The sequence below is a fragment of the Arthrobacter sp. PvP023 genome, assembly GCF_017832975.1.
Classification (GTDB): Bacteria; Actinomycetota; Actinomycetes; order Actinomycetales; family Micrococcaceae; genus Arthrobacter.
This window is the reverse complement of the sequence record NZ_JAFIBI010000001.1, coordinates 570,868-628,538: the sequence shown is the minus strand read 5'-3', so window position 1 is coordinate 628,538 and position 57,671 is coordinate 570,868. Positions and strand designations below refer to the sequence as shown.

Annotated in this window: 46 protein-coding genes, 1 tRNA gene and 2 rRNA genes (2 of these 49 only partly in view); 20 read left to right on the top strand and 29 right to left on the bottom strand. The window is 66.2% G+C overall.

Translation table 11 applies throughout. From position 1 onward, the window contains the following. Positions 1-435, bottom strand: partial view of a Na(+)/H(+) antiporter subunit C gene (locus tag JOE31_RS02920; RefSeq protein ID WP_209742051.1) — the 5' portion only. Its footprint begins 204 nt before the window's first position; the window shows 435 of its 639 coding nt (coding positions 1-435); its start codon is at positions 433-435; its stop codon lies beyond the left edge, outside the window. After that, a complete protein-coding gene (locus tag JOE31_RS02915; RefSeq protein WP_209742050.1) occupies positions 432-3,476 on the bottom strand; it encodes a Na+/H+ antiporter subunit A in 3,045 nt (1,014 codons plus the stop codon). Before JOE31_RS02915 ends, JOE31_RS02920 begins: the two co-directional genes overlap by 4 nt. Before the next feature lie 221 nt (positions 3,477-3,697). Between JOE31_RS02915 and JOE31_RS02910 the strand changes: the two genes are divergently transcribed. From JOE31_RS02910 to JOE31_RS02900, 3 genes are all read left to right on the top strand, one after another. Beyond that, complete coding sequence (locus JOE31_RS02910) at positions 3,698-5,101, top strand: MFS transporter (RefSeq protein ID WP_209742049.1); 1,404 nt, start codon at positions 3,698-3,700, stop codon at positions 5,099-5,101. Positions 5,102-5,164: 63 nt separating this feature from the next. Next, positions 5,165-5,647: a cation:proton antiporter regulatory subunit gene (locus tag JOE31_RS02905; protein WP_209742048.1), complete on the top strand. Its 483-nt coding sequence runs from the start codon at positions 5,165-5,167 to the stop codon at positions 5,645-5,647. 5 nt (positions 5,648-5,652) lie between these two features. Next, positions 5,653-6,843: a cation:proton antiporter gene (locus JOE31_RS02900; RefSeq protein WP_209742047.1), complete on the top strand. Its 1,191-nt coding sequence runs from the start codon at positions 5,653-5,655 to the stop codon at positions 6,841-6,843. Positions 6,844-6,948: 105 nt separating this feature from the next. Here the strand turns inward: JOE31_RS02900 and dcd are convergent, their stop codons facing one another. Then, a complete protein-coding gene (gene dcd, locus JOE31_RS02895) occupies positions 6,949-7,524 on the bottom strand; it encodes a dCTP deaminase (RefSeq protein ID WP_043430109.1) in 576 nt (191 codons plus the stop codon). A 156-nt stretch (positions 7,525-7,680) separates the two neighbouring features. Here dcd and JOE31_RS02890 point away from each other — a divergent pair, with 156 nt between their 5' ends. Further along, positions 7,681-9,447 (top strand): CAP domain-containing protein, encoded by a 1,767-nt coding sequence (locus tag JOE31_RS02890; protein ID WP_209742046.1) that lies wholly within the window; start codon positions 7,681-7,683, stop codon positions 9,445-9,447. A gap of 21 nt (positions 9,448-9,468) precedes the next feature. On the opposite strand, the gene JOE31_RS02885 is transcribed toward JOE31_RS02890, so the two are convergent. Further along, positions 9,469-9,915 (bottom strand): SRPBCC family protein, encoded by a 447-nt coding sequence (locus JOE31_RS02885; RefSeq protein WP_209742045.1) that lies wholly within the window; start codon positions 9,913-9,915, stop codon positions 9,469-9,471. A 266-nt stretch (positions 9,916-10,181) separates the two neighbouring features. Between JOE31_RS02885 and JOE31_RS02880 the strand changes: the two genes are divergently transcribed. The 3 genes from JOE31_RS02880 to JOE31_RS02870 all read left to right on the top strand — a co-directional run bounded on the left by JOE31_RS02880 (position 10,182) and on the right by JOE31_RS02870 (position 11,640). After that, positions 10,182-10,255 (top strand) — tRNA-Gly (locus JOE31_RS02880). Between the two features lie 78 nt (positions 10,256-10,333). After that, positions 10,334-10,483, top strand: a complete 150-nt coding sequence (locus JOE31_RS02875) for a hypothetical protein (RefSeq protein ID WP_209742044.1) — start codon at positions 10,334-10,336, stop codon at positions 10,481-10,483. After that, complete coding sequence (locus JOE31_RS02870) at positions 10,480-11,640, top strand: N(5)-(carboxyethyl)ornithine synthase (RefSeq protein WP_209742043.1); 1,161 nt, start codon at positions 10,480-10,482, stop codon at positions 11,638-11,640. Before JOE31_RS02875 ends, JOE31_RS02870 begins: the two co-directional genes overlap by 4 nt. Here the strand turns inward: JOE31_RS02870 and JOE31_RS02865 are convergent. Beyond that, positions 11,573-13,093 carry an MFS transporter gene (locus JOE31_RS02865; RefSeq protein WP_209742042.1) on the bottom strand — a complete coding sequence of 507 codons (1,521 nt, stop codon included), beginning with the start codon at positions 13,091-13,093 and terminating at the stop codon, positions 11,573-11,575. The two genes, JOE31_RS02870 and JOE31_RS02865, sit on opposite strands and share 68 nt — an antisense overlap. A gap of 132 nt (positions 13,094-13,225) precedes the next feature. Here JOE31_RS02865 and JOE31_RS02860 point away from each other — a divergent pair, with 132 nt between their 5' ends. Both JOE31_RS02860 and JOE31_RS02855 read left to right on the top strand, forming a co-directional pair. Further along, positions 13,226-14,080 carry a LysR substrate-binding domain-containing protein gene (locus JOE31_RS02860; RefSeq protein WP_209742041.1) on the top strand — a complete coding sequence of 285 codons (855 nt, stop codon included), beginning with the start codon at positions 13,226-13,228 and terminating at the stop codon, positions 14,078-14,080. A 333-nt stretch (positions 14,081-14,413) separates the two neighbouring features. Further along, positions 14,414-14,689: a hypothetical protein gene (locus tag JOE31_RS02855; RefSeq protein ID WP_307864358.1), complete on the top strand. Its 276-nt coding sequence runs from the start codon at positions 14,414-14,416 to the stop codon at positions 14,687-14,689. A 148-nt stretch (positions 14,690-14,837) separates the two neighbouring features. Here the strand turns inward: JOE31_RS02855 and JOE31_RS02850 are convergent, their stop codons facing one another. Both JOE31_RS02850 and JOE31_RS02845 read right to left on the bottom strand, forming a co-directional pair. Continuing rightward, positions 14,838-18,377 carry a bifunctional proline dehydrogenase/L-glutamate gamma-semialdehyde dehydrogenase gene (locus tag JOE31_RS02850; RefSeq protein WP_209742039.1) on the bottom strand — a complete coding sequence of 1,180 codons (3,540 nt, stop codon included), beginning with the start codon at positions 18,375-18,377 and terminating at the stop codon, positions 14,838-14,840. Positions 18,378-18,822: 445 nt separating this feature from the next. Then, positions 18,823-20,286, bottom strand: a complete 1,464-nt coding sequence (locus tag JOE31_RS02845; RefSeq protein ID WP_209742038.1) for an amino acid permease — start codon at positions 20,284-20,286, stop codon at positions 18,823-18,825. A gap of 141 nt (positions 20,287-20,427) precedes the next feature. On the opposite strand from JOE31_RS02845, the gene JOE31_RS02840 reads away from it, so the two are divergent. The 3 genes from JOE31_RS02840 (at position 20,428) to JOE31_RS02830 (ending at position 22,960) form a co-directional block, all read left to right on the top strand. Further along, positions 20,428-21,363 (top strand): LysR substrate-binding domain-containing protein, encoded by a 936-nt coding sequence (locus tag JOE31_RS02840; protein WP_209742037.1) that lies wholly within the window; start codon positions 20,428-20,430, stop codon positions 21,361-21,363. A 98-nt stretch (positions 21,364-21,461) separates the two neighbouring features. After that, entirely contained in the window at positions 21,462-21,890 is a 429-nt protein-coding gene (gene panD / locus JOE31_RS02835; RefSeq protein WP_011693710.1) for an aspartate 1-decarboxylase, read from the top strand. 146 nt (positions 21,891-22,036) lie between these two features. Beyond that, the gene (locus JOE31_RS02830; RefSeq protein WP_209742036.1) at positions 22,037-22,960 is read left to right on the top strand and encodes an AEC family transporter; all 924 of its coding nucleotides are present in this window, start codon (positions 22,037-22,039) and stop codon (positions 22,958-22,960) included. 21 nt (positions 22,961-22,981) lie between these two features. Here JOE31_RS02830 and JOE31_RS02825 read toward each other — a convergent pair whose 3' ends face one another. The 10 genes from JOE31_RS02825 to JOE31_RS02780 form a co-directional block, all read right to left on the bottom strand. After that, positions 22,982-25,609 carry a trehalase-like domain-containing protein gene (locus JOE31_RS02825; protein WP_209742035.1) on the bottom strand — a complete coding sequence of 876 codons (2,628 nt, stop codon included), beginning with the start codon at positions 25,607-25,609 and terminating at the stop codon, positions 22,982-22,984. 176 nt (positions 25,610-25,785) lie between these two features. Beyond that, complete coding sequence (locus tag JOE31_RS02820; protein WP_209742034.1) at positions 25,786-26,889, bottom strand: PP2C family protein-serine/threonine phosphatase; 1,104 nt, start codon at positions 26,887-26,889, stop codon at positions 25,786-25,788. Between the two features lie 125 nt (positions 26,890-27,014). Further along, positions 27,015-27,176: a hypothetical protein gene (locus tag JOE31_RS02815; RefSeq protein ID WP_209742033.1), complete on the bottom strand. Its 162-nt coding sequence runs from the start codon at positions 27,174-27,176 to the stop codon at positions 27,015-27,017. A gap of 474 nt (positions 27,177-27,650) precedes the next feature. Continuing rightward, positions 27,651-28,982 carry an ethanolamine utilization protein EutH gene (locus tag JOE31_RS02810; protein WP_209742032.1) on the bottom strand — a complete coding sequence of 444 codons (1,332 nt, stop codon included), beginning with the start codon at positions 28,980-28,982 and terminating at the stop codon, positions 27,651-27,653. Between the two features lie 25 nt (positions 28,983-29,007). Further along, on the bottom strand, positions 29,008-30,282 hold the full coding sequence (locus JOE31_RS02805) for a D-arabinono-1,4-lactone oxidase (protein WP_209742031.1): 1,275 nt from the start codon (positions 30,280-30,282) through the stop codon (positions 29,008-29,010). Between the two features lie 72 nt (positions 30,283-30,354). After that, positions 30,355-31,857: an aminobutyraldehyde dehydrogenase gene (locus tag JOE31_RS02800; protein ID WP_209742030.1), complete on the bottom strand. Its 1,503-nt coding sequence runs from the start codon at positions 31,855-31,857 to the stop codon at positions 30,355-30,357. A gap of 143 nt (positions 31,858-32,000) precedes the next feature. Continuing rightward, positions 32,001-32,747, bottom strand: coding sequence for a cache domain-containing protein (locus JOE31_RS02795; RefSeq protein WP_209742029.1), 747 nt, complete (start codon positions 32,745-32,747; stop codon positions 32,001-32,003). Then, entirely contained in the window at positions 32,744-33,541 is a 798-nt protein-coding gene (locus tag JOE31_RS02790) for a FadR/GntR family transcriptional regulator (protein ID WP_209742028.1), read from the bottom strand. Before JOE31_RS02790 ends, JOE31_RS02795 begins: the two co-directional genes overlap by 4 nt. A 44-nt stretch (positions 33,542-33,585) precedes the next feature. Then, on the bottom strand, positions 33,586-34,575 hold the full coding sequence (locus JOE31_RS02785) for an LLM class flavin-dependent oxidoreductase (RefSeq protein ID WP_209742027.1): 990 nt from the start codon (positions 34,573-34,575) through the stop codon (positions 33,586-33,588). Positions 34,576-34,776: 201 nt separating this feature from the next. Continuing rightward, positions 34,777-35,583 (bottom strand): hypothetical protein, encoded by an 807-nt coding sequence (locus JOE31_RS02780; protein ID WP_209742026.1) that lies wholly within the window; start codon positions 35,581-35,583, stop codon positions 34,777-34,779. 107 nt (positions 35,584-35,690) lie between these two features. On the opposite strand from JOE31_RS02780, the gene JOE31_RS02775 reads away from it, so the two are divergent. The 4 genes from JOE31_RS02775 (at position 35,691) to JOE31_RS02760 (ending at position 38,555) form a co-directional block, all read left to right on the top strand. After that, positions 35,691-36,392 carry a type 1 glutamine amidotransferase domain-containing protein gene (locus tag JOE31_RS02775; RefSeq protein ID WP_209742025.1) on the top strand — a complete coding sequence of 234 codons (702 nt, stop codon included), beginning with the start codon at positions 35,691-35,693 and terminating at the stop codon, positions 36,390-36,392. A gap of 207 nt (positions 36,393-36,599) precedes the next feature. Beyond that, positions 36,600-37,580 carry an ABC transporter substrate-binding protein gene (locus JOE31_RS02770; protein ID WP_209742024.1) on the top strand — a complete coding sequence of 327 codons (981 nt, stop codon included), beginning with the start codon at positions 36,600-36,602 and terminating at the stop codon, positions 37,578-37,580. Between the two features lie 90 nt (positions 37,581-37,670). Beyond that, a complete protein-coding gene (locus JOE31_RS02765) occupies positions 37,671-38,135 on the top strand; it encodes a helix-turn-helix transcriptional regulator (protein WP_209742023.1) in 465 nt (154 codons plus the stop codon). Positions 38,136-38,144: 9 nt separating this feature from the next. Then, positions 38,145-38,555, top strand: coding sequence for a VOC family protein (locus JOE31_RS02760; RefSeq protein WP_209742022.1), 411 nt, complete (start codon positions 38,145-38,147; stop codon positions 38,553-38,555). 106 nt (positions 38,556-38,661) lie between these two features. Here JOE31_RS02760 and JOE31_RS02755 read toward each other — a convergent pair whose 3' ends face one another. The 7 genes from JOE31_RS02755 to JOE31_RS02725 are packed head-to-tail and all read right to left on the bottom strand — an operon-like array spanning position 38,662 to position 46,040. Next, on the bottom strand, positions 38,662-40,035 hold the full coding sequence (locus JOE31_RS02755; RefSeq protein ID WP_209742021.1) for an NtaA/DmoA family FMN-dependent monooxygenase: 1,374 nt from the start codon (positions 40,033-40,035) through the stop codon (positions 38,662-38,664). A gap of 9 nt (positions 40,036-40,044) precedes the next feature. Continuing rightward, complete coding sequence (locus tag JOE31_RS02750) at positions 40,045-41,145, bottom strand: LLM class flavin-dependent oxidoreductase (RefSeq protein ID WP_209742020.1); 1,101 nt, start codon at positions 41,143-41,145, stop codon at positions 40,045-40,047. After that, positions 41,142-41,975, bottom strand: a complete 834-nt coding sequence (locus tag JOE31_RS02745) for a DUF1684 domain-containing protein (protein WP_209742019.1) — start codon at positions 41,973-41,975, stop codon at positions 41,142-41,144. The genes JOE31_RS02750 and JOE31_RS02745 overlap by 4 nt, the downstream gene beginning before the upstream one ends. Then, entirely contained in the window at positions 41,953-43,119 is a 1,167-nt protein-coding gene (locus JOE31_RS02740) for an LLM class flavin-dependent oxidoreductase (RefSeq protein WP_209742018.1), read from the bottom strand. Before JOE31_RS02740 ends, JOE31_RS02745 begins: the two co-directional genes overlap by 23 nt. Next, a complete protein-coding gene (locus JOE31_RS02735; RefSeq protein ID WP_209748093.1) occupies positions 43,116-44,114 on the bottom strand; it encodes a transporter substrate-binding domain-containing protein in 999 nt (332 codons plus the stop codon). The genes JOE31_RS02740 and JOE31_RS02735 overlap by 4 nt, the downstream gene beginning before the upstream one ends. A gap of 46 nt (positions 44,115-44,160) precedes the next feature. After that, positions 44,161-44,985, bottom strand: a complete 825-nt coding sequence (locus JOE31_RS02730; RefSeq protein ID WP_280872555.1) for an amino acid ABC transporter ATP-binding protein — start codon at positions 44,983-44,985, stop codon at positions 44,161-44,163. After that, entirely contained in the window at positions 44,982-46,040 is a 1,059-nt protein-coding gene (locus JOE31_RS02725) for an amino acid ABC transporter permease (RefSeq protein WP_209742017.1), read from the bottom strand. Before JOE31_RS02725 ends, JOE31_RS02730 begins: the two co-directional genes overlap by 4 nt. Before the next feature lie 270 nt (positions 46,041-46,310). Between JOE31_RS02725 and JOE31_RS02720 the strand changes: the two genes are divergently transcribed. The 4 genes from JOE31_RS02720 (at position 46,311) to JOE31_RS02705 (ending at position 51,735) form a co-directional block, all read left to right on the top strand. After that, complete coding sequence (locus JOE31_RS02720) at positions 46,311-48,314, top strand: FAD/NAD(P)-binding protein (RefSeq protein WP_209742016.1); 2,004 nt, start codon at positions 46,311-46,313, stop codon at positions 48,312-48,314. Further along, the gene (locus JOE31_RS02715; protein ID WP_209742015.1) at positions 48,302-48,850 is read left to right on the top strand and encodes a GNAT family N-acetyltransferase; all 549 of its coding nucleotides are present in this window, start codon (positions 48,302-48,304) and stop codon (positions 48,848-48,850) included. The genes JOE31_RS02720 and JOE31_RS02715 overlap by 13 nt, the downstream gene beginning before the upstream one ends. Before the next feature lie 9 nt (positions 48,851-48,859). After that, a complete protein-coding gene (locus tag JOE31_RS02710) occupies positions 48,860-50,599 on the top strand; it encodes a helicase HerA-like domain-containing protein (RefSeq protein ID WP_209742014.1) in 1,740 nt (579 codons plus the stop codon). A gap of 143 nt (positions 50,600-50,742) precedes the next feature. Continuing rightward, positions 50,743-51,735: a hypothetical protein gene (locus JOE31_RS02705; protein WP_209742013.1), complete on the top strand. Its 993-nt coding sequence runs from the start codon at positions 50,743-50,745 to the stop codon at positions 51,733-51,735. A gap of 107 nt (positions 51,736-51,842) precedes the next feature. On the opposite strand, the gene JOE31_RS02700 is transcribed toward JOE31_RS02705, so the two are convergent. The 5 genes from JOE31_RS02700 to JOE31_RS02680 all read right to left on the bottom strand — a co-directional run. Further along, positions 51,843-53,846 (bottom strand): NHL domain-containing thioredoxin family protein, encoded by a 2,004-nt coding sequence (locus JOE31_RS02700; RefSeq protein WP_209742012.1) that lies wholly within the window; start codon positions 53,844-53,846, stop codon positions 51,843-51,845. After that, positions 53,846-56,020, bottom strand: a complete 2,175-nt coding sequence (locus JOE31_RS02695; protein WP_209742011.1) for a cytochrome c oxidase assembly protein — start codon at positions 56,018-56,020, stop codon at positions 53,846-53,848. Before JOE31_RS02695 ends, JOE31_RS02700 begins: the two co-directional genes overlap by 1 nt. A 108-nt stretch (positions 56,021-56,128) precedes the next feature. Beyond that, positions 56,129-56,413 (bottom strand): HU family DNA-binding protein, encoded by a 285-nt coding sequence (locus JOE31_RS02690; protein WP_011693739.1) that lies wholly within the window; start codon positions 56,411-56,413, stop codon positions 56,129-56,131. Positions 56,414-56,953: 540 nt separating this feature from the next. Further along, positions 56,954-57,070: ribosomal RNA gene (gene rrf, locus JOE31_RS02685) — 5S ribosomal RNA — on the bottom strand. A gap of 228 nt (positions 57,071-57,298) precedes the next feature. Continuing rightward, positions 57,299-57,671 (bottom strand): 23S ribosomal RNA (locus tag JOE31_RS02680); it runs 2,763 nt beyond the window's last position.

Sequence of the window (57,671 nt, the reverse complement as noted above, 5' to 3'; positions counted from 1 at the left end):
GCCGTCCGAACCAATCATGGTCAGCGGGAACTCTGAGGTCTCCACCGGAATCTCGGAATCATCCTCCGCGTCGAAGCTGGGGGTCTCGGCGACGCGGATGTCCTCGACGTCGTCCTGGATCTCATCGCGGCGGGCCAGCACCCAGGTCCGGTAGATGATGCCCAGCATGAAAGCGGTCACTGCGAAGGAAATCACGATCGATGTCAGGATCAGTGCCTGCGGGAGGGGGTCGTTGTAGTCGCGGGGGTCCGTGTCCTTGCTGAACATGGGCGCCAGGCCGGCGTAGCCGCCGGTGGCCAGGATCAGCAGGTTGGTGGCGTTGGCCAGCAGCATCAGGCCCAGCAGCACCCTGGTGAGGCTGCGTTCCATGATCAGGTAGATTCCGCAGGCATAGAGCGCGCCCATGACGGTCAGCAATGTCAGGTTGACGCTCATGCCTTCCCCCTCCCGGTGGTTTCGGCGGGAATCCCGTCCGGTTCCTGCCCTTCGGTCTCGCCCTCGGGGTTCTCTTCAAAGTGCTCATCGATTTCTGCGCCCAGGCTGCGCAGCACGTCCAGCACCAGGCCCACCACCACGATGTAGACGCCGATGTCGAAGATGGTGGAGGTGACGAACTTGATGTCGCCGAACACCGGCAGCCACAGTTCGATGATGGCGCTCTGGAACACCTGCCCGCCCAGCAGGAGCGGCACCACTCCGGACGCCGCCGCCGTGGCCAGCCCGATTCCGAGGAGCGTTCCCGCGCCCACCGGCGTGGCCTCCCGCAGTTCGAAGCGGCCACCGGCGAGGTAGCGGATGGTCAGGGCGAGCCCGGCCGTCAGACCGCCGGCGAAGCCGCCGCCCGGAAGGTTGTGACCGGCGAGCAGGAGGTAGATGGAGAAGACGATCATCGAGTGGAACACCAACCGCGTGACCACTTCGAAGATGATGGAGCGGCGCTCGGGGGCCATGGTGCGTCCTGCCACGAGCCAGGCGTCCCGGGTGGAGGCCGCGAATTTGCGGCTCAGGGCCAGCGCGGCGCTGTCACGGGAGCTCTGGCCCGCACCGGAGCGCCGGCCTACTGTTCCTTCGGCCACGGAGGATGAGGCCCGGATGCCGTCGCCGCGCCCCTTGACGAAGATGAGGCTGGCGACGCCGGTGGCGGCCAGTGCCAGGACGGAGATTTCGCCGAAGGTGTCCCACGCCCGGATGTCCACGAGGGTGACGTTGACGATGTTCAGTCCCCCGCCGCCTTCGTAGGCAAGCCTCGGGAACTCCAGGGCGACGGGCGTCGCGACCCGCGCGCCCATGGCGTAGATGGCCACGAAGATCATGGTGACTCCGAACGCCGCCCCGATGATCACGCGGATCACCCGGTACTTGCCGCCTGTGCGGTCCCGGAGTTCGGCCGGCAGGCTGCGCATGGCCAGGACAAACGCCACCAGGATGATGGTTTCCACCAGCATCTGGGTCAGGGCGAGGTCCGGTGCGCCCTGCAGCGCGAACATCAGGGCGATGCCGTAGCCGGTCACGGAGACCATCAGCACCGCGAGGAACCGCTTGTTCGCCCGCACGGCTGCCAGCGCCCCGATCACGATGCCGGCCCCGGCCACCAGCTGCAGCGGAGAATTGGGATCGATGAAGTACAGCCCGTCCGGCAGGGGCTTCCCGGCGATGAGCAGGGCGGTGAGCGGAAGGGTGAACGCCACCGTGAGGATCACTGCGAGGTAGAAGAACAGCGAACCACGCTGCGTGCGTCCCGTGACCCACACGGCAACGTCATCCAGCGCACCGATGGTCAATTGGTAGGCGCGGTCGCCGTCCACCCACGCCGGTACCAGGCTCTGGCCCCTGGCGACCAGGTTGCGGCCGTAGAACATCGCCAGGCCGAGCACGAAGGTGATGGCCGTCAGGCCCAGCGCGGGCGTGAGTCCGTGCCACAGCGCGAGGTGTCCCGCGGCGGTGGCCGGATCGCCGCCGTCGTGCACGAATCCCGCGGCGTAGGGCTGGATCCAGCCGTCAACCGGCGCCGGCCACAGGCCGTAGACGATCGTGAGCAGGCTCAGCAGGGCGGGGGCGGCGAGGAAGGACGGCTTGATGGCCTTGAACGGCGTGGGGTCGATGCCAGGCTTCGACGCGAAGGCGCCCCACATAAAACGGGCGCTGTAGGCGAAGGTAAGGATGGACCCCAGGACCAGTCCCCCGAGCACCACCAGGCCCCAGGAGCCGGCCGCATCAGCGGACGTGCCGTAGTGCACGAAGGCCTCGAACACCGATTCCTTGGCCACGAAGCCTGCCAGCGGGGGGATGCCGGCCATTGACGCGGCACCGATGGCCGCAACCACGGCCAGGGCACGGGAGGACTTGTAGACGCCGGAGAGCTTGCGGAGATCGCGGGTTCCGGACTGGTGGTCGATGATGCCCACCACCAGGAACAGGGTGGCCTTGAAGAGCCCGTGGGCCAGGAGCAGGGCCAACCCGGCCAGGGCCGCATCGGGTTTGCCGAGGCCCACCACCATGGTGAGGAAGCCGAGCTGGCTCACCGTGCCGTACGCCAGGATCAGCTTGATGTCGGTCTGCCGCAGCGCGCGGTACCCGCCCACCAGCATGGTGGCCAGGCCGAGTCCCAGCACCATGGGCAGCCAGTACGCCGTCTCCGCGAAGCCCGGCGCCAGCCGCGCCACGAGGTAGACGCCGGCCTTCACCATCGCCGCGGCATGGAGGTAGGCGCTCACCGGTGTGGGCGCCGCCATGGCTCCGGGGAGCCAGAAATGGAACGGGATCAGTGCGGACTTGGTCACGGCACCGATGAGGATCAGGACGACGGCGGCGCCCACGGCCCCCGCTGCCGGCCCGGTGGTCAGCCCGGGAGCCTGTTCCAGGATGGCCGAGATCCGGTAGGTTCCGGCGCTGGAGCCCAGAATAATGAGGCCCACCAGCATGGCCAGGCCGCCCGCCGTGGTGACCATCAGGGCCTGCAGGGCCGAGCGCCTGGCGGAGAGCCGGGTGCGGGCGTAGCCGATCAGCAGGTAGGACAGGACGGTGGTGAGTTCCCAGAAGATGAACATCAGGAGCAGGTCATCGGCCGTGACCAGGCCGAACATCGCCCCCGCGAAGGCCAGGAGCTGGGCACCGAAACCGCCCAGGTTGCTGTCCTTGTTCTTGAAGTAGCGCGCACAGTAGACCAGCACCAGGGCACCCACGCCGAGCACCAGCAGTGACATGATCCAGGACAAGGGGTCCATCCGGAACGCCAGCTCGATCTTGAGTTCCGGGATCCAAGGAAGGATTTCCGTGACGGCGCTGCCCGTGAAAGGTGGGGCGGCGGAGGCCTGCCCGTATGCTCCCTGGTACACGGCGTCGCGCTGCAGGAGCAGCCAGACGAATGAGCCGGCGGGGACCGCCGCCAGCCCGTAGAACGTGTTCCTGCGGAACTTTCGGAAGAAGAACGGCGCCACGGCAGCCACCGCGAAATGCACGGCAAGGACTGTGATCACTGGTGTCTCCGCAACGTCAGGAATTCGATTGTCAAAAGTTGGAGCAGGCGGTCATTCGTCAGGTTCGGTGCACACAGTTTATCAAGCGGATGCAAACACTTTTGCCACGTGCCCGTGCTGTCCGGGGCGGATTCTCACCGGCGCCCGGGAGTTTCCGCCGACTGTTCACTCGCCGTTGCAAATGGTTCGCCGTATCGCCGGGGGCGGATAGCATTCAGCCTATGAACCCCGTCGCCGCTTCCGCGGCCACCCAGCCCCCGTCCGAACTGGAGTCCGGAACGTCGGCCACCAGCAAGGGCAAGGTCCTCGCGTGGGCCGCATGGGACTGGGGCTCGGCGGCCTTCAACGCCGTGATGACCACGTTCGTGTTCACGGTGTACCTGACCTCCAACGCCTTCGGCGGAGAAGACCAGGCCTCCGCAGTGCTCGGCGGCGCGCTGGCGATTGCCGGGGCGGCCATCGCCCTTCTGGCGCCGGTAACGGGCCAGCGTTCGGACACCGGCGGCCGCCGGAAGCTGTGGCTCGGGGTCAACACGGCCGCCGTCGCGGTCCTCACCGGATTGTGCTTTTTCGTGTTTCCGCGGCCGGAGTTCCTGCTGCTGGGCGTCACACTGATCGCGCTGGGGAACGTTTTCTTCGAGTTCGCCGGGGTGAACTACAACGCCATGCTGGCGCAGATTTCCACCCCAAAGAACATCGGCAAGGTGAGCGGCTTCGGCTGGGGCATGGGCTACCTGGGCGGCATCGTCGCCCTGCTGATCGTGCTGCAGCTGTTCGTCCAGCCCAGCTTCGCGTGGTTCGGCGCGTCCACCGAAGAGAGCCTCAACATCCGCCTCGTGGCGGTGTTCTCCGCCCTCTGGTTTTTCATCTTTGCGTTGCCCGTCCTGTTCGCCGTGCCGGAACTGCCCAGGCCGCAGCAGGGTCCGAAGCTGGGGTTCCTGGCTTCCTACGGGTTGCTCATACGCCGCATCAAGGCGATCTACCGGACCAGCCCGCACACCATTTTCTTCCTCCTCGCCAGCGCCATCTTCCGTGACGGCCTGGCCGCCGTCTTTACTTTTGGCGGGATCATCGCCGCGGGAACCTTCGGTTTCCAACTGAAGGAAGTCATCTTCTTTGCCATCTTCGGCAACATCGTTGCGGCTGTCGGTGCCATGATCGGCGGCTTCCTGGACGACCGAATCGGGCCAAAAGCCGTCATCCTCGGCTCGCTCGTCGGACTGCTGATTGCGGGCACGGTCATCCTGGTCCTGGGCAACGGCAGCTATGTCTTCTTCGGCCAGGCCTGGGCCGGCACCACCACGTTCTGGGTCTTCGGGCTGTTCCTGTGCCTCTTCGTTGGACCGGCCCAGTCCTCCTCCCGCGCGTACCTTGCCCGGCTGGCACCCCATGGCGAATCCGGGGAGCTCTTTGGCCTCTACGCCACCACCGGCCGGGCGGTCAGCTTCCTGGCACCAACACTTTTCACGCTCTGCATCGCGGTGGCGTCACCGCTTGTGGCACCTGGCGAAGCCCAGCGCTGGGGCATCCTCGGCATCATGGTGGTGCTCCTCGCAGGGCTGCTGGTGCTGCTGCCGGTCAAGGCGCCCGGAAAGGTGGAAATCGCCGTGGTTCCTGCGGACTGAGGTCCCGCCGGCAATTCGTGGTTTCGACACCCCAACGCCCTCTTCGCGGACTAGGCTGGTGCCATGAACGTGGATGAGACAGACCTCCCTGGCCTCGGCAGGCGTAAGGATTTCATGACGGCTTCAGGCCGCCGAATCGGCGTGGTGGAATACCGCGAAGGTCAGACCGAGCTGATCGTTTCCACCTGGGACGATCCTGACACGTGCCAGGCGTCCATCCCGCTGACCGCCGACGAAGCGGCGGCTCTGGGCAACCTGCTGGGCGGGCAGCGCCTGGCCATGCAGCTGTCCGAAGAGCACCGCGAAATCCCGGGGATCGTCACCCGCCAGTTCTCCATCGGCGGGGACTCACCGTTCCACAACCAGCCCATGGGCAAAGCCTGCATCCGCACCCGCAGCGGCGTCTCCATCGTCGCCATCATGCGGGAAGGCGAGGTGCTCCCCTCCCCGGGGCCGGACGTCGTCCTTCACCCCGGCGACCTGCTCGTGGCGGTCGGAACTCAAGAAGGCCTCGATACAGCAGCCGATATCCTGCGCAACGGCTGAGCGGCATGGATCCGCTCGCGCTAACCCTCATCGAACTGGGGGCCGTCGTGTTCTGCCTTGGCCTGCTGGCCAGGCTGGCCGGGCGGATCGGGATGTCCCCCATTCCCCTGTATTTGGTGGGCGGGCTGTTTTTCGGGGCCGGCGGACTGGTCAAGCTGGAAGGCATGCACGAATTCGCGCATCTTTCCGGCGAGATCGGCGTCATCCTGCTGCTACTTATGCTCGGATTGGAATATACGGCGGCTGAGCTGGTCACCGGCCTCCGGCGGTCGTGGAAGGCCGGCGTCCTGGACCTCGTCCTGAACTTCATTCCGGGGGCGGGCCTGGCCCTGCTGCTGGGCTGGGGCCTGGTGGGAGCGATGGTGATGGGCGGCGTCACATACATCTCGTCCTCCGGCATCGCAGCCAAGGTGATTACGGACCTCGGCCGGATCGGTAACCGCGAAACCCCGGTGGTCCTGTCCATCCTGGTCTTCGAGGACCTGGCGATGGCCGTCTACCTGCCCGTCCTCACCGCCACGCTGGCCGGGGTCAGTTTCCTGGTGGGGCTGCAGACCGTCGGAATATCGCTCGGCGTGGTCACCGTGGTGCTGGTAGTGGCCCTCCGGCACGGGCACCACGTGTCCAAGGCAGTGCACAGCGAAAATTCCGAGGTGTTCCTGCTGAACCTTCTCGGCGCCGCGCTCCTGGTTGCCGGCCTCGCCGCCGCCATGCAGGTCTCGGCCGCGGTGGGGGCCTTCATGCTGGGCATCGCCATTTCCGGCGCCACGGCGCACAGCGCAACGCGGATCCTCGAACCCCTCCGGGACCTCTTCGCGGCCATCTTCTTCGTGGTCTTCGGCCTCAACACCGACCCATCATCCATCCCGCCGGTACTGGGATGGGCGCTGATCCTGGCTGTCCTCACCGCCGCCACCAAGATGATCACGGGAATCTGGGCGGCCAAGCGGGCAGGAATTGGCCTGCCGGGCCGGTTCCGTGCGGGAGCAGCACTGATTGCGCGCGGTGAGTTCTCCATCGTCATCGCCGGCCTGGCAGTGGCTTCCGGTGTGGTGCCGCACGATCTCGCGGCGCTGGCCACGGCCTACGTGCTCATCATGGCCATCATGGGCCCGCTGGCGGCACGCTACGTGGAGCCGGTCGTGAAGATGCTGCGCCGCCCGGCAAAACCCCGGCCGGCCGCCCGCCCCATCTGACGCTCTCTCAGATCCTGCCGCCTTTTCAGCGACGCTCTCTCAGATCCTGCCGCCTTTTTTCAGCGACGCTCTCTCAGATCCTGCCGCCTTTTCAGCGACGCTCTCTCAGATCTCGGTGCGGTGGAAGTTCAGGTAGCTGCGGCTGGCGGTGGGACCGCGCTGGCCCTGGTAGCGGTTGCCGTACTCACCGGAGCCGTAGGGGAATTCGGCGGCGGAGCTGAGCTTGAAGAAGCACAGCTGGCCGATCTTCATGCCGGGCCACAGCTTGATGGGCAGCGTGGCCATGTTGGAAAGCTCCAGCGTGACGTGTCCGGAGAACCCGGGATCGATGAACCCTGCGGTGGAGTGCGTCAGCAGCCCCAGCCGGCCCAGCGAGGACTTTCCTTCGAGCCGTGCCGCTATGTCGTCCGGCAAGGTGACGGTTTCGTAGGTGGAGCCCAGCACAAACTCGCCCGGGTGGAGGATGAACGGCTCTCCGCGGTCCACTTCCACGAGGCGCGTCAGCTCAGGCTGGTCCTCGGCGGGGTCGATGTGCGCGTACTTGTGGTTGTCGAACAACCGGAAGAACCGGTCGATCCGGACGTCCACGGAGGACGGCTGGACCATCACCGGGTCATACGGATCCAGGACAATCCGTTGGGAATCAATTTCGGCACGAATATCGCGGTCAGAGATCAGCACACTCAAAAATACCGCACCATTGCCGAGCCCGTTGTCCGGGGTTACTGTTACTGCTGATAAGGAACGTCATCTCCGATACAGGATGAGTCTGATGTTGCGGCTGTGACGGTTGCACTCCCCACTGATGGAGGCGGCACCGACGGATCTGGGGTTGGCTTGAGGAAGATTTCGGCACGGACACTGGCAGCCATGATCTGCGCACTGGCGCTCATACCGCCTGCGGCCGGCCAGCTGGGGGGACCTTCCTCAAGCCCGGAACCCGATGTGTCCTCCGTGGCGGCCCGGCAGGCGCAGAGCGTTGCCCTCGGCCCGCCGTCGTTCGTGTACGACGGCGGCACGGGCACTGCGGATGACGCGCCGGGGCGGCGCCTCATCCCCGCCGTGGACCCGGACATCACGGCAGTGGACCCGGGCGGCACAACTGCCGCTTTGGCCGATACCTCAGGAACGACCGACGCAGGCGGCGGCGTCGGCGCACTCTCCACCGACACTCAGCCTCTGTCATCAACGGACTCCCCGCCCGAGCCGGCGTCCATTCCCCCGTTGTCCGCAACCGACGCCGATCTCGCGGCCCTCACCCCGGCCGGGCCGCAGACCCAGCCTGCACCCACGACAGGCACCGAAGCCCTCCGGACCGAATCACTGACCACGCAGGCCCTGGTCCGGGACGACGCGTCGTCCCAGATCCTGGCGGTGTTCAACGCCATCAACAGCTACCGCGCTTCGTTCGGACTGCCCGCCGTGAAGTACCACGCCACAGTGGCCGCCATGGCCCAGGAGTGGTCCGACAGCATCGCGTCCAGGGAAGTGATCGAGCACCGCTCCAGCTTCTGGACCGATTCGCGGGCCCTCAGCCCCACCAACGGCGCCGGCGAGGTCATTGCCGTCCGCTGGGACCGCGACGCAGCACAGCTTGTGGAGTGGTGGAAGGGCTCGCCCGCCCACAACGCAATCCTGAAGGACCCGCGCTTCAACGTGATGGGGATCGGGATCACCTTCACGGACGGCAACTGGCAGACCACGCCCAACCGCTACACCATGTGGGGCGTGGTGGACTTCTTCGGATACGGCACGCTGCCTGCGGGAACCACCAGCAGCCCGGGCGGCAGCACGGCGATGCCCCCACCGCCCGCCAGCGTGTGCGATCCGATGGTGCGGCACATGCCGCCGACGGCGGACCTGGCGGCAGCCGCCATCAAGGGTCCCGGTGACCTCGTCTCGGTGAACGCATCCGGCGAACTCATCAACCGTCCGTCCCTGGGGAACCGGCAATACGGCGCGCAACAGGTCATCGGGACCGGATTCGGCTCCGCCAAGGAACTCTTTGTCACGGACTGGGACCGGGACGGCGTCTTTGACGTCATGGCCCAGTGGACTGATGGAAGGGTCACGCTGCACGCAGGCTCGGCGGGCGGCGGGTTCCTTCCAAGCGTGACATTGGGCAAGTCCGGGTGGGCCGGAATGACCTTGGCGGTGGGGGCGTGGTGCGCCAACAACCGGCTCCCGCAGCTGGTGGCGCTGGACAGCTCCGGGAACCTCTGGTTGTACCCGAACCGCGGGAAAGCGGACCTGGTGGAGCGGAGCCTGATGGCGTCAGGCGTGTCAGCGAACCGGCTGGCAATGGTGGATTACGACGGCGACGGCTTCCAGGACCTGTTGGCCCGGCAGTCGGACGGGTACGTCCGCCTCTTCCGCGGCTCGGGCGCGCCGGTACCGCGAACCGAAGCCCGGGCGGTGGTGGCCAGCGGATGGTCGGACGTTACAGCCATCCGTCCGCTGCGGGATGTCACGGGCCTGAACTCAACGGGGCTGGCCCTTCGACGAGCCGGCGATGTAGTGCAGTATTGGGACCTCAGCACGGGAAGCCTGGCGTCGCCGTCGTCCACCCCCGGAACGTGGGCGGGACAGCGCCTCGCGCAATAGCGGCCTCGCCCTGCGCGCGGGTTACGGCTCCACGGGCCGGGCTTCGAGGACTTCCTTAAGGCGTTCCAACTGCGCGACTTCAGACTTCATGGTCCGTTGGATCATGAAGTCCATCAGCCCGGCCAGGCCCTTGGGTCGCGACTCCAGGGCGAACCTGACCCGGGTCTTTGTTCCCTCGGTGCTCAGGTAGTAGCCGCCGTGCGGGCGGGCCGGCCCGGCGACCACTTGGAACTGGATCTCGGCGCCCGGCCGGAGCTGGGTGATCTGGAAGTCGGCGGCAATGGGGCGGCCCGCGGGGCCGGCGAGGGTCTGCTGGTAGACCGCGCCGCACGCGCCCACCGCACCTGAACGCAATTCAATGGTCCGGATCCCTTCCCGCCATGAGGGAAGGTTCAGCCCGTCCTGCAGGAAGTGGTACACGGTCATGGCATCGCGTTCCACGACGACCTCGTACTCTGCAAATGCCACGGGGATCCCTTGATTGTCGGACAGCTTTCTTGCGTAGCCCGTTCCCCTGATACTGCAGCTAACCCCAACAGGATAGTCAGCCTGGACGGCTCCGGAGCGGCCGCGGCCGTGCCTTAACCGAACAGTTATCGAAAGGACCAAAGCGTTATCGAAAGGGTGCTGCCGCCTGGCGGTCGTGTCCCTGTTCTGGGAGTGCGCGCGGCTGGGGTAAAGTAAATCCGGTTGACGCAACCGGGACTTGGCCGAGGTATGTGGCTGGTCCCTCTGCGGCTGTAGCTCAATGGTAGAGCGCTAGCTTCCCAAGCTTGATACGCGGGTTCGATTCCCGTCAGCCGCTCCAATCCTTCCGCCGGGCATTAGGCGGCTACCTGTATCGTCAGAAGTCAGGAACCCCTTCGGTTCCGCTACAGGAGCAATCATGGCTGGCAAGTCCCCGCGTCAAGCAGCATCCGCGAAATCCGGCAAATCCATCAAGGAAAAACGTGCCGACAAGAGGGCCGCGGCAGCGCCGCCGAGCTCCCTCGACAAGGCAACCGCCACCAAGGCAGCGAGCCCCAAAAAGAAGTGACCGGTTCCGCGAACCACCTCAGCCTCGGAGTCCTCGCCAGCACGCGCAAACCTGACGAACGCCGGCTCCCGCTCCACCCCCTTCACCTGGACCGCATCGCACCCGAGCTGCGGCGGAACATCATCCTCGAACAGGGCTACGGTGAACGGTTCGGCGTTTCGGACACCCATCTGGCCTCCCTCGTGGGACGGATTGCCACCCGCGGCGAGATCATTGCCGACGCCGACGTCGTCCTGCTGCCCAAGCCGCAGCCGGAGGACCTGGCGGAACTCCGCGACGGCCAGGTCCTCTGGGGTTGGCCGCACTGCGTCCAGGACCGCGCCATCACCCAGCTGGCCATCGACAAGAAGCTCACGCTGATCGCCTTCGAGGCCATGAACCACTGGGCGGGTGACGGCGGCTTCGGCCTCCATGTCTTCCACAAGAACAACGAACTGGCCGGCTATTGCTCGGTCATCCATGCCCTGGCTCTCACCGGCTCCACGGGCGTCTACGGCCGGCGGCTCTCCGCCGTCGTCATCGGTTTCGGGGCCACGGCCCGCGGCGCCGTCACGGCGCTTAACGCCCACGGAATCCACGACGTCCAGGTACTGACGAACCGCGGCGTGGCCGCCGTCGGCTCGCCCATCCACTCGGTGCGGATCGCCCAGTTCGACCATGACGACCAGGCGCCGTTCCTCAGCCAGGTCATCACGGAGCGCGGCAGGGTTCCGCTGGCGCCGTTCCTGGCCGAGAGCGACATTGTGGTCAACTGCACACTGCAGGACCCCAACGCTCCGCTAACGTACCTGCGTGAGGAGGACCTCAGCGCGTTCCGTCCCGGCAGCCTGATCGTGGACGTCTCCTGCGACGAGGGAATGGGCTTCAGCTGGGCGAAAACCACCACGTTCGCCGAACCCATGCTCACCGTGGGCGACCACATCGACTACTACGCCGTGGACCACAGTCCCTCCTACCTGTGGAACTCCTCCAGCTGGGAGATCAGCGAGGCGCTGCTCCCCTTCCTGGAAACCGTCATCTCCGGCCCCGAGGCCTGGGCCGGAAACGAGACGATCGCCCGCGCCATAGAAATCCGCGACGGAGAGATCCTCAACAAGGACGTGCTGCAGTTCCAGCAGCGGCAGGCGGAGTACCCGCACGCCCCTCTGGACGCGTAGCAGCCGGCCGGGGCGCAGGCCCTGAGGGCCTGCGCCCCGGCTTCTTTGCCTTCCGGCTGACTATCCTGACGAGGTGGCGCCGGTCCTTGAGGTTCACTTTGAGGGTCAGCTCACCGCGCCGGGCCAGTACGACGGCGACAGTCACCGCTGCCAGGACCGGCACCCCGCCGGAAACCAGGATGGCGGTGTGCGGGTCCACGTGCTCGGCAATCCAGCCCATCATGGGGCCGCCGATGGCCTGCCCGCCGATCAGCACCATGATGTAGAGGCTCATAACGCGTCCCCGGATTCCCATGTTGGAACTGATCTGCACCAGCTGGTTGGCCGCGGTGAGGAACATCAGGCACCAGAAGCCGGAGAGCACCATGGCGGCGCCGAACCACACCATGGACGGCGCCAGGGCCGCGAGGCAGAGCATCAGGCCGTACATTCCGGCGCCCAGCACCACCGACCGCAGCCGCAGCTGCCGGCGGCGGGTGGAGGTAACCGCCCCGGCGAGCGCGCCCAGCGCCACCAGTGCGTTCAGCAGGCCGTAGCCTCCGGCGCCGGCGTCGTACACGTGGTCCGCGAAGGCGGCCAGCAGTACCGGCAGGCTCATGGCGAAAACGGCGATGAACCCTGCCATCAGCCACGGCCAGTAGATGGTGGGCTTGCTCAGCGCGTAGTGCAGCCCCTCCCGGAGCATGCCCTTGCGCTTCGGCGCAGGCGCGGTGATGAACAACTGGTCCTTGCGCAGGAGCAGCAGCATAGCCACGGTGGAACAGCATGCCACGGCATTGGCCGCGAAGGCCCAGCCGGCACCTACCGCGGTGAGCAGGAGCCCTGCTAGTGCGGGGCCGATCAGGCCGCCCAGCTGGAAGGTCGTGGAGTTCACGCTGATTGCGTTGCGCAGGTACGTGGGGCCCACGAGTTCGTTGACGAAGACCTGCCGAGCCGGCTGGTCCAGCACGGTGACCAGCCCCAGGACCAGTGCGATCGCGTAGACGTGCCACACCTCGATGCCCTGGCTCAGCGCCAGGATGGCAAGGGCGGCGGCAAGGACTGCGGCAACCGACTGGCAGAGGATGAGGATCTTACGCTTGGGGAACCTGTCCGCCATCATCCCGCCCCACGGCCCCAGCACCAGCGACGGCATGAACTGCAGCGCCACGGTGATGCCGACCGCCGTGACGGAGCCGGAAAGCTGCAGCACCAGCCAGTCCTGCGCGATCCGTTGCATCCAGAGCGCAATCACCGCGATGAAGTGTCCGATGGCAAAAATGCGGAAGTTGGGGACGCGGAGGGAGATGAAGGTGTGGCGCCAGGGCAGACGTTCGCTGACGACGGCGATCGGCTGGGTGACGTCCTGCGGGCGCGGTGACGGGGCCTGCGGTGCGGTCTGGGGTGGCGGGGATGCGGCGGAATCGATGACGGGCTGGCTGACGGTTGCCGTGGAAGGCGGAGGGGGTGCCACAGGGAATCCTCAAAGATGCGGGCGGGCGGGATACGTCCACGCTATGGTGGCCCCAAGAGATTATGGAAGCGTATTGTTCCTATAACTAACATTGCGAACCGCAATAGTGCTTCGCCAGCCCGCAGGAGTGCCATGTTTGAACCCGCCCAGCTCCGCTCCTTTTTGGCGGTCGCCGAGACCCTCAGCTTCACCAAGGCGGCGGAGCGGCTGGGGCTGGCCCAGCCCACGGTCAGCCAGCATGTGCGCAAGCTGGAAGCCGCGGCCAAACGGGTCCTGATTGCCCGGGATACCAGGGACGTGCGGCTGACGGACAACGGCGATGCCATGGCCGGCTTCGCGCGGACCATCCTTGCGGCCCACGATGCGGCGTCCCGCTATTTCTCCGGGTCCGCGATGCGCGGCCGGCTCCGCTTCGGGACCGCGGACGACCTCGCGATCACCGGGCTCCCCCGCATCCTCCGTGAGTTCCGCCAGATCTATCCCCAGATCAACCTGGAACTCACCGTGGGCCAGAGCGATCAGCTCTACCGGAAACTGAACGCCGGGCAGCTCGACCTGGTCTTCGTGAAATGGGTGGCCGGCGCCAAGGACGGCACGGTGGTCCAGCACGATGCCTTCGCGTGGGTGGGCCTGGAACAGACGGTGCTGGAGCCCGGGGACCCCGTACCGCTGATCGCCTACCCGTCGCCCAGCCTCAGCAGGAAGCTCGCCATAGACTCCCTCGAATCCCGGGGCCGAACCTGGCGCATCACGTGCACCACCCGGCAGATCAGCGGCGTCCTGGCTGCTGTACGGGCAGGAATCGGAGTCGCCGTGATGCCGTCCTCGCTCGTACCGGACGACCTGAAGATCATCACCCGCCGCTTTGACCTGCCGCCCGTGGGAGACGTCGACTTCACGCTGATCCGGAACCCGCTGGCGAATGCCGAGGTAATCGAGGCGCTCACCCAGGCGATTGTGGGGCGAACGATTAAGCGCTCCGCCTAGGCGTTTTTACCTGCCTGGGGGTGAGGCCACCCGAGCTGACTAAGTAAGTAGGTAGTCGGCCCCGCGCAAGTGGTAATTCCACGTAAGTGATTGAAGTTATTACGTGCGTAAATTATGCTGAATTCTGTTAAAGGTTAAGCAGAAGCCGCTGACAACGATTCGATGACGAACCGTGTCCGCCCACGTTGCCTTGGGGGGAGCCTGACGGACAAAGTTCGGGATAGGCATGCTATGACGCCAACCACGAACCACCCGCATCTTTCAGTCTCAAATCCAGTCCACTCACTCAAAACGGTACGCCCGTTGGGCATGGGGACGCACCACAACACGCCGGTGCACCACGAAACAAGCGCACACGCTGACCTGGTTCAGCGCGAACCACATCCCGCCGCCGCCCTGGTGGACACCGAGTTTGTAGGCAGCCCCTACTGCGAACGCTGCGGGACGGATGAATTCATCTACCTGGAGACGTTTGTCCCGGCAAAGTTCCGGCACGACGGCACGCTCCGGAAGCCGGGTGAAGTCACATACTTCTGCACGGGATGCGAAGAATTTTCGGCACACTCTGTGCCGGCCTCGTGGGTGCCGCCCGGCTGGTATCTGGGCTAGCAACGGCTCCTGCCGTTCACCTGCACAGCTTCACGTCAGCAAACGTAAATCGCCGCCGGCAGGCACCCGAGGGTGCCTGCCGGCGGCGACTTTTTTCTGGCTGGACCCCGCCCGGACGGGGCGGCCCCGAGCCCCTTAGACGAGCCCCTTAGATCAGGCTGTCCGAGAGGTGGTTGGGCGTTCCGAACCGGTGCGCGGTGATGCTGACAGCCTGCTCGTGCAGGAACGGGAGCAATTCCACGCGGCCGGCTTCGGTGACCGGGTGGGCGTAGATGGCCAGGTCCGGCCGTCCGCCGGTGGCTTCAGCCAGCGCCTTCGCGTCGCCGCCGAGGAGCCGGATCCGGCCGCCGGACAGTTTTCCGGCGTCGGCGAGCCTCGCTGCGGAGGCCAGCCATGCGGCGTCGTCCTCCACCGTGACGGTGATGTCCAGCGCAGTGAGCGCCGCCAGCACCGGGGCGGGGAGTTCGACGGCGGTGGAAACCGTCAGTGCCGAATCTGCCAGGACACCGGCGGCTACTGTCCTGATCAGGGCCGCGAGCGGTTCGCCTTCGGAGAGGCGGACCGTTACCGGCAGGGAGCGGTAGCGGAAGATGTTCCGCTCCGCGCTGAGTCCTGAGACATCCTTGGCGGTGCCGAACTCATCGGCCCAGGCAAGGGCGTCCGAGGCCAGGGCACGCTCCAGGGCTTCTACGGCGGAAGCGTCCAGGGAGCCCTTCGCAGCACCCAACACGCGGCGGACGCCGGGGTTGGTCACGGCCGCCTTGGGGCTTCCATCAGCGCCGCCCGCCGTGCTGGCTTTGCTGACCCAGTCGCCGAGTCCGGCAAGGTAGTTGGGTCCGCCGGCCTTGGTACCGGCGCCGACGGCCGACTTCTTCCAGCCGCCGAACGGCTGCCGCTGAACGATGGCCCCGGTGATGCCGCGGTTCACGTAGAGGTTGCCGGCCTGGATGCTGTCCAGCCAGAGTCCCACTTCCTCGGTGCTCAGCGAGTGCAGGCCGGCGGTCAGGCCGTACTCCACCTGGTTCTGGATGGCGATGGCGTCTTCGAGGGTCTCCGCCGTCATGACGCCGAGCACCGGACCGAAGAACTCGGTGAGGTGGAAGTAGGATCCGCGGCGCACGCCGTAACGGACGCCCGGGCTCCAAAGCCTGCCGGTCTCGTCGAGCTTGCGCGGCTCAACGGCCCAGTTTTCGCCTTCGCCAAGGGTGGTGAGGGCATTCAGGAGCTTGCCGTTGGCGGGCTCGATGATCGGACCCATCTGGCTGGCGGGGTCCTCGGGGTAGCCAACCTTGAGTGAGGTGACGGCGTCGATCAGCTGGTTGTGGAACCGCTTGGAGGTGGCCACGGAGCCCACCAGGATCACCAGCGAGGCGGCGGAGCACTTCTGCCCGGCGTGGCCGAAGGCGGAGTAGGCCACGTCCTTGGCCGCAAGGTCCAGGTCTGCGCTGGGCGTGACGATGATGGCGTTCTTGCCGCTGGTCTCGGCCAGGAGCGGCAGGTCCTTGCGGAAGGAGCGGAACAGTTCGGCGGTCTCGTAGCCGCCGGTCAGGATCACGCGGTCTACGGCGGGGTGCGAGATCAGCTGCTGGCCGAGCTCACGTTCGCCCAACTGGACCATGGTGAGGACGTCGCGGGGCACGCCGGCTTCCCAGAGTGCTTCGATCATCACGGCACCGCTGCGCCGGGCCTGCTTGGCGGGCTTGATCACGACGGCGGAGCCGGCGGCGAGTGCCGCCAGGGTGGAGCCGGCGGGGATGGCCACCGGGAAGTTCCACGGCGGGGTCACAACCGTGAGGTTCGCGGGCACGAACGTGGCGCCGTCGACGTCGTCTAGCTTTCGGGCGGACTCCGCGTAGTAGTGGGCGAAGTCCACAGCCTCGCTGACCTCGGGATCACCCTGGTCGATGGTCTTGCCGGTTTCGCTGGCCATGACCTCGAGCAGGTCCGCGCGGCGCGCCTCCAGGATGTCGCCGGCGCGGTGCAGGACAGCGGCGCGCTCGGCGCCGCTGAGGGCGCCCCAGGCCTTGCCCTTTTCGACGGCGGTGGCGATCACCGTGTTGAGGGTTTCAGCGTCCGTGATGGTGGCCGCTTCTACGGACGCGTTGCCCAGCGTGGAGGACGGAACGCGCTCCAGGATGGCCCGGCCCCAGTCACGGTTGGCGGGCAGGGACGGGTCCGTGTCCGGAGTGTTTTCGAAGGAGTCATGCGGCATCGGCTCGGCCGGGAGGCTGCGGTTCTGCCGGCGGTTGGGGCCGGGGACTTCGTCGTCGAGCTCTGCCAGTGAGGCAAGGAAGCGCTGCTTCTCACGCTCAAAGAGCACTTCGTTTTCGGAAAGTTCGAAGACGGCGGACATGAAGTTGTCCTGGCTGGCGCCTTCTTCGAGCCGGCGGATCAGGTAGGCGATCGCGACGTCGAACTCGGCCGGGTGCACCACGGGCGTGTAGAGGAGCAGCGAGCCGACGTCCTTCTTGACGGCTTCGGCCTGGCCCTGCGCCATGCCCAGCAGCATCTCGAATTCAATGCCGGACTCCACACCGCGCTGCTTGGCGAGCAGCCACGCGAAGGCGATGTCGAAGAGGTTGTGGCCTGCGACGCCGATCCGGATGTTCTTGATCCGGTCCGGGTGCAGCGAGTAGTTGATGACGCGCTTGTAGTTGGTGTCCGAGTCCTGCTTGCTGCCCCAAGTCGCCAGCGGCCAGTCGTGCAGGGAAGATTCGACCTGTTCCATGGGCAGGTTGGCGCCCTTGACCACGCGGACCTTGATGGCGGCACCGCCGTTGGCGCGGCGTTCGGCAGCCCAGTCCTGCAGGCGGATCATGGCAGCGAGGGCGTCCGGGAGGTAGGCCTGGAGCACGATGCCGGCCTCGAGGTCCTTGAATTCGGGCTTGTCCAGGATCCGGGTGAACACCGCGATGGTCATGTCCAGGTCCTTGTACTCCTCCATGTCCAGGTTGATGAACTTGGCCTTCTGCCCCCCGGAGGCGAAGGAAGCGGCGCGGGTGAACAGGGGAGTGAGCTTCTCCACGACGTGCTCCACGGCCTCGTCGAAGGCCCAGGCGGAATGCGGTGCAACGGTGGAGGACACCTTGATGGACACGTAGTCCACGTCGGGGCGGGCCAGGAGGGTGTGGGTGCCCTCGAGCCGGCGGGAGGCCTCGTGCTCACCGAGGACGGCTTCGCCGAGGAGGTTGACGTTGAGCTTGATGCCGTCCTTGCGGATCTTGGCGATGGCCGGGCCAAGCTTGGCGTCCGTGGCATCGACGATGAGGTGGCCCACCATTTCGCGGAGCACCTTCCGGGCCACCGGGATGACGACCTGCGGCAGGACCGGGGCCATGGTGCCGCCGAGGCGGACGGCGCTGCGCATGTACCAGGGCAGGAACGCGGGAACCTTCGGGGCGAGGGCTGCCAGGTTGCGGGCGGCGACATGCAGGTCTTCCGGGCGGACCACGCCGTCAACGAAGCCGACCGTAAAGTCGAGCCCGTTGGGGTCCTTCAGCACACCGGCGAGCTGTTCAGCGGAGGCGTCCACGGGAACCTTGGCGGCCTCCGTCAACCAGTGGCGCACCAGACCGATGGCTTCCCCGGCCAAAGCCTGGGCCTCGGGTACGTGGGAACCGCCCGCAGGGGCCGATTCGGTGACCGTCTTTCCGGCGAGGACACCGGGCTCCGTTGAAATATGGGTCATGGCTAACACTCGTTCTTTCCGTTGGTGAGGACCTTCTTTCCACCAGTATGAGCCTGCCGTAACTTAAGATAAAGCGACGTTTTCTGAGCAATACAGGTTAGAAAATCCGATGATTCCGCACCCCGTCCGAACGTTCGGAAACCACCCCGACGCTCTCTCACTTCCGGCCCCCTTTTTGACGGACGCTCTCTCACTTCCGGCCCCCTTCTGACGGACGCTCTCTCACTTCCTGCCCCCCCTTTCTGACGGACGCTCTCTCACTTCCGGCCCCCTTTTTGACGGACGCTCTCTCACTTCCTGCCCCCTTTCTGACGGACGCTCTCTCACTTCCTGCCGGAAACGACGAACCCCCTCCCACCGGGGTGAGAGAGGGTTCGTCGATATGGCACCGGATCTGAGAGAGCGTCCGGTTGTTTATGGCAGGAAGTGAGAGAGCGTTGGGTGGCTACGCCAGGGGGCGGTGCATCTCAACGGCCTCTTCGTGCCGCGGACTGTCCGGGTTCATTAGTGAGTGCTTGCGGCCGTACCCGAAGTAGATGATCAGCCCGACCACCAGCCAGATGCCGAAGCGTGCCCAGGTTTCCCAGTGCAGCTGGAACATCAGGAAGGCCGAGGCCAGCACACCGAATGCGGGAACCAGGGGCATGAAGGGCAGCCGGAAGGCGCGCGGAGCGTCCGGCTTCTTGTAGCGGAAGACGATCACGGAGAAACAGACCACCACGAAGGCGGCCAGGATGCCGATATTTGTCAGGTCCGCGACGGCCTTGATCGGGAAGACGCCTGCCAGCAGGGCCGAAGCAACACCGGCTATCCAGGTGACGCGCTGCGGGGTGCCGTGATGGTCGGTCTTGGAGAACCAGCCCGGGAGAAGGCCGTCGCGGCTCATGGAGAACCACACGCGGGTGACGCCGAGGAGGAAGGTGAGCATCACGGTGAGGATGGACAGCACCGCGAACACGGAAATGATGGTGGCAATGACCGGCAGGCCGACGCCGGTGAACGCGGAGGCGAATCCGGCCTTCGGATCGATGTCCTTGTAGTTCTGCATGCCGGTGAGGACCAGCGTGGCCGCCACGTAGAGCAGCATGGCGATGATGAGCGAGAGGATGATCGCCTTCGGCATGTGCTTCTTGCCGTCGGTGGCTTCCTCCGCCGCCGTACTCATGGCGTCGTAGCCGAAGACAGCGAAGAACACGGTGGCCGAACCAGCCAGCACCGGGCCGAAGCCGCTTGGCATGAACGGGTTGTAATTGTTCGTGTCGATATAGAAGATGCCCAGGCCAATGATGAACAGGATCAGGACAACCTTGATGGCCACCGCCACCAGCTCAAACCGGCCGAACGCCCGGGTGCCGCGCGACAGGATCCAGGTCACGATGAGGCAGACGACGATTGCCGGGATGTTGACGATTCCGCCCTTGCCTTCGTCCGGGGTGGATGTCATCCAGACGGGCATGTGGACGCCGATGCCGGAGAGGAACGCATCAAAGTAGCCGGAAATACCAATGGCCACGACGGCCACAATCGCAATGTACTCAAGGAGGAGGTCCCAGCCGATGAACCAGCCGATCACTTCACCAAGGGCCACATAGCCGTAGGTGTAGGCCGAGCCCGCCCGCGGAATCATGCCGGCAAATTCCGCGTAGGACAATGCGGCGGCCGCAGAGGCCAGGCCAGCAATCAGGAAGGAAAAGAGCACCGCCGGCCCCACGCCCGGCTCGCTTTCGCTGCCGTGGGCTACGAGGCCCGCCAGGGAAAAGATTCCGACGCCGATGATGCCGCCGACGCCGATGGCCGTCAACTGCCACAGACCCAGGCTTTTCATCAACCCGCTGTGTTTATTTTCTTCTTCGATGTCGTCAATCGGCTTACGCCGCATGATCGACTGGGCTAAATCTTTTGTACTCATCAGGGACTCCTGCTTCGATGTGGACCCATCAATCCGCCCTGTGATGGGGGTAACTCAGTCTGTTTAGTATGCAAGCCCAATTGCATTAGATAAAGTGAATTCTCCTAATTAATATTCATTAGATTTAGCGAAGGAACAGCGATGCTCGACGTCCGGCGGTTGAGGCTGCTTCGTGAACTCAAGATCCGTGGAACCCTGGCCGAGGTGGCAGACGCCCTCCAGTACAGTCCCTCGTCGGTTTCGCAGCAGCTGGCCCTGCTGGAGAAGGAGGCCGGGGTGCAGCTGCTGCGCAAGACCGGGCGCCGGGTCCAGCTGACACCGCAAGCCGAAGTCCTGGTGGCGCACACTGCCCACCTGCTTGAAACGCTGGAACAGGCCGAGGCCGATCTGGCGGCCAGCCTGACCACCGTTTCCGGAACTGTCCGGATAGCTGTCTTCCAGTCCGCCGCCCTTGCACTGATGCCGGGCATGCTGACCCGGATGGCGGCAACTTATCCTGAAGTCAGGATCGAGATGGTCCAGCGGGAGCCGGAAACGGCGTTGCACGAAACATGGGCCCGGGACTTTGACCTGGTCATCGCCGAGCAGTACCCCGGCCACGCCGCCCCGCGCTACGCGGAACTGGACCGCCTCCGGCTGACCGGGGACGCCATCCGGCTGGCCGTACCCGGAACGGACAAGGGCCTGCCGGCCGTCCGCTCGCTCGAAGACACCGCGGACCTTGCCTGGGTGATGGAACCCCGGGGTGCGGCGTCCCGGCACTGGGCTGAACAGGCCTGCCGCAGCGCGGGTTTCGAGCCTGACGTCCGGTACGAAACGGCGGACCTTCAGGCGCAGATCCGGCTGATCGAGTCCGGCAACGCCGTGGGCCTGATGCCCGACCTTGTCTGGACCGGCAGGGAAACGTCGGCCCAGCTGCTGCTGCTGCCAGGCAACCCGCACCGCACCGTCTTCACGTCCGTGCGGAGGTCCAGCGCCAAGCGGCCCGCCATCCTCGCCGCCCGCGAGGTGCTGGCCGTAACAGCCGACTCGATTGCCCCCGCCGGTCCGGTCCCGCCGGAGGCCAAGTCCGCGTGATCTCCGGGGAAATCAGTTTCGCATGGACCCTGCAGTGGCGGCCGGAAGTTCCCTACGTCACAGCGCGGAAGGGCACCGGGCGTTAGACTGGGCACGTTATGAATCGCACAATGTTTAAGTCCAAAATCCACCGGGCCACTGTCACGCATGCCGATCTGCACTACGTGGGGTCCGTCACCGTTGACCTGGACCTGCTGGAGGCTGCGGACATTCTTCCCGGAGAACTCGTGGCGATCGTTGACGTCACCAACGGCGCCCGGCTGGAGACGTACACCATCGCCGGAGAGCGCGGTTCCGGGGTTATCGGCATCAACGGCGCGGCTGCGCACCTGATGCACGAGAATGACATCGTCATCCTGATCACCTATGCAGAGATGACCACCGAAGAGGCCAAGGCCTACACGCCCAAGGTGGTCCATGTGGACAAGGACAACAAGATTGTCCAGATCGGCAACGACCCCGCTGAGGGGCACACCCGCGGCCTCATGCGGCCGCCGTTTGCCCTCAACAACTCCGCCCTGAACTAGGCAGCCTCCGCCTGAACAGCCTCCGTCCGGATACCGAGATCCTGCCCACACTCCGGCCGCAGGCTGAATAAATCTGATTAGGCTGGGAGGGTGAACGCCAAACCCCGCCCGCCCGGCCTGCCAGGGAAACCGCCAGGGACGTCCGGGTGCTAGGCGTTCTCGCGGGCTTCTTCGTGGTGTGGTCCATCATCCTGGTGGGCATGTTCGTGGGCCGCCGGGAGGTGCTGGGAGAAAACGCCCGCTCCGTGCTCAGCGCGCTGACTTTCTTTGTGGCGAGCCCGGCGCTCCTGTTCGAGACCCTCAGCAAGGCCAAGCTCCACGATGTCTTTGCCGCTCCCCTGCTGGTGACCGCCGCCGGCGCGATGGTCACGGCCGCAGTCTTCTTCGTGATCGTCCGGTTCCTGCTGAAACGGACCGTTCCCGAATCGCTGATGTCCTCCATGAGCGCGTCCCTGGCGAACTCCGCAAACCTGGGTATTCCCATTGCCGTATATGTCCTCGGCGACGCAAGCTACGTGGCGCCGCTGCTGATCTTCCAGCTGGCCTTCTTTACCCCGCTCTTCCTGATGGCCCTGGACGCCACCACCAGCTCACACCGCACCACTCCAGCCGGTTTTGCCCTCATGATCCTCAAGAACCCGATGATCGTGGGCTCCGCACTGGGCCTGGTGGTGGCGGGAACGGGACGGCGGGTGCCGGAGCTGGTCATGCAGCCCATCCACCTGATCGGCGGGGCGGCCATCCCCGCCATGCTGATCGCCTTCGGCATGAGCCTGAACGGATCCCGGCCGCTGCAGGCAGCTACCGGCCGCCGCATCGACGTGCTTCTGGCCAGCGCATTCAAACTCGTCATCCACCCCGCCATCGCCTATCTGGTGGCGCGGCTGATCGGCATGGAGGGGCAGGCCCTCTTTGCCGTCGTCGTGACGTCCGCGCTGCCCACCGCGCAGAACGTTTTCGTCGCGGCCAGCCGTTACCGGACAGGAATCACCGTCGCCAAGGACACCGTCCTGATCACCACGGTGGTGGCCGTGCCGGCCATGATCTGCGTGGCCCTGCTCCTCACCTAGGCCTCCACTCCGGCCAACACCCTAGTTCTTCTGGTGCTGGTCCAGGATCCGCGCGCAGCGGATGAAACCCAGGTGGGAGTAGGCCTGTGGATGGTTGCCCAGATGGGTTTCGGTGCCGGGATCGTATTCTTCGGGCAGCAGTCCGGTGGGGCCGAACAGGTTGACCAGCTGGTCGAACAGGTCCCAGGCCTCCTCGATCCGGCCCACCGCGACGTAGGCCTCGATGAGCCACGTGGTGCAGATGTGGAAGCCGCCCTCCAAACCCGGCAGGCCGTCGTCGTACCTGTACCGGAAAACGGTGGGTCCCACCCGAAGCTCCCGTTCCACTGCGGTGACGGTGTCCAGGAACCGCTGGTCATTCACATCCAGCAGGCCGGACAGGCCGATATGCAGCACGGCGGCGTCGAGGTCGGGGCTGTCGTACGCAACGGTGTAGGACGACGCGCCGTCATCCCAGCCTTCGCGGAGGACTTCCTCGCGGATGGTTGCGGCGGTGGGCGCCCAGTCGGGTTCCGGCGCCCTGCCGTGCCTGGCCGCGGTGCGCAGCGCCCGGTCCAGGGTCACCCAGCACATCACTTTCGTGTAGACGTGGTGCCGGGGGGCGCGGCGCGCTTCCCAGATCCCGTGATCGGCCTCGTGCCAGCGGGCCATGACGGCGGAGGCCATTTGGACCATCAGCTCCCAGTGCGAATCCTCCAGCGTGCCCTCGCGCTCACTCACTGCGCTGATCAGTTCCGCGATGGGCCCGAACACGTCCAGCTGCACCTGGTGGTCCGCGGCGTTGCCGATCCTGACGGGGCGTGATCCCGCGTATCCGGGGAGGCTTTCGATGATGGCCTCGGTGGACAGCGGAGCCCCCGTGACCGAGTAGAGCGGGTGCAGCCATTCCGGTCCGGGTGCGTTGTCCAGGATCCGGCCCAGCCAGCGCAGGAACCCATGCGCTTCCGTGGTGGAGCCCAGGTCCACGAGCGCATTGACGGTCATGGATCCGTCCCGCAGCCAGCAGTAGCGGTAGTCCCAGTTCCGGGTGCCGCCGATTCCCTCCGGCAGTGAGGTGGTGGGGGCGGCCAGGACGGCGCCGGTGGGTTCGTGCACCAGCGCGCGGAGCACCAGGGCGGATCGTCGCACCAGCGACGGCTTGACGCCCGGGAGGTCCAGGTCCTGGACCCATCGCCGGGAGTGATGGGCGACGGCGGCGCGGCGCTCAGTTTCGCCGCCCACCCCGGTGTGGGTGGGCTCGGTATCGCCGCAGCGCAGGTTGAGCACCACGGGGCCGTTCCGCAGGTTGACGTCCGCGGTGGCGGTGGCATGGCGGCCGTCCGAGGTGATGGAAAAACTGACGCCGGGAGCCAGCAGGATGATGGGATCGGAGGTGCCCACCACGTGCAGTTCCTCGCCCCGCGCCTCCATGCTGAATGGGGCGTTGGCGTAGTCGGGCCGGGGTGCGAAGACGATCCGGGCCGCGCCGCTGCCGGACAGCACGCGGACCAGGCTGGTGATCCCGTCCGGGGCCGGCTCAAGGTAGTCGGTCACGGTGACGTCAGCCCAGCGGGTCTCCACGATCATGGTGCTGTCCACATAGCGCTGGCCCAGGACCTGGGATGCCTTGACCGGTTCCACCGAGAAGTGGCCCGCGGCGTCGCCGCCCAGGATATGGGCGAACAGGGACCCCGAGTCCGGCAGCGGGTGGCTCATCCAGCAGACTTTGGCTTCGGGCGTGATCAGCGCCGTGGAAGAGCCGTTGCCGATCATCGAGTGGCGCTCCAGGCCAACGGCGTCCTCCCCGAAAAGCCAGGCACGCCGCAGTTCGAACAGGATGGCCAGGACCCGCGCGAAGGATTCGGGGTCCCGGAGGCGGTGGGCGGCCGCGGTGGGTCCCTCCCCCACTTTGATGCCCATATCCGGGCCGCGCAGGGTGGCCATGGCCAGTTCGTCGCTTGAGGCGTCGCCGGCATAGAGGGCGGCGCTTACGCCCAGGCGGGCGCGCAGGTGCTCCAGCGCATCGGCCTTGGACGGTTCCACCACGGATAGGTCCAGCACGGAGCCGTCCACAATGTAGAACAGGCCATGGGCGCGGGCCACTTCTTCGGCCTTCTCCAGCACCTTGGCAACAATCGCGGGCGAGGCCGGCCGGGTGTGTACGGACACCGCCACCGGCTTGCGCTCGATGCTGATCCCCTTGTACGCGCCGATCGTTTCCACGAGGGCCTGGCTGGCCCGCTGCAGCACCGACTCGGTGGCCAGGGACAGGCCGTGGGCGAAGCCCATGTCGAATTCGGCGCCGTGGGAGCCAACCAGGTGAACCTCCGCCGGAAGCCTGGAAACTGCCGCCAGGTCCCGCAGCGACCTGCCGGAGATGACGGCCGCGTGGGTGTTGGGCAGGGCGGCAAGGGCCCGGAGTGCGATCGCGGCGCTGCCCAGCGGCAGGGTTTCGGTGGAGATCCCCTCCGCGTCGCAAAGCGTGCCGCCGTAGTTGCAGGCCACGAGCAGCCCGGGAGCGCGGGCAAGGATCTTGAGTTCAGCGAGCAGGTTTGGCGTGAGTCCGTCGTCGGCTGCATCGGACTGAACAAAGGCACGGAGCAGGCCGAGCGGCAGGGAGCGTGTCAGGAGGGCGGAATCGGCCACGGACTGGTTGAGCGGAGTAGGCACAGGCGACGTCCTTCGGATAATCCCCAATGATGAGAAAAGTCCGGCGAGGGACATACCCCCAGTCTCCGATGCCGTCGTTACACCAGAATATCCCTGTCATTGCAGGAATGTAACGTATGCGCGGCCCGGGTTTGCCGAGGCTCCGTGCACCCATTTTCCGAGCCGGCGACGGGCCCCTAAGCCCGCGCCCGTTTCAGCACAACCACAGTGGCGTCATCCGAAACGTCGCGGCCCGACGCCAGCTCCAGGACGGCGTCGCAGGCAGCCTGCGCGCTGGCGGGCCCGGAGACGGTGCCGGCCACGACGGCCGTGAGAACCTCGACGTCGGGGTAGACGTCCAGCAGGCCATCGCTGACAACAGCCAGGCAATCGCCGGGCTCCAGCGAAACCTGATGCGCATCCCACTCCTGGTCCGGCCACGCCCCCACCGGCGGCCCGCCAGTGAGCAGCCGTGAGCAGCTTCCGTCTGCCTTGATGTGCAGCGCCAGGCCGTGGCCGGCGTCCAGGTACTGCAGGATGCCGGTGGCCGCGTCGAGCCTGGCGTGGAAGAGCGTGACGAAGGACGCGGACTGTTCGAGGTCGGCTTCCAGGATCCTGCCAGCCGAGTTGAAGGCCTCACTGAGCGGCCTCCGGTGGGCCACGGAACGCATGACGGCGCGGACTGTGGCGGCAATCAGCGCGGCGCCCATGCCTTTGCCCATCGCATCGGCCAGCGTCAGTTGCAGCCCGCCGTCGCTGGGATACCAATCGAAAAAGTCGCCGCCCACATTGCGGGAGGGCCGGAAGGATCCGGCGATGTCGAACCCGTCGAGGGACAACCCCTCCGCCGGCAGGAGGCTGCGCTGGACTTCGACGGCGCGGCGCAATTCGTCCTGGGCTGCGGCCTCGTGGACGGCACTGGCGCGCGGCCTGCGGAACAGGGCGGTGATCCGGGACCCGAGCTCGCGGGGGCTGAAAGGCTTGGTGAGGTAGTCGTCCGCGCCGGTGTCGAGCCCGGTAAGGCGGTCCAGTTCCTCGCCGCGGGCTGTGATCATCAGGATGTAGGCATCGGAAAACTTGCGCAGTTCGCGGCAGACCTGAACGCCGTCGATGTCCGGCAGGTTGAGGTCCAGCGTCACCAGTTCGGCGCCCTCGCGCTGCATCAGCTCGACTCCGGCCCGCCCGGTTGATACGGCGGCCACCTGGAAGCCCTGCTTGGTCAGAATGTGGACCAGCAGGCCGCGGATGTCGTCATCGTCCTCAATGACCAGGGCACGGCGTACGTCCGGCTCATGAGTCATGCCCTTATTAGACTCTGTGCAGGCTGGTGTTGTCACATCGGCCTCAGCCGACTCTTCCTGTCACACGGGTGCCGCGCCGCTTCACGGTCCGGTGCCGCGACGGCACCGGACCGCAACTGCCGGATTTAGCGCGCCAGGAACGTCACCATGGTGAAGCCCCCGGGCGCTACCGTCACGCGCCCCGATCGCGTGCCGGCGTCGTTCTTCGCGCCTGCGACCGGCTGACCGGAAGAATCATACTGGCGCTGGACCATGGTGCATCCGTCCGGAATGTCCACCTCCTTCACGGTTGTGGACCTGCCGCGCTCACATAGAGGGTGGAATCGCCGCCGGCCCCGGAAACCGACACCGTGGAGATCTGCGGCTGCAGGAGCAGTGCGTCCAGCGCAACATTTCCATTGGTGGTGCCGACGACGGCGGTCAGCCCGGCGGACAGCGCGCGCTTGAGGGAGTAGGGGAAGAGGATGCCCGGGGAATCCGTGATGCCCTGCTCCCCTGCCCCGCCGTTTTCCGTGGTGCCCAGCGGCCCCTTGGCGGACGTCCAGGCGCTGCTGCCGGACGGGCCCCCGATTCACGATGGGGTAGATGTTATGGGGCTGGTCGGAGGCCGGGAGCGGAATGTCCAGGGAGGCCCCGGCCTTCAGGTCCACGTAGGCGCCGCCGGAGAGGTTTGCCTCACCGGTCCAGGCGGAGGACGGCCTGACCACGGTTCCCTCGCCGGTGATGGTGCCCGCCGGCGCCGCGGCGACGTAGCGGCGGCGCTAGTCCACCCGGGTGCGGATGGCGCCGACCTCGGATTCAGGCTTTGCCGCCCCGCCTGCAGGTTGCGACACGGCGTCCTCCCGGGCATGGGCGGGAAGGTGCGAGTGGCGGTATTCCTCGGGGCGGATCACACCCGCCGCGCGGTCCTCGGATTCCAGCACCCTCGCGTAGGGCAGCGCCAGCCAGAGCGCCAGCACGATGCCGATGACGCCGCCGGCAAGCTTGCCGATAATGAGGGCAAAGACCATGTTCGGCTGGAAATTGGCACTGAACGCCAAGTGGTCGCCGAAAGTAAACGCCGCACACACTGCAAAGGCGATGGTCAGCACCTTGTCCCGCGGCGGCATCAGCGTGATGATACGGAAGAGAGCCAAGATATTGGCGGCGCCCGCGAGCAGGCCAGTCGCCCCTTCTTCGCTAAAACCGAGCTTCCCACCGGCCTTTTCCAGCGGTTTGGCAAGCCAGGTACGGATGGCATAGACCATGGGGAAGGCTCCTGCCAGCATCACTCCGATATAGCCGGCGACCTCAAGTGCGCGGAACTGGTCATCGGCGTCGGCAATAAAGGGCGCGAGCGGCCAGGGCCCGAAGACGTCGAACACGTGGGTGAAGTACTGCACCACGGACAGCGCCAGGGCCAACTTGATCAGGACGTCCAGAAGCCGGCCGAAGTAGATGAAACCGGTGACCATGATCCGGGAAGCGAACCGCAGCCCGAGCGCCAGCAGGATCACGAAGACCGTCAGAGGCAACAGGTTGAGCAGGATCTCGCCCAAAGGCAGGTCGAAGGGCATCGTCGAGGCGGAGCTGGTGGAGACGTCCTCCCGCAGCGGGGTATGGGCGGCATGGAGCAGCAACGTGATGATGAAGACGGCAAACGGGATCGCCAGCAGGCCCGCCATCACGCCGAGGGCCATGTACTTGTGGTCACGCTTTTGGAGCATCGCCAGGCCCACCGGGATGGAGAAGATGATCGTGGAGCCGGCGGTGAAACTAACCGCGAAAGCCATGATCCAGGCGCTGTGGCTGCCAGCAGTCTCGTGGGCAAGGTGGTAGCCGCCCATATCGCCGGCGATCAGCGTGGTTGCCGCCAACGAAGGGTCGGCGTGCAGCAAGGAGTACAGCGGTGCCACATAGCGGGCAACCAGGTCGCTGAGGATCGGGATGAAGCACATGATGCCCGCCACGGGCAGGAAGATGGGCCCGATCGAGTAGATGCCGTCTTTGAACTCCTTCCCGAAACCCTTGTCGTCATTGAAGATGGCACTGACCGCCCCGACGAGCAGGAACGCCATCATGATGTAGATGATTACTTGGCCGATGATTTCCATGGTTGGTCCGGTTCCGATTCGTTGATCAGGCCAGCAGGGCGCGGGTGTGGTCGTTGAGGAAGACGCCGTGGGGATCGAATTCCCGGCGCACGGCCACGAACTCCTCATACCCCGGGTACAGCGCGGCGACCCGTTCGCGGGTCAGGAAGTGGATCTTGCCCCAGTGGGCCCGGGCATCGAAATCCTGGAGCATCTCGTCGACATCGCGCAGGTAGGGCCAGTAGTTGGTGCCGGGGGCACCGGAGACGGAGAGCACGGTGGTGTTCCTGCCCTGGAAGGGGGAAAGGTAACCCTCTTCCGCTTTCACCCACCGCACTTCGATGGGGTACTTCTGGTCCGCGTGGCGGGTACGGATCAGGTCCTGCAGGGCCTCCACAGCCTCCCGGCCGCGCTCCATGGGCACATAGTATTCCAGCTCGTGGAACGGGATCATGAAGCCGCCGGCGTAAATGCGGTAGGCCCTGTCCCGCCGGGCCCCTTCAGCACTGGAAAGATCGGTGCTTTCGTCGAGCTCAACGGCGTTGTAGCGCTTGGTGTAGCTGCGGTTGATCATGGATTCTCCCGCGGGAGTGGGCAGTTCATACAGCCCGGCTGATTCCTCGCCCTGGCACCAGAGGAAGGAATAGTGGCGGTTGCTGGCAATATCAGTATCCCAACTCGCCACCGTTTCACTCCACGTGGGGTACGTGATCTGCTCAGCCAAGTGGTAGCGCGGAGAGACCGCCAGCTCCACTTCCAGCAGGATTCCGAGCGTGCCCAGGGCCACCTGCGCGGCCTTAAGTTCGCGCAGGTCGTGTTCACCGATTTCCACAATCTCGCCGTGGCCGTTAATCAGCCGCGCCCAGCGCAGGGCGGAGGAGAAACTGCCCAGTTCGACGCCGGAGCCATGGGTACCGGTGGACAGTGCCCCGGCGATGGCCTGCTTATCGATGTCGCCCTGGTTGGTCAGGGAGAGCCCGGCATTCCAGAGCGGTTCGCCGAAGTCGCTGATGGCAGTGCCGGCCCGCGCCCGCGCCCGCAGTCGCTCGGAGTCGGTTCCGGTGATCCCCGAAATAGCGGCCAGGTCCAGCAGGATCCCGCCGGTCTGCACCAGCGGGGTGAAGGAATGCCCGGCACCAACGGCGCGAACGGGCAGGCCGGCCTTGATGGCATAGCGGACCACCTCGAGCACTTCCTCGTCGGTGCGGGGGCGGACGGTGTAGGCGGGCGTGGCTGACTGGTTGCCGCCCCAGTTGCTCCATTGGCGGTGGATTTCGTGCGGAACGGCGGGGAACACGGTGGTCAGGGTCTTGGTGGGCATGGCGGGTCCTTGGTTTGTCAACGAAAGCTGCGGTGTGCGAAATGCACAAGAAAAGGCGCGGGCGTCGAGCGCCTAGGCGCCGTGGTTGGTCATGACGTGCTTGGTCCGGCTGAAATCGTCCAGGGCGTAGAGCGAGAGATCACGGCCGTAACCCGAACCCTTGAAGCCGCCCCACGGCACCTCGTTGGCGAGTACCAGGTGCGAGTTGACCCAGACAGTGCCGAAATCCAGCTTCCGGGGAATCGCAGTGCTGCGTTTAGCGTCGTTTGTCCACACGGACGCGGCCAGGCCGTACTCGGTCTCGTTGGCCCGGCGGACGGCTTCTTCATCGGTCGCAAAGGTCTCCACCGTAACCACGGGCCCAAATATCTCGTTGCGAGTGGCCTCGGAGCCCTCGCGGGCATTGGTCAACACGGTGGGAGCGATAAAGTATCCGGGTCCCGGCAGCGGACCGCCGCCCACCGCCGCCTGGAGTCCTTCATCGGCGGCGCGTTCCAGGAAACCCTTCACTCGCTCGAAGTGGGCTTCAGACACCATCGGCCCGATCTCGACGTCGGCACCGGCACCAGGCTCGCCGACCACCAAGGTGCCGACTTCGCGGACGAGCTCTTCGGTCAGGGCCTCGGCGACGCTTTCGTGCACCAGAATCCGGCAGGCCGCGCCGCATTCCTGGCCGGAATTCCAGAAGCCGGCAGTCCGGATCCCCCGGGCAACCTCGGCGAGGTCCGCATCGGCGAACACCAGGACCGGGGCTTTGCCGCCAAGCTCAAGATGCACCCTCTTGCGCGAGGGTGCAGCCGCGGCGGCGACGGCGGAGCCGCTGCCAACGCTGCCGGTCAGCGCCACGAGTGCGATGTCGGGGTGGGCGGACAGCCGGGACCCCACAGGATCCCCATAACCCGTGACGATGTTGACAACGCCGGCCGGAACGATATCCGCGATGAGTTCGGCCAGCTTCAAAGTGGTCAACGGTGTTTGTTCCGAGGGCTTGAGCACCACGGTGTTGCCGGCGGCCAGGATGGGAGCGAGCTTCCAAGCCGCCATCAGGAGCGGATAATTCCACGGCGTGATGACACCGACGACGCCGAGGGGCTCGCGCAGGATGACGGAAGTATGCCCTGCGGCGTAGTCACCTGCGGCAAGGGAAGTCGTTGCCCTGCAGGCCCCCGCCATGAAACGGAAGCTGTCGACAGCGCTGCTGACATCGTCCTGTGCCACCGCCGGGGGCTTTCCGGTGTTGAGGGACTCCAGCCGCATAAGGTCCCCGGAGTTCGCCGCCAGGCGGTCCGCGACCAGGTGCAGCATTTCGGAGCGCTCGCGCGGTGTCATGGCCCCCCACGCAGGCTGCGCCGCCCGGGCGGCGGCCACGGCGCTGTCCACGTCGTCAGCGGTCCCGGCCGCCACCGCGGTAATGGCCTCTCCGGTAGCGGGGTTGACGACGTCGATGCTGCCGCCGCTGCCGCGGATAAAGCTGCCGTTGATGAAGTGGCCGGCGGGAGCCAGCGCATCATCGCGGTGGCCTGCCCTGCCGGCGCGGCGGACTTGGGGGAGGGTATGGGAAATTATCTGCGTCATCGCGGACTCCGGATTTCTCGGGTGCGTTGTTGCGACCGACGCTCAGACTGTGCGCCGCATCACATTCGGGGAAGATAATTCAATTGAAATTTAGTTTTAAATGTTTGACAAGAGTGCGAGAGGAAATTTCTATCGCGGGGCGGTCAGCCGTTCTTCAGGACTCCCACATGCCAAGGGATTCGTCCCGGCACTGTGGAAGACACCGGCACGTAGTCCTCGAACAGGGCCGCGAGCGCCGACGGGTCAGCGGCACTCAGGAGCGTCCCGGTGGAGTGCCGGGCGGTATTGGACGTGACCACACGCCCGCCATCGTTCACCATGACCACGGCGCGGTCCCTGGTGGCCACAGATTTCAAGAAAATCGACGCTAATACTGGCAGGAAAAGGTCCGCCCCCAGCGCACTCGGGCTCCCGTGCGCGGTCTGGAAGGGAACGGCCAGAGTCACGATGTTAAGGTCCGTGCCGCCGCTGTCGATGTAGGGCCCCATGGCCAGGGAGCGCCCGGTAGTGGTTGGCAGTCGGAACCAGCTCATCGCCGAATAGTCGTAGTAGCGGATGGAATCCGGGTTGAAAACGTGGGCAGCGAATTCGGGCTCACCGCCTTGCCCCAGGCGCCACCATTCCAGCCACGATGCAGCGTCGTGAAGGACATCTTGGCCGAAGGCTATTCCGGCGCCGTCCACCAATCCCTCGTGGCGGGCCATGATGGCCTGCAGTTGAGGACGTAGCGGCTCGAAATCGGCCTTTGCGGGGCGCCGATCCGGTGCAGCGTCGGCGACGCGCAGGATATCCGGAAGCAGGTTATTGAGGTCCGCAAAAACTGCATCCAGGCGCGCCCCGATGAGCTCGGCCGTCGCGCGGATGACCCGGGAGAGCTGTTCCGAGCTCATGCTTCCTCCGGCTTGGTAGTGGTTGCCAGTTCGAGGAAGAAGTCCAGCAACGTTTCAGATTCGCGCTCGAAGTGCGCGGCGGAGAGCCGGTCGGCCGCCTCCTCGTCGCGTCGTTCGATGGCGTCGAGTATTGCGTCGTGCTCTTCGCTGGCCGTCTTGATGGATGCCGTGGAGGCCCCGGCAATCCACATCAGGGCCGCCAGCTCGCTGTGGACCTGGATAGTGGCGTTCGTCAGCCGGCGCGACTGGGCTGCCACGCCCAAACTGATATGGAAACGACTGTCGGTTCGGCGCAGCTCCTCTGCTGTTGAGGCGCGTGCGAAACGGCTTGCAAGTTCGCGGGAACGCCGTAGATCCTGCTCGTCCGCTCGCAGTGCCGCCCGTCGGCCCACCCCCGCCGCTACTGTGGCGGCGAGATCGCCCAGGTCACGCAGATCCTCCGGGCTGCGGCGCTTGAATTCGGATACCAGCTGCTCCGGAGTTGCCAGCGCCTTTCCGCTAATGAAGCTGCCGCCGCCGCGCCCGCGGCGGGTTTCGACCAGGCCCTTCAACCGCATCTCGGCGAGGGACTGGCGCAACGTAATGGAGGATACGCCAAGCTGTTCGGCCAGGATATTTTCCGGTGGTAGCCTATCGCCGTCGTTGAGCAGGCCCACCGCAATAGCGCTCTCGAGCTGCCGCGAAATCCGGTCCGACAAGCCGGCGCCCGTGGCATCGACCCCGCGCAGCTGGGCGATCATGTCAATGGTCCCGACGTGGACCGCCGTGTCGACATCCGGGCTGTGTGCACTCACGCGGCAACATTAGCACCGCTCCGGTTTGCCGGACCGGGCATGCGTCAGGCGCGGACCAGCCCCGCAGCGCTGGCGAGGAGTTCCACGGACCGCAGGCGGGCCTCGGTTCCGTTGCTCTGGTGGGCCACGATCAGCTCGTCCGCGTCAGCGTGGGCGGCGAACCCATCAAGGTAGTCCATCACCACATCCGGGGTCCCGATCGCCGAGTATTTCATCATCTGGGCTACGTGCTGGCCCTGCGGCGAGTCGAGGATCATGTCCGCCTCGTCGTCGGTGAACGCCCTGCCGTTGCCAAAGAACAGGGACACGCGGGCGCGCTTGGTGGCCTGGAACATCTCCTGGGCCTCGGAGGCGGAATCGGCCGCAATCACGTTGACGCCTGCAATCACGTGCGGGGCATCCAGCTGGGCCGAAGGCTTGAATTCCCGGCGGTAGATGGCCACCGCGTCCTGCAGGGCATTGGGAGCGAAATGCGAGGCGAAGGCGTACGGCAGTCCAAGCTGCGCTGCGAGCCGGGCCCCGAAAAGCGAGGACCCCAGAATGTACAGCGGCACGTTGGTGCCCTTGCCCGGCGTCGCCTCAACGCCCTGGATGCGGGTGGGGCCGGTGAGGTAGCCCTGCAGTTCCAGGACATCCTGCGGGAAACTGTCCGCGGACATCGGATCGCGGCGGAGTGCCCGCATGGTGTTCTGGTCGCTGCCGGGCGCACGGCCCAGGCCGAGGTCGATGCGGCCCGGATGCAGCGTCTCCAGCGTGCCGAACTGCTCGGCGATGGTCAGCGGGGAGTGGTTGGGCAGCATCACGCCGCCGGCGCCCAGCCTGATGGTGCTGGTGTTGGCCGCGATGTGGGCGATCAGCACGCTCGTCGCCGACGAAGCGATGGAGGACATGTTGTGGTGCTCCGCATACCAGACCCGGCGGTAGCCCAGCTCTTCCGCCCGCTGCGCCATGGCCACGCTGCCGGCGAAGCTCTCGGCCGCCGTCTGGCCCTTAGCGATGGTGGCCAGGTCAAGGATGGAAAGCGGAACAGTCACGGAGGAGCCGGCCTTTCGTAGCGGAGCGTTGCGGTCACCGTTCCGGTTGCGGAACAGGCACACTGGCGACAACGACGGCGGCGCCCGGGTTATTTCTCGATGTCGCCGTGGCGCCGGACACGCGGGTGCGGGGCAGCTGTTTCCGGCGACCCCGCTCCTTTTAGCTCGCTTGTGCTATGTCGTGACCGTGAGCGTAGATGGCTATTCGCAGGCGTAGTTGTAGTCCAGGCCGCCGGAAACATACTGCGTCACTTGCACTGTGCTGCCCGGCGTAAGCCCCGCCAACGAACAATTGGACTGGGCGCCCTTCAAAGTTCGCGCACCGGCAAGCCAGCTGGGAAGCCCCGCCAGATTGCTGGTGGAGGGGACCGTCCCCGCAATCCTGCCCCACTGGTAGCCGGTGGAATAGATTCCGACGTCGGCGCCGATGCTTTCGAAGTAGGCGGTCATTCCTTCCAGGTCGGCCCGGTTGGCTTCGGTATCGGCTTGCCAGCTGTTTTCCGCCTCCACATCCAGCCACCAGAAGTAGTCCTCCGGGCCGTCAACGCCGCGGAGCACGGCGTCGTCGTATGCTTTCGCGTAGCCGTACACGTAGGCGCAGGCCTTGTCGTTCTGGCCCTGGCACTTCCCGTAGGGATTGTCCACAACGGCGCCCATGTAGAAGTTGGATTTGGGCCACCAGGACCCGGCCAGCCCGGGGTTGGCGGTGTTCACGTAGAGGGCGACGCGCGGCTGGCTGGTGACCTGGTCTTCCACAATCGTCGAATCGGCCCAGTCAAGCTGGTCCCCGAGGCAGGGGTTCGTGGTGTTCGCGAGTCCGTTGTTGACGCCCACGATCGCGAAAGCCAGCCCCTCGGGCAGAGTCTTTCCGCATTGCGGCCACGAGACATCGATGCCCACGCGATCGGACGTACGCGGCGGTCCCGCTGTCGCCGGACTGCCACCCATCAGGGCCAGGGCAAGTGCCGAGGCAACGGACAGAACCATCTTCAGCAGTGATGTGGCCATGCCAAAGCTTACTGCGCACCCCGGCCCCGCAGGAATACTCAGCAGGCTTAGCGGGTTGGCGCCCTTAAGAGCCGACCCGAACGGGCCGGCCGGACAGGAGCAACATCATGGCAAACATTCTGATGGTGGTATCCGCCGCCGATTCCCTCACCATGCGGGACGGCACCCAGCACCCCACGGGCTACTGGGCGGAGGAGCTGGTGGTATCGCACCAGACACTGCGCGACGCAGGCCACACGGTGCACATTGCAACCCCCGCCGGCGCCAAGCCCACTGTGGATGAGGTGAGCCTCGCCGCAGAGTCTGCCGGCGGCCAGGACCGGGCCGACAGCTTCCGCGAGTACCTCGCCAAGATCGACGCCGAACTTTCCGCTCCGCTGGTGCTCGCCGACGTCGACCCCTCCGGGTACGACGCCGTGGTGATGCCGGGCGGCCACGGCCCCATGGCGGACCTCTACAAGGACGCCGCCCTGGGCCGCATCCTGGCTGAGGCAGACCGGGCCGGCAAGGTCATCGCGCCGTTCTGCCACGGTCCCGCAGGCCTCCTCAGCGCCGTTGACGACGACGGGAAGTTTGCGTTCGCGGGCCGTCGCCTCACCGTCTTCTCCGACGACGAGGAACTCAACGGCGGCACCGGACCCAACACCCCGTGGTTCGTGGAGGAAGTGCTGAAGGAAAAGGGGGCGATCGTGGAGAACGGCGCCGCCTGGAGCTCCAACGTGGTCCGCGACCGGAACCTGATCACCGGCCAGAATCCGCAGTCCAGCGAGGACGTGGCAAAGGAAGTCACCAAGGCCCTCGGAGAGTAGGCCTGCCTCCCCCGACGGCCGCGGCGGCCGGGCAGCTTCGTTCCGGCCGCCGCAGCCCTTGGAAGTGTTTCCGTGACGCCGGCGGACGCCGGATTAACCCCGGTTACCCCCTGTATCGCCGGGTTTCACAGTGCTTTGACCGGTTTTTCACGCTGCCGGATAGTTGCTGGCACAAGCACGAAATCCGCACACTTCCAAGGGGAAACCATGGCCCGATTTTCACTCAAACCCGGCGTCACCGCAGCGCTGGCAGCCACCACTTTGCTGGGGCTTGCGGCCTGCTCAGACCCCGGCGCCGCAGCGGCCCCGGCGTCCGGTCCGGCGACGTCCGCCACAGGCGTCAAGCAGTTCAACCTCTCCCCCGAGCAGAACCGGGGGGCAGCCGCCGTTGACCCGGCAGCCGCGGCTTTGGTGCCGGAAGCCATCAAGAAGGACGGCAAGCTCACGGTGGCCGTCAGCCCCTTCGCAGCGCCGTTGGCCGTCTACGCCACGGACAACAAGACTCCGGTGGGCAACGAGGTGGATATCGCCATCGCACTGGCCCAGACGCTGGGCCTGGAAGCTGACATCGTTCCCACGGCCTGGGCGGACTGGCCCCTGGGCGTCGAGTCCGGCAAGTACGAGGCCGTGCTGTCCAATGTCACGGTGACCGAGGAGCGGAAGCTCAAGTTCGATTTCGCCAGCTACCGCGATGACAAACTCGGCTTCTACGCGAAGAGCGACAGCTCCATCAGCAAGGTGGAGTCCGCTCCGGATGTTGCCGGCAAGCGCGTGATTGTGGGTTCGGGGACCAACCAGGAGTCCATCCTGCTGCGCTGGGATGAGGAGAACAAGAAGAACGGCCTGCCGGCTGTGGAGTTCCAGTATTACGACGACGACTCGGCCTCCTCGCTCGCCCTCCAGTCCGGACGCGCGGACCTGACGTTCGGACCGAACGCGACGGCGGCCTTCAAAGCGGCGTCCGACGCCAAGACCAAGCTGGTGGGCCTGGTGGACGGCGGCTGGCCGCTGAAGGCCAGCATCGCGGCCACCACCAAGAAGGGCAACGGCTTTGCCGCTGCTGCCCAGGCCGGCCTGAACCACCTGATCGAAGACGGCAGCTATGCCAAAATCCTGGACCGCTGGGGCCTGAGCGCGGAGGCCGTCCAGAAGTCCGAACTCAACCCGGCGGGACTGCCGAAGAAGTAGTCCGGCTTGCGACAAGGACGTGCAGGGTGGCCGGCGGCTGCCCTGCACTTCGCCGTGGCGCTCCCGGGCGCCACGGCGTACGCTCGTGACATGACCCCGCAAGAGCTCGCCAACCTGGCGCACCTGCGCCGGGCGCGGGACCTGATCGACAGGGACTTCGCCCGGGCCTTGGACGTACCCACCATGGCGCGCCAGGCCCTGATGTCGCCGGCGCATTTCTCGCGGCAGTTCCGGGCCGCCTACGGCGAGACTCCCTACAGCTACCTGATGACCCGCCGGATCGAGAGGGCCATGGCATTGCTCCGCGGCGGCATGAGCGTGACCGATGCCTGCATGGCCGTGGGTTGTACCTCGCTGGGCTCCTTCAGCTCGCGCTTCACGGAACTCGTAGGAGAGCCGCCCAGCGCGTACCGGCTCCGGGAGCACGGCGCGGTGAAAGCGATGCCGGGCTGCGTGGCCAGGCTTGCCACGCGGCCCAGCCGGCGGCGCTCCGGTGCCGGGGGCGTCCGCCAAGTGAGCAGTATTCGAGAAGCGGCGCTGACGCCCGCCGAATAACTTGGTGGCATGAACATTTCACTCCAGTACTGCAACATCACCGTCGACAACACCGAAAAGGCCCTTGCCTTCTACCGCGATGCCCTCGGCCTCGAATTGCGCAACGACGTGGCCTCCGGGGGATTCCACTGGATCACCCTCGGCAGCGCCGCCCAGCCGGGCTTGGAAATCGTGCTCTCCGAACCGCATGCCGGCCGCTCCCCGGAAGACGGGGACATGATGCAGGAGCTCCTCACCAAGGGAGTCCTGCCAATGCTCGTGTTCCGCACCGACGATCTCGACGCAACCTTCGAGAAAGTCCGCGCATCCGGCGCCGAGGTCATGCAGGAGCCCATCGATCAGCCTTGGGGGCCGCGTGACTGCGCCTTCCGCGACCCCGCCGGCAACATGGTCCGGATCGCCCAGGCCCCGAAGGACTGACTAGAGGTACTGCTGCCACATGGTCAGCTGCAGCTTTACCGTATCCGCGGCGGACTCCCGGTCAGGATCTCCCACTTCCGTGCCGGACACGTCGTCGCCCATCAGCTCAGACCCTCGCTTCCGAAGGCGCAGCCCCGATTGCGGCCTCCACACGTTCCGGCGTTGCCAGCCCCAGGTTCTCCCGCAGCGTGCTGCCGGCATATTCGGTGGGGTAGACGCCGCGTTCCTGCAGGGCGGGCACCAGGTGGTTGACGATGTCGTCCAGGCCGGTCGGGATCAGCCACGGCGAGATGTTGAAGCCGTCCACGGCGCCGGTGCGGGCGTATACCACCAGCCGGTCGGCCACCTCGGAGTATGAGCCGTTGAAGGTGGCGTCCACGCGGCTGGTCTTGGCGGAGACGAACTGGCGGATGGACAGTCCTTTCTCCTTGGCTTCGGCCCGCCACTGGTCGGCCAGCTGCCGCGCCTTGGCCCCGTGGAAGCCGCTTCCGCGGGTCTCGGAGGTTTCCTCCACCACGGGATCAATCTCCGGCAGCGGGCCGTCCGGATCGTATTCACCCAGTTCGCGTCCCCAGAACTGTTCCAGGTAGGCGATGGCCTGCTGCGGGCCGATCTGGAGGCTGCGGACCCAGGCCTTCTTGGCCCGGGCTTCTTCCGGCGTCGCGGCAAGGATGAACTCGCTGGCCGGCATGATCTTGACGTCGTTCGCCCCGCGTCCTGCGTTCAGCGTCCGTTCCACGATGTCGCGCCGGAAGTCCAGGGCGTCGTCGAGCTTGGGGTGGGCGGAGAAAATGACGTCGGCCTGCCGGGCGGCGAAGTTCCGGCCTTCCGGGGAGTCCCCGGCCTGGAACAAAACGGGCCGGTACTGGGCGCTGCGGGGCAGGCGCGGTGTCACGTCCACGGTGTAGTGCTGCCCTTCGTGGACCACCCGTCGCCACTGCCCGTCGGACGGGTCATGCGAATCCCAGATCCGCTTGGCGGTCTCCACGAACGCCTCAGCGTGCGTGTAGCGGTCAGCGTGCTCCAGGTACCCGCCGCGGCGGAAATTGGCACCGGTCCAGGCGTTGTCTGTGGTGACGATGTTCCACGCCGCGCGTCCACCGGAGAGCAGATCCAGCGAGGACAGCCGGTGCGCCAGGTCAGCCGGATCGTTGTAGGTGGTGTTCTGGGTGGCAACGAGTCCAATGTTGTAGGTCACCGCGGCCAGGGCTGCGAGCATGGCCTGGGCATCGGGGCGTCCGGCGACATCCAGTTCATGCGGGCGGCCAAGGTGCTCACGGAGCCGGAGCCCCTCGCCCAGGAAGAAGGCGGCAAACAGTCCCCGTTCCGCTGTCTGGGCGATGCGGCGGAACGATTCGAAGTCGGTCTGCGAGCCGGATTCGGCGGCCTTCCAGATGGTTCCCGAGTTGACGCCCTGGAAGAAGATGCCGAACTGGAGCTTCACGCTCGGCTGGTATTTAGCACGGCTGTGCTGTGTCATGGTTTTCCCCTAGTTTCCGACGGCGGTTGCGGCGTAGCGGCTGGCTGGACGTTCGAGGCCCAGCAGGTCCCTGAAGGTCCCGTCCTGCGACACCTGGGCGAGCACTCCCCTGCGCCGGAGTTCCGGGAGTACCAGCCGGGACAGTTCCTGGAAGTCGACGTCGAACCTGGCCGGATGCAGCCGGACCCCGTCTGCCACCTCCAGTACTTCAGTCAGCAGGTCTGCCAGTTCGGCGGCAGATCCGGCGAAGCGTGCCCGCTGAGCACCGGCAGCCTCGCCCCCCGTGTCCTCCCCTGAGGCGGACGATTCTCCTCCAAGCCGCTGGGCAGCCGTCTGGCCGCGGGCGTCCAGTACGACGTCGAGCTCCACCACGACGGCGGGCGATCCGCCGCCCAGCCGCTCCCGCACCTCGCGGACCTCGTCCGCGAGGAGTTCCACAGTGGGGGCGGACACCAGGACGGCATCCACCGCGGCGGGCTCAACCAGGCCGTCGCCCACGAGGGCTGCGGGTACGAACACCGGCAGCTGCCCCTGCAGGGGACGGGGGATGATGGACGGTCCCTTGACCGAGTAACCGGGGCCGTCGAAGTCCACGTAGTGCAGCCTCCCGGCGTCGAGGTAACGGCCGCTGGCGACGTCGCGGATCACGGCGTCGTCCTCCCAGGAGTCCCACAGCCTGCGGCTGACCTCGATGGAGGCGGCGGCCTCCCGGGCAAGGCCGTCGCCCGTGACATGCGTGCGTCCGACGGCAGCGGCCGCAGCGCGGTCGTCGGCCGCTGTTGCAATCCAGCCGGCGCGGCCGCCGCTGACATAGTCCAGGCTGGCCAGCTGGGTGGCGGCGTGGAAGGGCTCGGTATATGCCGTGTCAACCTCCGGGATCAGCGCTATCCGCCGGGTCAGCGGTCCGGCGAAGGCGGCGCGCTGCAGCGCGTTGAGCCTCCCCTCCTCCGGGGCATCCCGGAAGGTCACGGCGTGGAAACCGGCCGATTCGGCGGCCAGCACAGCGGCTGCGAGCGCAGGGGCGGCTCCTGCCGTGTCTCCTCCGGTGGCGCCGTCAAGTTCCAGCGCCAGGAAGCCCCAGCCTCCGGGGGTGTTGTTTGCGTTGCTCATCGTTCGTCCTGACGTTCGGTGGGGGTCTTCTCGCCGGCTTCCACGGCTACCGGCAGCCGGTTCTCGGCCGGGGGCAGCGGGCACGTGGCCAGGTCCGTGTAGGCGCACGGCAGGTTCACGGACCGGTTGAAGTCCAGGCTGACCCTGCCGTCAGGGCCGGGCGCCGCGACGGTCAGCGAGCGGTTGGCCGCGTAGGTGGTCTTGCCGGACGTTTCATCCGTGAACAGCACCGACAGGCTGCCCGGCGCGTGGCCGTTGAACGCCGTCAGCGTCAGGTCCAGCCCGCCCAGCCGGAACCTGACCTGGCCGGGCGCCTCGTATACGTGCTGGATGCCCTCGACGGCGGCCCCCACCGTGGTGGCACGCGGCTCGTCGAACGGGACGAACGTTCCTTCCACGGCAAATGCCGGGTCCGGCGCGTATGCCGGCGTGCCCTGGTACTCACGGAGCAGCCGATAATCCGGGTGGCGCGGCCGGACAATGTATTCGCCGCCGCGTTTGGCCAGTTCGACGACGGTGTCCCCCGCCGCGAGGTTGACCCCGCCGCGTTCCGCGATGGGTCCAAACAGCACGGTGGTGCCGCCGCCGTTGTTCAGTTCCCTGCCGTCCTGCTGCAGGGTCTCGCCCTCCGCCAAAACCAGGCGGACGGCGTCGTCCTCCACGCTCCAGGTGCCGGGAACGCCGTCGAGCCGCGCGGGCTCAGCGCCCAGCCAGTGCAGATGCGTGACCGCGAGGAAGCCATGGGGATCGGCGCGGTGCCGCTCATGGGCAGCGTGCCACTCGGCCCAGTCCGCGGCGAACGCGGTTTCAGTGTGCGTAGACGTGGGCATGATCGCTCCTGTAGTTCTCGTGGTCGGCCGTGACGGCAGCGGCGGCGTCCGGTTCGGTGGCTCCGGCAGACTCCGGACGGCCGCCGAAAGGATCCCCCGATTCCCACAGCGTGGTGGGGGCGGCCGCCCGGACCTTGGGGATGACCTCCAGGGCGAACCACTCCAGAATGTCGAGCTGCTGTTCGAAGGGCAGGGTGGTGGGCAGCGAGATGGACTGGAGGTCGTGGCCGTAAACCTCCTGGTAGCGAAGGATCTTGTCCACCACCTGCTCCGGACTGCCCACCAGGACAGGCCCTTCCGCGACAGCGTGGTGGATGTCCCGGAACGGGGAGTTGTTTCCGGGTACGTCACGGCCCGCGGTCAGTGCCTCGTACACGGGGCCGAACTGGCGCTTGGCTTCCTGCGTGGTCTTGGCAATGAACACTCCGCCGGCGCCGCTGCCCGATCCCAGGTACTGGTGCCGCGGATCATGCCCGTGCCGTTCATATTCCTCGCGGTAATGATCGATCAGCACCTGGTAGTTTTCCCGCGGCTGGATGGCGTTGGCGGTGAACAGCGGATCGCCCCACCGGGCCGCGAGCGCGGCGGACGTCAGGGTGGTGGCTGAACCGTGCCAGACGCGGGGTGCACCGGCGAACGGCCGTGGCGTGGTGGTGGTTGGTTCTGTCAGCGCGCTGCGGAATCTTCCGGACCATGTGACGTTCTCCTCGCGCCACAGCCGGCGGAGGAGCACGTATTTTTCCGCCAGGAGGTCCCACTGGTCCTCGAGGTCCAGTCCGAACAGGGGGTACTGCAGCACTTCGTTGCCCTTACCGAGCACCAGTTCCAGCCGACCCCGGCTCAGCTGGTCGATCGTGGCGTAATCCTCCGCGACGCGTACCGGGTCAAGGACGGAGAGGACGGTCACCCCGCTCTGCAGCCGGATCCGGCTGGTAACAGCGGCGATCGCGGCCAGCACGGTGGTGGGCGACGACGAGATGAACTCCCCGGCGTGCCGCTCCCCCACCGAGAAGCTGTCGTAGCCCAGCTCTTCCGCACGCTGCGCGGTCCGGACCACCTGGTTGAGCCGGTCAGCCGTGGAGACGATCGCCCCCGTGACCGGGTTTTTCAGGTGAGGGATGATGTCGAGGACCTGGAACTTCATTTGGCAGTCCCGAAGTTGGCCTCGGTGACGGTCTTGGATTCCGGCAGGGCTTCCTCGGACAGTCCCCAGCGTTCCAGGACCTTGCCGTAGGAGCCGTCCTTGATGGCGGAGTTCAGCGCCTCCGTGATGACCGGGGCCAGCCCGTTGCCTTTGAGCGACGTGGCAGCCACCAGGGTCTCGGACGGCCAGCCGGCATTGACCTTGCCCACGATCTTCAGGTCGTCCCGGGTGTTCTCGCGGTACGCCGTGGACGGGTAGGGCGCGATGTTCAGGTCCGTGCGCCCGGAAGACAGCGCCAGGATGGTGTCGGCGTCGGAGGAGTAGTACTGCAGCACCGCCGGCGCCTTGCCCTTGCCCTCCAGTTCCTTGTTCCACGCCAGCAGGATCTTCTCCTGGTTGGTTCCGGAGCCCACGGACACTTTCAGGCCGGAGATGTCGTCCGCGCCCTTGATGTCATAGCTGGAGCTCTTCTTGGCCTCGAAACCCATGTACGCGGCACGGTAGCTGGCGAAGTCGAACAGCTTCACGCGGGCGGCGTTGATGCCCACGTTGGAGAACACGGCCTCAAAGTCGCCGGACTGGGTCTTCAGCGGCCAGTTCTCCCAGGAGGTGACCTGGACGTCGAGCTCGAGTCCCAGTTTGTCCGCCACTAGCTGGGCAATGTCCAGCTCGGAGCCGATGGGGGTCTTGTCGTCCGTGGCGTGGAAGGACAGCGGGATGGAACCGGCAGTGGTGGCAACGGTCAGTTTTCCGTCCTTGCCGATCAGCTCGGGGACCTTGGCGGCGAGCGCCGCGTCCTTCTCCGCCCGGATGCGCTGCTGGTCCGGTGAGGTGTTGTAGACGACGCCGTTGCGTGCCGCCGTCGTCCCTGGCTTGCCGGACGAATCCGACGCCGCGGCGCCGGGATCGGCGCAGCCGCTCAGCGCCAGGGTGCCGGACAGAGTCCCGAGAAGGACGACGGCCGGCAGGGAGCGCACTCGTGCCTTGCCTGTCATTGAAGCAACCCGGAGCCGGTTGTTGGTCGATGCCATGGAGGTTTCCTTAGATATTGAAAGCGGGTTCGATCACCTTGGAGAAGAAACTCCGGGTGCGTTCTTCCTGCGGTTTGGTGAAGATGTCCTGGGGGGCGCCCTGTTCCACGATTTGCCCCTGGTCCATGAAGACCACGGTGTCTGCCACATCGCGGGCAAACCCCATTTCGTGGGTGACGATGATGAGCGTGGTCCCGGAGGTGGCAAGTTCGCGGATGACGTCCAGAACCTCGTTGACGAGTTCCGGGTCCAGCGCCGAGGTGGGCTCGTCGAAGAGGAGGATCTTGGGGTCCAGTGCCAGGGCCCGGGCGATTGCCACGCGCTGCTGCTGGCCGCCGGACAGCTGGCGCGGGTAGGCATCGGCGCGGTCCTTCAGCCCTACCCGATCCAGCAGCTCCAGTCCGCGGGTCCGGGCTTCGGCCTTGGTCAGCCGCGGTTTGCCGGAGCGCGGTGCGACGACGGGGGCCTCGGTCACGTTCTCCAGTGCCGTGAGGTGCGGGAAGAGGTTGAAGTTCTGGAACACCATGCCGATTTCGGTACGCTGCTTGAGGATGTCCTTCTCGCGCAGTTCATGGAGCCGCTTTCCGCGGACCTCGTAGCCCACCAGTTCGCCGTCGATGGCAATGAAGCCGCCGTCCACCTTTTCCAGGTGGTTGATGGTGCGCAGCAGGGTGGACTTGCCCGACCCGGACGGCCCCACGATGACGGCGACGCCGCCCGGTTCAACGGTCAGGGTGATGCCTTTGAGGACTTCCGTGGTCCCGAAGGATTTCCGGACCTTGGTGATTTCCACCAGTCCGCGCGTTGCTGCGGGTGCTGCGACGGCCGTGCTCATCGGGTGCTCCTTGCTCGGTTGTCGGTAACGGCAGCGTGGGTGGCGAAGAACCTGCGGGCCTTCTGGAGCGGCGTCAACGGGAGGGTCCGCACTGCCCCCTTCGAATAGTGCCGCTCGATGTAGTACTGGAAAACGCTCAGGACGGAGGTGATCACCACGTACCAGAGGGTGGCCACCAGCAGCAGGGGAAGAACCTGCTGGGTGCGGTTGTAGATGACCTGGACGGTGTAGAACAGCTCCGAGTACGCGAGGACGTAAACGATCGAGGTGCCCTTGACCAAGCCGATGATCTCGTTGAAGGCGGTGGGCAGGATGGCCCGCATTGCCTGCGGCAGGACGATCCGGGTGGAGCGCCGCCAGGCCGGGATGCCGAGGGCGGCCGCTGCTTCCAGCTGTCCCTGGTCCACCGAGAGGATGCCGCCGCGGATGATCTCCGCCGAGTAGGCCGCCTGGTTCAGGGTCAGGCCAAGGACTGCTGCGGCGAACTGGCTGATCAGCGTGGTGGTCTGGACTTCGAAGAAGCGGACGTCCGTGAAGGGAATTCCCAGGCTGATTTTCTCGTAGAGGTAGCCAAGGTTGTACCAGAGGAGCATCTGCACCAGGAGCGGAGTGGATCGGAAGATCCAGGAGAAGGTCCAGGACACCGAGACCAGCAGCGGGGAAGCGGAGAGGCGCATCAGGGCAAGGATGAAGCCCAGGATGAACCCGAGCGCACCGGAGATGGCGGTCAGCTTGAGGGTTTCCACCAGCCCGTTGACCACGGACTGCGCGGTGAACCACTGGGCCACCACGCCCCATTCCCAGCGCGGGTTGGTGGCCAGTGACCACACCACTGCGGCAACGCCGAGTGCCACCACTGCGGTGCCCACCCAGCGCCACGGGTGGCGGGACGGGACCAGCCGGTAGTCCGCGTAGTCGTTGGCGGGCCGGCGCGCTTCGGGCACCTGGGAGCCGCCCGACTCACCGGACTGGCCGGAATTGGGAACACTTGCGTCGGTTCCGGCGGACGCCGGCCCAGCTGCGGACTGCGCTGCCCGGGTTGCTGTTGAACTCATGCGCCACCTCGCTTCTCGTCATCTTGGGTTGGTTTGTCAGGTTCGGATTGGTGCAAATCTAGGGAGGCCGGAAACCCGGATCAAGGCGGCGTGTTGCATGGGTTCACAGAGGTTCTCACGGCGTCATGAGTCGTTTTCTTGCGCGGATTTACGCGGCATTACGCGCCGTGAACGGCCGTGACCCGGGCGTCGACCGGGGCAAGGCCTGTTGCCTAGCATGAGGCGAAAAGCCCCGGTCCCTGACCATCCCGCCTGAACAGGAGTCCAGCCGTGCCAGCGAACATCCCTTCCGTGGCCTTTGTGGGCGGCGGTCCCCGGACGGCCGGCATCCTGGAACGCCTCGCGGCCAACCGGCCGGAGCTCTTTTCCGGTCCGCTGGCCATCCAGGTCATCGAGCCCCACACTCCCGGCTCCGGCAGGATCTGGCGCTACGACCAGCATCCGGGGCTCCTGCTCAACTCCGCAGCGGCTGACATCACCATGTTCACGGACGCCTCCGTTGCCTGCGAGGGCCCCGCCGCCGACGGCCCCGGGCTCGCCGCATGGGCTGCCGGAGTGCTGGACCGCACCATCACTGACGTCCCGCCGCTTCCGGCGGAGCTCCGGCGCCAACTGCACGCCCTGGACGGCACCTCGTTTCCCACCCGACAGCTGCAGAGCGCCTACCTGGAGTGGTTCTTCCGCCGGGCGGTGTCCGCGCTGGGCACGGACGTCACAGTTACTGTGCACCGGGACACCGCTGTCCGGATCGATTCCGACAGCGACAACGGCACCGGCGGGTACCGCGTGAGGCTTGCCGGTGGCGCCACGGTGGACGCCGACGTCGTGGTTTCCGCCCTGGGCCACACTGATTCGCTGCCTGACGAGGCGTCCGCCCGCTTTGCCGGCTTTGCCGCCAGGCACGGCGGCTACCACGCGGCCCCCAGCTACACCACCGACGTCGACTACTCAGCGCTGGCCCCCGGCCAGGACGTGATCGTCTCGGGCATGGGGCTGGCCTTCGTTGACCTGGTGGTCCTGCTGACAGAAGGCCGGGGCGGCCGGTTCCAGGAAACGCCAGACGGCGGCCTGGCGTATGTTCCGTCCGGCGGGGAACCGCGTCTCTGGGCGGGTTCGCGGCGCGGGGTCCCCTACCACTCCAAGATTTCCTCCACCCTCCGCGGCGAAGTGCCCGGCGCCCCCCGTTTCTTCACCACCGCTGCCGTTCAGGACTTACTGGCTCAGCACGGGGAGCTGGACTTCCGGACCCACCTCTGGCCGTTGATCGCCAAGGACGCCGGGTACGGCTACTTCCGCGAGCTCTTCACGGGCTACCCGGAACGCGTGAACATCGGCTGGGACGAATTTTCGGACCGGTTCGGCGCACTGGACTGGTACAGCGCCGAACGCCAACGGCTGGTGCTCGAGTCGGTTCCGGACACGGAGTTCCATCTGGACTTCGAGCAGCTGGACCATCCGTTTGCCGGGCGTGACTTCGCCGGGCACGACGACGTGCAGCGCGCCGTGGCGGCCTACATCGAGCACGACCTCCGGCTGCGGACCAGCCCGGACCACTCGGAGACGCTTGCCCTGTTCACCGCACTGCTCAAGGTGTACATGGAGCTCGGGCGGCTCGTCCCGGCCGAACGACTCAATGCGCGGTCGCAGCAGGCGGTTCATGGCTGGTGGCACGGTTTCTTCAGCTTCGTGGATTCCGGCCCGCCGCCGCAGCGCCTCCGGGAACTGCTGGCACTCCACCGGGCAGGGCTGCTGCAGTTCCTCGGCCCCGGGCTGGAAATCGCCCTCGACGAGGCGTCCGGGCAGTTCGTCGCTGCGTCCGCCCAGGGCAGGATGCAGGTGCGGGCCGCGGCCTTGATCGAGGCACGGCTGCCTGCGCCAGCGGTGGCCGGCTCGGCGAATCCGCTGCTGCGGCATCTGCACAGCTCCGGGCTGGGCAGCGAGCAGGCGGTCCTCACGGCTGTTGGCCTCCACGCAACGGGGCGCCTGCTGGTCTCCCCGGCCAGCGAACTCGTCAGCCCGGTGGGGGAACCAAACCGCAGGCTGTTCGCCGTCGGCCCGCACACCTCCGGCTGGGGCGCCGGCGCCTTCGCCCGCCCCGGGACGAACGCCGCACCGTTCCGGGAGAACGATGCGCTGGCACGGCGGGTCCTTCGCGTGCTGGCTGAGGACCAACACGACGGAGTAGAACCCGGACACGGCGATCGTGAAGGCCGTGACGCTGAAGAGACGGCTGTAGCGGCCGTGTCGGGAAAGGCCCAACCATGGAACAACTAACCGTCCCGCCGTCGTCGTTGCAGGCGGGGGCCCCGTTGGAGGTGTCAGCGCTGAACGTGCTGAACCTGCCGATGCATGACGCGCGGGTCCGGCCGCTGCTGGACGAGCTCGCAGAGGAGTACGACACCCGGTATGGCGATTTGTTCGGCCGTAAGGCCGCCGCCGAGGAACTCAACCGCTACCCTGCGGCGGAATTCGCCGCGCCGGGAGGAGCGCTGCTGATCGTCCAGGAGAACGGAGAATCCGTGGCGGGAGGGGCGTTCCGGCGCCACGGGCCTGAGACAGCCGAGTTCAAACGGATCTGGACGCACTCGGCCCACCGCCGTCGCGGGCTGGCACGGTTCGTGCTCACTGAGCTTGAGGCCCTGGCAGTCCGCTGCGGCTATAGCCAGGTGTACCTGACCACCGGTCCGCGGCAGCCCGAAGCGAAGCACCTCTACCTGAACTCCGGGTACGAGCCACTGTTCGATGTGGCGGCCGATCCCGAAACCATCAAGTTCCTGGCATTCAGCAAAGATCTGGGCACCCGCGGCTAAGCTATCGGCATGGCCATCAAATCCACTGCAGATAAAGTCGCCACCATCCAGAAGGGATACACCCTGGACGGCGCCACCATCGAGCTGGGGGCCGCAATCGTCGACGGCGAACTCCACAAGGACGCCCCCGTCCGGCTGCCCCTGGCCATGATGAACCGGCACGGGCTGGTGGCCGGAGCAACAGGCACAGGCAAGACCGTCACGCTCCACATGATGGCGGAACAGCTGTCCACAGCCGGGGTGCCGGTGTTCCTCGCCGACATCAAGGGAGACCTTTCCGGGCTGGCCACCGCCGCCACAGGCAGCGAGAAACTGAAAACGCGCACGGACAGTATCGGCCAGGCCTGGGCGGGCAAGACTTTTCCCGTGGAGTTCCTGGCCCTCGGCGGCGACGGCAACGGCATTCCTGTCCGGGCCACCATCACGTCCTTCGGTCCCATCCTGCTTTCGCGGATCATGGAGCTCAACGACACCCAGGAATCCAGCCTGCAGCTCGTTTTCCACTTTGCGGACAAGAACAACCTGGAACTGATCGACCTCAAGGACCTCAGGGCGGTCATCCAGTTCCTCACGTCGGACGAGGGCAAGGACGAGCTCGCGGCGCTGGGCGGCCTCTCCAAGGCGACAGCCGGTGTCATCCTCCGCGAACTGGTGACCCTTGAGGCCCAGGGCATGGAAGCTTTCTTCGGCGAGCCCGAGTTCGACACCGCCGAACTGCTGCGCACCGCCCCTGACGGCCGCGGCGTCATCACCTGCCTGGAACTGCCCACGCTGCAGACCAAGCCCATGGTGTTCTCCACCTTCCTCATGTGGCTGCTCGCAGACCTGTTCGAGGACCTGCCGGAGGCCGGGGATCTGGACAAGCCCAAACTGGTCTTCTTCCTCGACGAGGCCCACCTGCTCTTCAACGACGCTTCCAAGGCATTCCTGGAGGCGATCACCACCACTGTCCGGCTCATCCGTTCCAAGGGCGTGGGCATCTTCTTTGTCACCCAAACCCCCAAGGACGTGCCGGCCGATGTCCTGGGCCAGCTGGCAAACCGCATCCAGCACGCCCTGCGTGCGTTCACCCCGGAAGATGCCAAGGCCCTGAAAGCCACCGTGTCCACGTTCCCGGTAAGCGACTACGACCTCGAGGAAACGCTGACCTCGGCCGGAATCGGTGAAGCCGTCATCACGGTGATGAATGAAAAGGGCGCCCCCACCCCGGTGGCATTGACCCGCCTCCGTGCCCCGGAATCAGTGATGGGCCCCAGCACGGAGGACCTCGTCAAGAGCACCGTGGCCGGTTCCGCGCTGCTCGTAAAATACGGCACGGCCGTGGACAACGTCTCCGCTTACGAGAAGATCTCAGGAAAGAGCGCCGCCCCCACCGGAGCGGCGGCGCCCGGGCAGCCTCCAACTCCGAACCCGGACATTTTTGTGCCCAATAGTCCCGTTCCCGGAAGCCCCGTTCCTGAAACCCTGGACCAGGCCTCAGTGGACGCCGATGCCCGGCGCATCGAGGAGGAAATCCTGGGCCGCCCCAGCAGCAGGCCGGCCCCGGTCCCCGAACGGCCACGCAGCGGCGAACGCACAGCGCCGCAGGCCCGGAAGGAATCAGGCGGAAGCATGGCTGACGATCTCGCCGGAGCCTTGGGCGGCGCGCTGGGCGGCGGCCTCAAAAGCATGGCCCGCTCGCTCGGAACCCAACTGGGCCGGGAGCTGTTGCGGGGCGTCTTCGGCACGTCCTCCCGGCGCCGCCGATAGAGCCGCCGCTAGCGCCCCGGCGGGGCTGGCAAGGGTGCCGGCCGGCCGCCGTCGGACTGTCTGACAGCCACCGGGCGGCGTCATGCTTGAGGTCGCCCGCACCTGCTTTCACGCGCCTTGCAGGTAACGTAAGGTGCGTGCAGATGAGTCAAGCGTTGGTGAGGATCGCGGCCGGATGGCTGCTGGGCCTGATGCTTGCCATCGCCGGAGCCATCGTCGCGGTCAACCTGGTGAACGCCTCGGTGGCGAGTCCCGAGCAGCCGGTACGGGAATATCTGGACGCTTTGCAGAAGGGCGAGGGCGAGAAGGCGCTGGGCCTCCTGCGCGCCTCCGTCCCGGAGAGCGACGCCGCCATGCTGGACGGAACGGCCCTGCAAACGGCGGCTTCCCGGGTGACGAACGTGAAGTTCGGCGAGACCCAGGAACGCTCCGGGAACCAGGTCATGGTTCCGATGGACTACACCATTGACGGCAGCCGGCTCAGCACCGAGTTCCTGCTGGAGCGGACCGGGACCGAATGGCTCTTCTTCAACAAGTGGGCGTTCGTGCCGGCCAAGCTTCCCGTCCTGGAAGTCACAGTGGTCAACTCCAACCAGGCCACCCTCAACGGTGTTCCGGTGAACATGCCCAACGGCCGCAATTCCTTCGCCGTCTTCTATCCAGGGGAGTACGAGGCCAGCCTGAACGGCGAATACTTCTCTGCCCCGCCCACCCGTGCCACGGTGTCCGGACGTGACGTCCCCACCGCCCCGCTGAGCCTCCTGACCGAAGCCACCCCCGCCCTGAAGGACGCCGTGGGCGCCAAGGTCAAGGAATTCCTGGATACCTGCGCCGCGGAAGCCGTGAAGGAGCAGAAACTCCAGCCCGACTGCCCGTTCTACCACGCCACGTTCAACCGGGTGACGCCGGGAACCATCGACTGGAGCATCAGCGAGTACCCGAAGGTTTCCATCGAGCCCTTCGGCGGCCGTTGGGTGGTGGCACCGCTGGACGGGAAGGCCCGGTTGAAGGCGCAGCAAACCGACCTGTTCACCGGCATCGTGGGCGACCTGGACGTGGAGCACGACTTCAGCTTTACCACCCGCCTGGACGTTGACGGCGACACCGTCAGGGTCACCCCGCTCCTCAGCTACTAGGCCGGCCCCGGCTGGGCGGCGGCCAATAGCCCGCAGACGGCAGAAGGCTGCGGCGCGTGACGCGTGGTCACGGGCCGCAGCCTTCTGTGGTGCTTTTGGGGAGGATCTCAGTCCATGCCGCGGAGGTCCAGGACCAGCTCAGTGTCGCCGTCGGCCTGCAGCAACACCGGGATGCCCCAGTCCTGCTGGTACAGGTGGCAGGCAGCGTGGTCGGGGATCTCGCCGTCGGCCGTTTCGGGTCCGTCGCAAGCTGCGGCGCGCGCCGTAATGTGCAGCACGCCGTCGGGAACGTCGGCGGAGAGCTGCAGCGTCCGCTGCAGGCCCACCGAAGTTCCGCCGCCTGCCACCAGCAACTCGGGCGGCGTGGAGGAGATCTTCAACTGCGTGGGGTCCCCCCATCGGTCATCGAGCTTCTGCCCGGTGGGTGCCGTGAAGCGAACGGTCAGCTCCAATGTGCCGGGTGCGACCGGACTCTTGGGCCGGTGCGTCTGCACGGCGCCCTCGTCCACCTGCTGGGCTTCCTTGGGGATGGGCACGTAGATCAGCTGGTGCTTGTTGGCTTCCACCACCACCAGCAGCGGCTCGGAACCGACGGTGTGCGTGTGGTCCACAATCACGTCGGAGGGCTCGGACAGGCCGCGGGCGAGCGTGGACACGGTCCCGGTGGCGGGGTCGTAGCGGCGCACCGCACCGTTGTAGGTGTCCGCGATGGCAACAGATTCGTCCGGCAGAACAGTGACGCCGAGCGGGTGCTGCAGCCTTGCCTCCCCGGCCGGGCCGTCACGGAACCCGAAGTCGAAAAGGCCCTTGCCGACGGCGGACTCCACGGTGACCGTACCGTCGTCGTCGATTACCAGTTTGCGGAGCGCGGAGGTCTCCGAGTCAGCCACCCAGATGTTGCCGTCAGCGTCCTCGGCCAGGCCGGACGACTGGGCGAACCAGGCCTCGTGCGCGGCACCGTCCAGGAGCCCTTCCAAGCCGTTACCGGCAAGGATGGACACGGCACCGGAGATCGGGTCAAAGCTGAAGATCTGGTGGACGCCGGCCATGGCCACCACCACGGCGTCGAGCTTGGCGGACCAGACAACGTCCCACGGCGAGCTCAGGGCAACGTCCAGGGGATGGTCACTGAGGCGTCCGGTGAAGCCGGCCGCGTCCTCGTCCACCCGCGCCGGCCCTGTCTCGAGCAGGCGCTGCACGCCGTTGCCCACGAGCGTGGTGACGGTTCCGTCCGCAAGGGACAGCCCGCGGAGGCGGTGGTTGACGGAGTCGGCAATTACGACGTCGTAGCCCGTCTTCGCTGCCACGTCTTCCGGCAGGAGGACCAGGCCCTGCGGTTCGTTGAACTGTGCGGCGGGTTTGACCGAGTCGACGTCGGCGCCGGGGCCGTCGGCGTGTCCCTTGGTCCCGGAGCCGTAGGTGCGCAGCACCGTGTGGAAGTCCGTGTCCAGCTGCACCAGGCGGTGGTGGCCGGTGTCCGTGACGAGCCAGGAGCCCGCGCCGCGAGCGGCGCCTTCGGACGTTCCGCCGGCTGAGGTGCCCCGGCCAGCCGGGAGGAAAAGGGCCTTGCCCGGGAAACGCAAGGTGCCCGACGTCGGCTCCGGCGCCACGTACGGGCCGTTGCCGCGGTGCAAGGTGCCCTTTGCCTCGTGCTGGGCGATGAGTTCCGGGATCAGCACGGACAGACCGTCCGCGTGGCCTTCACCAGACAGGTGCGCCACGATGTAGCCCTCGGGGTCGATGACCACCAGGGTGGGCCAGGCGCGGGCGGTGTAGGCCTTCCAGGTCTCCAGCTCGGGGTCGTCCAGGACCGGGTGGTGGATCTCGTAGCGCTCCACGGCGGCGGCGAGGGCAACGGGGTCGGCCTCGTGCTCGAACTTCGGAGAGTGCACGCCCACCGTCACCAGGACGTCGGAGTACTTCTCTTCCAGCGGGCGCAGCTCATCGAGAACGTGCAGGCAGTTGATGCAGCAGAAGGTCCAGAAATCCAGGAGCACGATCTTGCCACGCAGGGATTCCAGGTCCAGGGACTTCCCGCCCGTGTTGAGCCAGTTACGGCCCACCAGTTCAGAGGCGCGGACCCGGTGGTGGGTCCGTACGGTTTCGCTCATCAGCGTCCTTCCAGCTTTGAATTGCGTTCAGCCAGCTTGGCGTCGCGTTCAGCCAACTTGGCAAACATATCGTTGTAAGCAGTGAGATCGGCGTCGTTATTCCTGTCCGCTGCCCGGTCGGTCCGTTTGGACTCCCGCGCATCCGAACGGGACCACATCACGGCGACGCCGATTGCCACCAGCAGCGTGGGTACTTCGCCGATGCCCCAGGCCACCGCGCCGCCCATCTGCTGGTCGAGCAGCGCGGAGGGTCCCCAGGTCCGGCCCAGGTTGCCGAAGTAGTCCGCGGCCAGCAGCCCTGTGCCTCCCATGATCGCTACACCGAAGAAAGCGTGGAAGCCCATGGTGGCCAGGAGCAGCAGCAGCCGCATCGGGTAGGGTGCGCGGCGGGGCAGCGGGTCCGTTCCGATCATGGTCAGGACGAAGATGTAGCCGGTGAGGGCGAAGTGCAGGTTCATGAGTTCGTGGCCCACGTGGTCCCGCATGGCGTAGCCGAACGCGTCCGAGTAGTAGAACAGCACGATTGAACCGGCGAAGTTGGCCGCGGCGAAGAGCGGGTGCGTGACCAGCTGGGAGAACTTCGAGTGCACGAACAGCAGCAGCCATTCGCGCAGGCCCCGCGAGCCGTCGGCGCGTGCAGGCAGGGCGCGCAGCGCGAGCGTTACGGGGGCGCCGAGCACCAAGAAGATCGGAGCCACCATGGTGAGCGCCATGTGATCCACCATGTGCGCGGAAAACAGCACGCGCCCGTAGACCGACGGCGGACCGGAGGTGACGTAGGTGAGGACCACCAGTCCGATCACCCAGTTGACACTGCGGAACCAGGACCACTTGTCGCCCCGGCGCAGGACCTTGGCCACGCCGAGGAAGTACGACACCAGGCCGACCGCTGCTACGGCAATCCAGAGCCAGTCCAGGCGCCATTCGGTGAGCCAGCGTTCCGGGGTCAGCTCAGGCGGCAGTTCGTAGCCGGAGAGGATGAAGGCCGGGGAGGCGTCAGGAGCGAAGGTGGTGGGTTGTGGCGGGGCGGAACGGCCAAGGGCGACGGCGATTCCCGACGTCGCGCCCATGATCAGCAGTTCCGCGATGACCAATTGCCACAGCACCCGCCGGGAGGAAAGCGCAGCGCCGCCCTTGCGGTTCAGCTGCGGGATGACCCACTGGCGGTGCATCAGGCCGATGGCGCCAAGCATCAGGGTGGCCACGGCTTTGGCGAGCACCATTTGCCCGTAGGCGGATCCAAAGAGGTTGTGCCAGCTGGTGATCCGGATGCTTGCATTGATGACACCGGAGGCAAACACCAGGACAAAGGCGAACCCGGCAAGGGACGAGAACCGGCGGAGCGTGGGCTCGGTGATGTCCGTTTTGCCGGCTGCTTTGGCACCGGCGTTGGCGCCCGTGCCCGTGCCCGTCAGGATGCCGGACAGGATGGCCAGCATGATGATGCCGCCCACCCACGCGGAAACGCCCACCAGGTGCAGGGCCAGGGAGTTGATGGCGCCTTCATGGTCGCTGGAGCTAGAGGAGTGGCCGATGAGGGCGATGGGCACCATGCCCGCCAGCGACAGCACCAGCGTGATGGCCAGGCCCGTCAGGGACCTCACCCCGAACAATGCCGTGGTCACCACTGCGGCAACGATGGTGACGGTGAGCCAGGCCCGGCCGGTCTCGATGTCCGTCATGAAGTAAACCAGCGCGCGGGTGAATTCCGCATCACCGGAGAGCGACTGGCCGGCCACGTCCGAATAGGTCAGCACCAGCACCGCAATGGCTGACAGCGTCCACGCAGCGCCTGCGGCGGCCGCCACGGCCAAGGCACGGGAGAACGCCGGGTGCTCTGCTGTGGCGGTGTCCTTGGACCGGGAACCGTTGGCATTGCGCGGCAGGATGCCGACCGCGAAAATCAGGCCGCCGATCACAGTGGCCAGTGAGACGTTGTGGATGGCCTTGCTGATGGGGAGTCCCCAGCGGATCAGGGCGCCGGGATCAGACACCTCGCGTGCGGCAGCTGCTCCGGAGAACAAGAGGGCCGCTGCTAGCCCCAGGAAGAGCGCTGCGAGGCCAGCGAACTGCCATGGCCGGGAAATACCCGCAGCGCCCGCAGAGACCCCCGTCTTTCCCGGAGTGGGGGAAGGCTGCGGATGGGTGGGGCGGGATTTTGCTGCTGAGGGCACCTATCCATTGTCCGCTACGGGTGCCTGCGCCGCGAATCGACGGCATAATCGCAAAGGGAGCGGCAACCCTCAGGTTGCCGCTCCCTTTCAAGCGTTGGACGCCGGATGCTACTTCTTGGAGACAGCAGCCTTCAGCTTGGAGCCCGCGGTCAGCTTGACGCTGTGGCCGGCGGCGATCTGGATGGTCTCGCCGGTCTGCGGGTTGCGGCCCGTACGGGCTGCGCGGTCGGTGCGCTCAACTGCGAGCCAGCCCGGGATGGTGATCTTCTCGCCCGCGGCGACAGAGGTCTCGAAAACCTCGAACAGTGCATCGAGCACGGAGTTGACGGCTGCCTGGCTGGTGCCTGCCTTGCCTGCTACCTCTGCAACAAGTTCACTACGGTTCTTAGCCATTTATGTCCTCCTGGACGGTCATGATTTCTGGAGCCTGAACGCGGCATGCGCACAAGCCACTGTTCGAAAACTTACCAGCTTGCCGCGGTCAGGTCCGCAAATTCCGCGTGTTTCCGCCATTTTTTGAGGTAAATCACCGGTTTTGAGGCCTTTTGGCCCCGTATTTCGCCATCAGCGGACGGCCTCCGCAGCCCGGCCGGGGACGGGTACGTGACGCTCTCTCAGCTTACGCACTCCCCCGGGCGACGCTCTCTCGGTTGTGGCGGGTGGTTTCCGGATGCTCTCTCGGTTATGGCGGGGGTTCGAGGGCGGTGCCTGGTCCGGGTGCCCGGGCGGGCGGCCGCCGGATGTGGGAGAGGGTCCGGTAAAAGGGGTGCAGGATGTGAGAGAGGGTGTGTCGGGAGGGGTGCCGGATGTGGGAGAGGGTCCGGTAGGAGGGGTGCCGGGTCTGGGAGTGTGGGGTGTGGGGTGGGGGTTTTGGTGGTTAACGTGGGAGAGCCCCAACCAGTTGCCTGGTTGGGGCTCTCGACCTGAATGATGTTCCGGCGGTGACCTACTCTCCCACACCCTCCCGGGTGCAGTACCATCGGCGCTGTGGGTCTTAGCTTCCGGGTTCGGAATGGGACCGGGCGTTTCCCCCACGCTATGACCGCCGTAACCCTTCTACCCGTCACACGCCCCTGGGGGTGTGTGTGGGAAATCTGTGGTTACAACATGCTCCTGCCGGTCAGGGCAGGTGTGGTGTTGTTATTTTGTTGTGGTTTTGTTCCTGCAACGCAACGGGTTTGTTGGTTGGGAACCACATAGTGGACGCAAGCAGTCTTGTTTTCTTTTTACCCCTTTCATGGTGTGAACGTCTTTTGAATCCGTTCACGAAAGGGGTGTGTGGTGTAAGTTATCGGCCTATTAGTACCGGTCAGCTTCACGAGTCGTTAGTCCTCGCTTCCACATCCGGCCTATCAACCCAGTGGTCTGGCTGGGGGCCTCTCACACACAAGGTGTATGGAAATCTCATCTCGAAGCGAGCTTCCCGCTTAGATGCTTTCAGCGGTTATCCCATCCGAACGTAGCTAATCAGCGGTGCACTTGGCAGTACAACTGACACACCAGAGGTTCGTCCGTCCCGGTCCTCTCGTACTAAGGACAGCCCTTCTCAAATTTCCTGCGCGCGCAGCGGATAGGGACCGAACTGTCTCACGACGTTCTAAACCCAGCTCGCGTACCGCTTTAATGGGCGAACAGCCCAACCCTTGGGACC

Coding starts and splice junctions, on each gene's coding strand:
- JOE31_RS02910 (WP_209742049.1), top strand. CDS start 3,698: ATGAACCCCGTCGCCGCTTCCGCGGCCACCCAGCCCCCGTCCGAACTG.
- JOE31_RS02905 (WP_209742048.1), top strand. CDS start 5,165: ATGAACGTGGATGAGACAGACCTCCCTGGCCTCGGCAGGCGTAAGGAT.
- JOE31_RS02900 (WP_209742047.1), top strand. CDS start 5,653: ATGGATCCGCTCGCGCTAACCCTCATCGAACTGGGGGCCGTCGTGTTC.
- JOE31_RS02875 (WP_209742044.1), top strand. CDS start 10,334: ATGGCTGGCAAGTCCCCGCGTCAAGCAGCATCCGCGAAATCCGGCAAA.
- JOE31_RS02860 (WP_209742041.1), top strand. CDS start 13,226: ATGTTTGAACCCGCCCAGCTCCGCTCCTTTTTGGCGGTCGCCGAGACC.
- JOE31_RS02850 (WP_209742039.1), bottom strand. CDS start 18,377: ATGACCCATATTTCAACGGAGCCCGGTGTCCTCGCCGGAAAGACGGTC.
- JOE31_RS02845 (WP_209742038.1), bottom strand. CDS start 20,286: ATGAGTACAAAAGATTTAGCCCAGTCGATCATGCGGCGTAAGCCGATT.
- JOE31_RS02840 (WP_209742037.1), top strand. CDS start 20,428: ATGCTCGACGTCCGGCGGTTGAGGCTGCTTCGTGAACTCAAGATCCGT.
- panD (WP_011693710.1), top strand. CDS start 21,462: ATGAATCGCACAATGTTTAAGTCCAAAATCCACCGGGCCACTGTCACG.
- JOE31_RS02820 (WP_209742034.1), bottom strand. CDS start 26,889: ATGACTCATGAGCCGGACGTACGCCGTGCCCTGGTCATTGAGGACGAT.
- JOE31_RS02810 (WP_209742032.1), bottom strand. CDS start 28,982: ATGGAAATCATCGGCCAAGTAATCATCTACATCATGATGGCGTTCCTG.
- JOE31_RS02805 (WP_209742031.1), bottom strand. CDS start 30,282: ATGCCCACCAAGACCCTGACCACCGTGTTCCCCGCCGTTCCGCACGAA.
- JOE31_RS02800 (WP_209742030.1), bottom strand. CDS start 31,857: ATGACGCAGATAATTTCCCATACCCTCCCCCAAGTCCGCCGCGCCGGC.
- JOE31_RS02795 (WP_209742029.1), bottom strand. CDS start 32,747: ATGAGCTCGGAACAGCTCTCCCGGGTCATCCGCGCGACGGCCGAGCTC.
- JOE31_RS02780 (WP_209742026.1), bottom strand. CDS start 35,583: ATGGCCACATCACTGCTGAAGATGGTTCTGTCCGTTGCCTCGGCACTT.
- JOE31_RS02775 (WP_209742025.1), top strand. CDS start 35,691: ATGGCAAACATTCTGATGGTGGTATCCGCCGCCGATTCCCTCACCATG.
- JOE31_RS02770 (WP_209742024.1), top strand. CDS start 36,600: ATGGCCCGATTTTCACTCAAACCCGGCGTCACCGCAGCGCTGGCAGCC.
- JOE31_RS02765 (WP_209742023.1), top strand. CDS start 37,671: ATGACCCCGCAAGAGCTCGCCAACCTGGCGCACCTGCGCCGGGCGCGG.
- JOE31_RS02760 (WP_209742022.1), top strand. CDS start 38,145: ATGAACATTTCACTCCAGTACTGCAACATCACCGTCGACAACACCGAA.
- JOE31_RS02755 (WP_209742021.1), bottom strand. CDS start 40,035: ATGACACAGCACAGCCGTGCTAAATACCAGCCGAGCGTGAAGCTCCAG.
- JOE31_RS02750 (WP_209742020.1), bottom strand. CDS start 41,145: ATGAGCAACGCAAACAACACCCCCGGAGGCTGGGGCTTCCTGGCGCTG.
- JOE31_RS02745 (WP_209742019.1), bottom strand. CDS start 41,975: ATGCCCACGTCTACGCACACTGAAACCGCGTTCGCCGCGGACTGGGCC.
- JOE31_RS02740 (WP_209742018.1), bottom strand. CDS start 43,119: ATGAAGTTCCAGGTCCTCGACATCATCCCTCACCTGAAAAACCCGGTC.
- JOE31_RS02735 (WP_209748093.1), bottom strand. CDS start 44,114: ATGACAGGCAAGGCACGAGTGCGCTCCCTGCCGGCCGTCGTCCTTCTC.
- JOE31_RS02730 (WP_280872555.1), bottom strand. CDS start 44,985: ATGAGCACGGCCGTCGCAGCACCCGCAGCAACGCGCGGACTGGTGGAA.
- JOE31_RS02725 (WP_209742017.1), bottom strand. CDS start 46,040: ATGAGTTCAACAGCAACCCGGGCAGCGCAGTCCGCAGCTGGGCCGGCG.
- JOE31_RS02715 (WP_209742015.1), top strand. CDS start 48,302: ATGGAACAACTAACCGTCCCGCCGTCGTCGTTGCAGGCGGGGGCCCCG.
- JOE31_RS02710 (WP_209742014.1), top strand. CDS start 48,860: ATGGCCATCAAATCCACTGCAGATAAAGTCGCCACCATCCAGAAGGGA.
- JOE31_RS02705 (WP_209742013.1), top strand. CDS start 50,743: ATGAGTCAAGCGTTGGTGAGGATCGCGGCCGGATGGCTGCTGGGCCTG.
- JOE31_RS02700 (WP_209742012.1), bottom strand. CDS start 53,846: ATGAGCGAAACCGTACGGACCCACCACCGGGTCCGCGCCTCTGAACTG.
- JOE31_RS02690 (WP_011693739.1), bottom strand. CDS start 56,413: ATGGCTAAGAACCGTAGTGAACTTGTTGCAGAGGTAGCAGGCAAGGCA.